Raw genomic sequence first — 57671 nt, forward strand, 5'->3', positions numbered from 1 at the left:
CGTTCCGTCTTGATCACACCCGGGCAGATGGCGTTGACGACGATTTCGGGGGCGAGTTCCTTGGCGAGCGCCCGGGTCATGCCGAGAATACCGGCCTTGGCCGACGTATACGCAAACTTGCTGACAGCGCTGGTCACGCCACCGGTGTGGGCGTTCATCGACGACATATTGATGATCCGGCCGCCGCCGTTGCGGCGCATAAGGGGTACGGTCGGCTGGATATAATTGAAGGCACCCTTGAGATTGATATCGATCGTCGTGTCGAACTCGTCCTCGGTGATCTCCTCGATGCCCTTTGGCATCGGCTTTCCGGCATTGTTGAACAGCACGTCGATACGGCCCCAGTGCGCATCGACTTCGGCGACGATCTCAGCGGCGCGTCGGTAGTCGCGCACGTCGGCGACGAAGGTCAGTGCCTGGCGGCCGAGTTCGGCAATTTCGCCGGCGGTTCGAGCCAGATCGTCCTCGATCAGATCGACCAGAACGATATCGAAACCGTGTTTTGCCAGATCCAGCGCGCAGGCGCGACCGATGCCGCGGCCGCCGCCGGTGACGAGAGCCACTTTGGGTGTCGTGTCAGTCGTTTCAGCCATCGGCATTCTCCTTGGCAAAGCGGGCAATGTCGGCATGGGTGCCGAACCATACGTCGTCGTGCTGCTTGATGTGCTGGATCAACTCTTCGAGGATGAAGATGCGCGAGCGGTAACCGGAGACATGCGGATGCATGGTGAGCAGAAACAGGCCGCCTTCCTGGTAGGCGAGGTCGAACTCGCGCTTGAAGATGTCGAGCACGGCCGGCGGCGGCGTGTAGGGGCGGTGGGCGGTAAACCGGTTCATGTTGAAGTAGACGGCATCGTCGCGGATCCATTCGACGGGCAGTTCTACCATTCCCGTCGGTTCGCCGTTCTCGACCAGCTCGTAGGGATCGTCGTCGGCCATCAAGGATGAATCGTAGATCAGGCCCAGTTCGCGTTCGATCTCCAGCGTTACGTCAGAGAAATCCCAGGACGGGGTGCGCATGCCGACGGCCCGTACGCCGGTGATCTTTTCCAGCGTGTCGGCGGCGCGCAAATGCAGTTCGCGTTCCTTCTCCGGCGGGACCTTGGTGTTCACCTCGTGGATCCAGCCATGCAGGCCGATCTCGTGGCCCTCGGCGATGACTCGTTTCTGCTCGTCCGGATGAAGGAGGGCTGCAACGGCCGGCACGAAGAATGTGGCGGGCACGTCGGCAGCCTTCAGCGTTTCCAAAATGCGCGGTACACCGCGGCGATTGCCATATTGGCCCCATGACAGGCGACCGATGGATTCGCCGCCGTCGCGCAACTCGTTGGTCTCATGGTCGCTGTCGAAAGAGAGTGCGACGGCGCAGCGGGCGCCATTCTTCCAGGTCTTCGGCTTCAGCGAACGGCCGGCCCGCACCTTGTCGACCTTGCCGCGCCAGGTCGCTTCGTCCCATTCCCAGGGTTCCATATCCCGTCCTCCGTTTAAGTCATTCGGCTGCCTGCGGCAGCACCGGTACGGCCGCCAGCAGTCGTTGCGTGTAGGCATGCTGCGGATCGGCATAGATGGCGGCGGCTTCGCCCTCCTCGACGATCCGGCCCTGGTACATGATGGCGACGCGGTCGCAGAGGTGGCGCACCACCGACAGGTCGTGGCTGATGAAGACCAGCGATAGGTCGAGTTCGGCGCGAAGGCGGATCAGAAGGTTGATGATCTGCGCCTGGATCGACACGTCGAGCGAGGCGACCGGCTCGTCGCAGACGATCACGTCCGGCTGCATGGCGAGCGCTCGGGCAATGGCGATGCGTTGTCGCTGGCCGCCAGAAAACTGGTGCGGAAAGCGGTTGGAAAAGCTCGGATCGAGACCGACGGCCGCCAGCCATTGTCCGACATAAACCGCCGCCTCGGCACGGCTCACCAGACGGTGTGCGAGCGGCCCCTCGGCGATGATGTCGCCGATGCGCATGCGGCCGTTGAGCGAGGCAAACGGATCCTGGAAGATCGTCTGGATGCGGGTCGTGATCTTTTTTGGCGCGCGGCCGATGCTCATGACGGGCTGGCCGTTCAAGCGGATCGTGCCCGATGTCGGCACGGTGATGCCGGCTGCCATACGACCGAGCGTCGATTTACCGGATCCGGATTCGCCGACGAGGCCCAGAACTTCGCCACGCTTGACCGTCAGCGAGACACCGGCGACGGCGTGGACGACATTGAGCGGCTGTGACAGACCGGACTTGATCGCGAGGTTCCTGAACAACCCGGCCGGCTTTTCGAAGCGTTTCACGACATCCTCGATGACCAGATAGGGACTTCCGAGGAGCGGCAGGTTGGCGGTTGCCGATTTGCGCGGCGGTGGTGCCGCGTCTGCGATACCGCTGCCGCGCAGCAGAAGTTCGCCGGGTTTGGCGCGCGAGGGCAGGGCGTCGAGCAGCGCGCGCGTATAGTCGTGCTGCGGTTTCGTGAGCACACCGAGCGCCGGACCGATCTCGACGATGTTGCCGGACTTCATGACCGCAACCCGGTCGGCGATCGAGGAAACGATGGCCAGGTCGTGGCTGATCCAGATCAGCGCCGTGCCGAGTTCGGAGACCAGTTCCTTCATCTCGGCGAGGATTTCAGCCTGGATCGACACGTCGAGTGCCGTCGTCGGTTCATCGCAGATGATCAGTTTCGGTCGGTGCAGAAGCGCTATCGCAATCGCCACGCGCTGGCGCATGCCGCCGGAAAACTGGTGCGGAAAGAAATCCACCTTGCGTTCCGGGTCGCTGATGCGAACCTGGGCCAGCGCCTTGATCGCCCGCTCATGGGCCTCGGCACTGCCGATATTTTCGTGAGCTTCCAGCGCGAGCTTGATCTGCATGCCGATGCTCAGGACCGGGTTGAGTGTCATCATCGGGTCCTGGAAGACCATCGAAATGGTCTTGCCGCGAATGGCACGAAGCTCGTGGGCGGGCAAGCCGACCAGTTCGCGACCTTCGAGCTTGATCGATCCCTCGACAATGCGGCCGGGTTCGTCGATCAGGCCGATGATGGAGAAGCCGGTGATCGATTTGCCGGAACCGGACTCGCCGACGAGGCCCAGCACCTCTCCCGGCGCGATCGAGAAGGAGACGCCGTCGACGGCTTTGACTTCGCTGCGCCCGCTTGGGAACCAGGTCTTGAGATTGGTGACTTCGAGAAGCGGTATCGCCGGTGTTGTCACGGTATCGGTCATCGGCGGAGCCTCGGGTTGAGCTGGTCGCGGATCTGGTCGCCGACGAGATTGAGTGAGACGATGAAGATGATCAGCGCCAGGCCGGGATAGATCGAGATCCAGTAACGACCAGAGAGCAGATACTGGAAACCGTTGGCAATCAGCATGCCGAGCGACGGCTCGGTCGGCGGAAGGCCTACGCCGAGGAAGGACAGCGTTGCTTCAAGCGAAATCGCGCTGGCGATCTGCACGGTGGCGACCACGATCAGTGGTGGCAGCGAGTTGGGCAGGATATGCCGCAGCACCACACGCCAGGGTGACAGCGGGATGGACAGCGCCGCCTCGACATAATCCTTCTGCCGTTCGGCCGCCGCCGCACCATGGGCGGTCCGGGCAAAATAGGCGTATTGGGCAAAGATCAGCGCGAGGATCAGCTGGTAGCGACCCTGGCCGAGAATGGCGGCGATGACGAAGGCGAGCAGAATGGCCGGGAAGGACAGCTGCAGGTCGACGATGCGCATGACAAGGCTTTCGAAGCGACCGCCGATATAAGCGGCGGCACAGCCGACCACGGCGCCGATGACGAAAGCGGTGCCGCTGGCGATGATGCCCATCTGCAGCGAGATCCGCAGGCCGTAGATGATGGCGGACAGAAGGTCGCGGCCTTGCGAGTCGGTCCCGAGCCAATGGGTGTAGCCGCCGGTCCCGACGTAACCGGGCGGACGCCGCGCGTCGTGCAGCACCAGATGCGCGAGGTCGTAAGGGTCTTGCGGCGTCACCAGCGGCGCGATCAGGGCGATGAACACGATGACGAACACGAACACGGCAGCGCCGGTGGCAACCTTGTTGCGGCGGAATTCATTGAGAAAACGGGAGAGTGGAGTGTCGCGCATCAGGCACGCCCCTTTCTCAGACGCGGATCGAGCAGCGCATAGGTGAGGTCGACCACGAAATTGATGACGATGAACAGGAGGGCGACGAACATCAGGTAGGCAACCATGACCGGACGGTCGAGCGAGGTAATGCTGTCGATGATCAGCTTGCCGAGGCCGGGCCAAGAAAAGATCGTTTCGGTGACGACGGCAAAGGCGAGCGTCGAGCCGAGTTCGAGGCCAAACACGGTGACCAGCGGAATGGAAATCAGCCGCAGCACATGCCGGCTCAGCACCGTGAATTCCGAAAGGCCGGCGGCGCGAGCAAATTTCACCGTGTCGCTGAGCATCAGCTCGCGAGTGCCGGCACGGGCAAGACGGATCATCAGCGAGAACTTGAACAGTGAGAGGTTCAGCGCCGGCAGGATCATGTGGGAAAGGCCATCACCGGTGAGGAAGCTGAAGTCGACGCCGAACAGGCTGGCGGTCTCGCCGCGTCCGCCGGCCGGCATGCAGCCGCATTGCACGGCAAACACCATGATCAGCATCAGGCCGAACCAGAAGGTCGGGACAGAAAAGCCGAGGATGGAAAGCGCCATGATGGCACGCGAGATGGGGCTGTGCGGCTTATAGCCGGCATACATGCCAATCGGGATGCCGACGAGGCTGGCAAACAGCACGGCCGCCAGTGTCAGTTCGAGCGTTGCCGGGAGACGGGTCAGGATCAGTTCGCTGACCGGCATGTTGTAGACGAATGAGCGGCCGAAATCACCGTGCAGGATACGCCCTACAAAGGTAAAATACTGCTGCCACAGCGGCTGGTCGAGACCGTATTGCGCAATGACGGCGGCGCGGATGTCTTGCGTTGCGTCCGGTGAGATCAGCACGTCGATCGGGTTGCCCACGGCATAGACGCCGCAGAATACCAGTGCCGACATGGCAAGGACCACGATCAGCGCCTGCCACAGCCTTTGCAGGATGAATCCAAACATTCGTTCCCTGTTCTCCCGTCTCGTGCGGGGTTCGAAAATGCGTCGTGTGTCAGGCGGTGGTCAGTGCCAGTCGCCTTCCAGCAGCGCGCGGGTTTCGGAAACGGCGACCTCCCAAATCGCAGCCATGTCTTCATCGGGGCGTTGGTAGAGACCGTGATAATTGCCGTCGCCGAGCAGTTCACGCTTCTGCGCAGCGCCGACGCGGGCAAGCGCCGCGTAGTCGATCTGTGGCTTGGCAGTCGTCGGCTGACGCGCGTCGGTGGTGCGTGTCCAGGGGAAGTTCTCCATCCAAGACGCGTGCGATGCGGCGGGATCGGTCTGCTGCACCTTGGCCAGCGTCTGCGGCGCCCGCCACCAGTCGTGGAATTTGACCGATGCGTCGGGGTGGGCATTCAGCCATTCGGAAATCACCACCGTTGCCGGCGAGTTGCCGCCATGTCCGTTGACGATCAGGATACGCCTGAAACCGGAGCGGTAGATGCTGTCGAGCAGATCCTCGATGACGCCGATATAGGTGGCGAGCGATAGCGTCAGCGTTCCCGGAAACGTTGCGAACGAGGAGGCAAGGCCATAAGGCACGACCGGAAAGACTGGAATGCCGAGCGGCTCGGCAGCATCGACCGAGACCTTTTCAGCCAGGATCATATCGGTCGCGAGACTGAGATAGGCGTGCTGCTCGACGCTGCCGATCGGTAAAATACAGCGATCATCTTTTGCGACGCGCTCTTCGACTAGCATCCAGTTCATGTCGGCAATCTTCAATTCGCTACCCTCGTTCTCAAACTTCGCGCAACTGCGCAAAGAACGTTCTGTTTTCCGCATGGCCGCACAATATTTGTGCTTTCCGATGCTTTGTGTCGCATGAAGCAAAGTTCCATACGGGACTAAAAAAAGAAATTGACAGCCATTTAAACGATCGTCAAGTTCCATACGGGACTAAACCTCACGAAGCTCGAAAGCGACCGAAGAGTGCGACAGACGCGTGGACCGACACTGGAGACCCTGCTGCGGGAGGGCGGAAAAGCCGCCGCCGGCACGCATGGCGTCGAGGACCTGGTATCCGTGAAACTGTGGAAGAACCCCTGCTGGTTGTCGTTCCGGTTCAACTTTCTGGCGCTGCAGTTCAACGAGCCGATCTACCGACTGATCGAAAAGGAACACGGCCTGGCGCGGCCGGAATTCGTCGTCATCTATTCGCTCGGCCTGTCCGACGGACTGACGGCCAGTGCCATCTGCAATTCCTCGGGCTTTCCGAAGAACACGATCAGCCGGGCGATCCAGAAGCTGATCGACAAGAACATCGTCCGTCGCGAAATCGACCAGGCGGACCTCAGAAGTTTTGTCCTCTACATCACCGAGGAGGGCAGACGCATCGTCGATCAGGCCATGCAGCCGATGGTGGAGCGCGAGAGAGCCATGATCTCGTCGCTGACGCCTGCCGAACAGCTGATGTTGTCGGAACTGCTCGCCAAGGTCGTCGTCGATTCACCCAACTGGCCACCAATGACAACAATAGAGGAGAACGAAGAATGACGGCTTCCAGGACATTCCGCACCATCGTGCTCGCCGCAGCATTGCTCGGCGGCGTTTCGAGCGCAGCACTTGCCGCCGACCTCACCATCGGCGTGCGCGCCGGTCCGCTGTCGATCGATCCCGATTTCACCGCCGCCGGCACTCACGCCGAGGCGATGAAGCACATCTACGACTCGCTGATCAAGTCGGGCAACAATCTCGAACTCGAGCCGGGCCTTGCCACCAGCTGGACCGCGATCGACGACACGACCTGGGAATTCAAGCTGCGCCCGAACGTCAAATTCCATGACGGTTCGGACTTCACCGCCGAGGACGTCAAATTCTCGATCGAGCGTATTCCGAAAGTCGCTGGCCCGAACCCGACAACCATCTACGTCCGCCGCGTCAAGGGCGTAGAAATCGTCGATCCGCTGACGATCCGCGTCAAGACGGACGGACCGGCGCCAACCCTGCCCAACGATTTCATCCGTCTGTTCGTGGTGTCGCATATCGCTGCCAAGGATTATTCCGACAGCGCCGAAAAGGCGTCGGAAGGTTTCAATTCCGGCAAGGCCGCGATCGGGACCGGTCCTTACAAGTTCGTATCCTGGACGCCGAAGGAGCAGCTGGTTCTTCAGAGCTTCGATGGTTACTGGGGCGGCAAAGAGCCGTGGGACAAGGTCATCCGTAAGGAGCTTCCCAACGACGCCGCCCGCGTTGCACAGCTGAAGGCCGGCCAGGTCGATCTGATCGCCCGTATTCCGGCATCCGACGTGCCGACGCTGGAAAGGGATTCAAAGCTGACGATCGTTCGCCAGGACAGCGTCTACCTGTTCAACATGGCTTTCGACTTCCGCGAAAAGTCGCCGCAGGTGACCGCCAAGAACGGTTCGCCGCTTCCGAAAAACCCCTTCATCGATCCGCGTGTTCGTGAGGCCTTCGATCTTGCAATCGATCGCGAAACCATCACCGAGATCGCCATGGAAGGCATGGGCACCGTCCAGTCGCAGCTCGTGACACCGAACATCTTCGGCTACAATCCGGATGTGAAGCCCGCACCTTCCGATGTCGAGAAGGCAAAGCAGCTGCTTGCCGACGCCGGTTATCCCGATGGTTTCAAGGTGACGTTCTCCTTCACCAACGACCGCCTGCCGGGAGACAAGGACACCGGCACGACAATCGCCCAGATGCTGACCGCGATCGGCATCCAGGTGGAAGCCAACGCACAGCCCGGCGCCGTCTATTTCCCGGCCAACACGCGCGGCGATTATTCGCTGACCATGTCCGGCTGGGGCACGCTGACGGGTGAGGCGAACTACACGCTGTCGTCGCTGGTCCATACCAACGATCCGACCAAGAAGCTCGGCGCCTTCAACATCCGCGGTTACTCCAACCCCGAGATGGACAAGCTGATCGAGGCGGCCGGTGTCGAGATGGATGCGGGCAAGCGCGAACAGTACCTGAAGGACGCCAACGCGCTGGTTGCTTCCGATCGCCCCAATCTTTCGATCGCCTCGATCGTATCCGCCTGGGGCATGAAAAAGACCATCACCATCGTGCCGCGTTCGGACGAAGACACACTGGCCATGAACATCAGGCCTGCGAAATAGCCTCCACGCCAACCGGAGGTAAACTTGGCCGGGCAGTTCTGCTGCCCGGCTTTTTTATTCATGGGAAGGAGAAGATCATGGGCAAGATTGCACTGGCAATCCATGGCGGCTGCGGCGTGATGGCAAAGCTCGGCCTCAGCGAAGCGGAATGGGAAGCGGCACGCGTCGATCTCGGTCATGCGTTGAAAGCCGGATGGGCGGTGCTGAGCACCGGCGGCTCGGCGCTTGACGCCGTACAGGCGTCGGTCGTGGTGCTGGAAGACAGCCCGCATTTCAATGCCGGCTATGGCGCAGCCCTCAATGCCGCCGGCGAGCACGAACTCGATGCCTCGATCATGGATGGCGCGACGCTCGAAGCAGGCGCCGTGACGCTGGTGCGGCGCATCCGCAATCCCGTCAAGGCGGCGCGGCGGGTGATGGAAAAGGGCGAAGCCGTGCTGATGGGCGGCCACGCGGCCGACGAGTTCGCGAAGGTCGAGGGGCTGGACGTCGTTGAACCCAATTATTTCACCACCGAGAAACGCGTGAAAGCGCTGGCTGCGATGAAGGCGCATGCGGCGGCTGGCACGGCTGCATCGGCGAGCGAATCCGAAAAGCACGGCACGGTGGGGGCCGTCGCGCTCGACAGTGCCGGACATCTGGCGGCCGCAACCTCGACCGGTGGCTACAACAACAAACCGGTCGGTCGTATCGGCGATACCCCGATCGTCGGCGCCGGCACCTATGCCCGCGACGGTCTCTGCGCTGTGTCGGGCACCGGCAAGGGCGAGTTCTTCATCCGCTATGCTGTCGGCCATGAGGTCGCAAGCCGCATCGGCTATCTCGGCGAAACCGTGGAGCAGGCGGCGTCGAAGGTGATCATGGAAGACTTGAAGCCGCACGCTATCGGTGCCGGACTTGTGGCCGTCGGAGCCGACGGAACGATCGCCACACCTTACAACACCGACGGCATGTTTCGCGGCTGGGTCACACCTGACGGCGAATTCTTCCTTGCTACCCACGACGTGGTGTTCAGGATCGAGTAAGGCGACCCGGAGATTGCGGAGGCCGCTGTTACGGCGGCCTCGCGGCGCTTAGATTGCGCTGGCGATCTTGTCGGCGATGTAGAGTTCGCGCAGTTTGAGCGTCAGAGTCCCCGGCTTGCCGTCGCCGACGGGTTGACCGTCGATGCGGGTGACCGGCATGACGAAGTTGGTGGCGGATGTGATGAAGGCCTCCGAGGCATTCATCGCTTCATCGGGTGTGAAGGCGCGCTCGTCATAGGGAATGCCGGCTTTTTCGGCGAGATCAAGCACGCTTGCGCGCGTGATGCCGTGCAGAATTGCATTCGACAGCGGGCGGGTGATCAGCCTGCCAGTCTTGTCGATGATATGGGCGGTTGCCGAGCTTGCCTCCGTGACGAAGCCGTCCTCCACCAGCCAGGCGTCATCAGCGCCTTTCTCCATCGCCTGCATCTTGGCCATCGAGGGATAAAGCAGTTGCACGGTCTTGATGTCGCGGCGCTCCCAGCGCCAGTCGGGCAGCAGAGCGACGGACAGGCCGGTTGCGAGCTTGGGGTTCTCGATCACCGACTTTGCCTGGGTAAAGAGAACCAGCGTCGGTGTCGGATCCTTCGGAAAGGCGAAGTCGCGATCGGCGGGGCCGCGCGACAGCTGGAGGTAGATCAGGCCTTCCTTGAGTGCATTGCGGCGGATGATCTCGCGATGAACCTCCAGAAGTTCGCTGGCCGAAATCGGCAGGTCCAGACCCAGTTCCCCGATCGAGCGCTTCAGGCGGGAGGCATGGCCCTCGTATTCGAGAAGCTTGCCGTCAATGACGCCGGTCACTTCGTAGATGGCGTCTGCGAATAGAAAGCCGCGGTCAAAGACGGAGACCTTTGCATCGGCTTCGGGCAGCCATTCGCCATTCAAATAAACGATACGGGACAAGACAATCTCCTTCAGTATGTCGGGAATTCAAAACACATCGCCGGCGGCTCGCTTGAGTTCGGCGATGAAACCGTGCAGCAGGCGCGAGCGCGGTATGCCCTTGCGGGTAATCAGGACGGCCGCGACTTCGCGGGGTGGCTGGAAGGGCAGTTGCACCAACCCCTGCAATGACTGGTGGGCTGCACTATAGGGATCGACAACCGCTGCCCCGACGCCAGCTCCGGCCAGAACCGCAGCCGTTGCGCAATAGCGCACCTCGACCCGCGGCTCGTAATCGATGCCCTCGCGATCGAAGGCATCGCGCAGCATCTGGCCCATGCGCGATTCCGCTTCGAGGCCGATAAAACCGTGTTCGGACAAATCACTGACCGTCACCTCCTGCCGACTAGCGACCGGGTGGTCCTTCGGCACGAGCGCGACCATATGGGTGCGCGACAGGATCTCTACGTTCACAGACGAATGCCGTTCCAGCGCGATCGCAAGACCGACGTCGGCGGCCCCGCTCTGCACAGCTTCGATGACGTGTTCGAGCCGGCGGACATCGTAAGCGACGGACACATCCGGACGATCTTTCAGGAACCGTGCGAGCGCCACCGGTGCGACCGTATTACCAAGCGGCGGCGTCGACATGACACGCAGCCGTCCCGATGTGCCATGCCGGATCGAGCGGGCGCGGGCGGAAAAGCTGCGCAGCATGCTGAAGACAGGCCGCACCTCTTCAAACAGAAGCGTGGCTTCTTCGGTTGGCTCAAGCCGCCGGTGCAGGCGCTCAAACAGCGTTATACCGAGCTGGTTTTCCAGCTGGCGGATGCCGTTCGAAACGGCGGGCTGCGAGATGCCCAGCTGCTCGGCTGCCTCCACGGTCGTTTCGCAACGCATCATGGCCCCGAAGATTTCGAGGAGGCGCAGCGAGATATCCGGCTTCTGCTCGGTTTCGGTCATGGCGTTCAGGTGAGAACTGCGCCAAGCGCCATCGCGACGGCGGCCTGGGTCGGATCGATCACGCGGATGCCGAGCTCATCTTCGAGTCTGCGGCGGTGGCCGGACATGCCGGCACAGCCAAGCACGATCGCGCCGGCGCCCATGTGCCGCAGTTTCAGCCCGGCTTTCACGAGAGCCGCATAGCTTTCCTCTCCATGGCCGCTGTCGGCGACGCTGATTGCGCCTTCAAGCGCGACCTCGCCGGCAAGCCTGCCATCGACGCCGAGGCGGCGAAGGTTGCGCATGTGACGGGGGATTGAACCTTCGGCGACTGCGATGACGCCGAAGAGATCTGCAAGCGCCAGGGCGCTCAGTACGCCGGCATCCTGGATGCCGTAGACCGGCTTGGTGGTGATCGACCGTGCAAGGTCCAGCCCGGGCTGCGAATAGCAGGCGAGCACATAGGCTGATGCATCCGGCCGGGTTTCGATCAGGTCGGCAGTGCGCAACGCGGCTTCATCCACATGGCGCTGGCTGACGACGCCGGGCGGACCCTCATCGATCGTGACGCATTCGATGACGGGACCACCCGGAAACTGCATCGGGGAGAGCGCCACGCGCAGGCCTTCGGTGACGCTTTCCGAACTGTTCGGGTTGATGACGAGGATCGGGCCGACTTTTCTCATGGGGCGATCTCCACGCCGAAGTTCTGCGCCGGATCGAATTCCTTGGCGCGGTAGCCGGGCTTGCCCGTCAGGTCGACAGGGCTGCGGGCAATGAAACGGCCACGACCACGGTCCGCCTTCAACTCGCCGTTCTCGACGATGACATCACCGCGGTTCATGGTGAGGACTGGCCAGCCTTCGATCTCCATGCCCTCAAACGGTGTGTAGTCCATATTGTCGTGCTGATCGGCAAGCGTTGCCTTGCGGCGGGCTTCCGGGTCCCAGATGCAGATATCGGCTTCGTAGCCGGGTGCGATCGATCCCTTTTTAGCCATACCGAATGTCTTGGCCGCATTGGTGCTTGAGAGTGCAACGAACTGCTGCAGCGTGATGCGGCCTTTAGCGACGCCCTCCGAAAACAGATAGGGCAGGCGCATGGCGATGCCGGGCATGCCGTTGGAGATCTTCGGGTAGTGCGCATCGGCACCATTGGCAAATTTTCCGCTGGCATCGAAACGGTAGGGCGCGTGGTCGGAGGAGACGCTTTCGAACGTGCCTGACTGCACATGTCGCCAGAGCGCTTCCTGCGTTGCCGCGTCGCGGAGCGGTGGAGAGCAGATGAATTTCGCCCCTTCCATGCCGGGCCGATCGAGATCATCACGGGTCAGCGCCAGATATTGCGGGCATGTTTCGGCAAACAGTTTCGTGCCGGCGAGCTTTTCGCGCTGGACGATGGCAGCGCCGCCAGCCGTTGAGACGTGGACGATGAAGAGGGCTGCATCGACGAGTTTTGCCAGCGAGACGGCCCGGTTGATCGCTTCTTCCTCGGCAAGCTCCGGCCGGCTGATCGCGTGATATTTTGGCGCGGTGAGGCCGGCAGCGGCCAGCCGCTTGTTCATCCACTTCACCATGTCGTTGTTTTCGGCATGGACCATGGTGAGCGCGCCATGGGTTTTGGCAATCGTCAGGATATCGAGCATGCCGCCGTCGCCGATATTCATCAGGTCGTAGGTCATGAATACCTTGAACGACGTGATGCCTCGCGCAAACACGCCCGGCAGTTCTGCAAGGACATCAGCCGAAGGGTCGGAAATGATCAGATGATAGGAATAGTCGAGCACCGAGTGCGGCGCGGCGCGGCCGTCATAGGTGGCGATGACTTCGGCAATCGACTGGCCGCGATGCTGAGCCGCGAACGGGATGAATGAGGAATTGCCACCGAAGGCGGCGGAGACCGAGCCCGAATAGTAGTCGTCGGCGGTCATCACGCCCGCGGAGCTTTCCTGGGCGATATGGGCATGCGCCTCGATGCCGCCGGGAACGACCAGCTTGCCGCCGGCATCGATCCGGCGGCTTCCTCCAGCGATCTTCTCGCCGATCGCCGCAATTCGACCGTCGGTAATGCCGATATCGCCATCGAATATGTCGGATGCGGTGACGATGCGACCGCCATGGATGACCGTATCAAACGCTGTCATGTCGGTCTTTCCTTACACTTCGATGATCACGCCGGTCTGGCTCGTCAGGCGACCGTAATGCTCGATACGACGATGGCGCTCGAAATCAAAGATCGTCTTCTTGCCGAAGTCGCATTTGGAGAAATCGCATTCGGCGATGATGAGCTCGTCTTCCTCGGTCACGGCGCGGGCGAGAACGAACCCGTCCGGATCGACGATAATCGAGCCGCCTATCAGCGGGTGGCCGTCCTCATTGCCGGCCTTGGCGACGCCGACGACATAGGTCGAGTTCTGGTAGGCGCCGGACTGCATGGAGAGGTCGGAATGGAAAAGCCGCTTCTCCAAACCTTCGGCGCTCATCTGGCTGTTCACCGACGGCGTGTTGTAGCCGATCGTGACCAGCTCGACGCCCTGCAGGCCCAGGCAACGGAAGGTTTCCGGCCAGCGGCGGTCGTTGCAGATCGCCATGCCCATGATGACGCCTTCGTTACGCCAGACGTTGAAGCCGAGATCACCGGGTTCGAAGTAGCGCTTCTCGAGATGCTGGAAGGCGCGCTCGGTATCGTATTCGGAATGACCGGGAAGATGCACCTTGCGATACTTGCCGACGATATTGGCTTGCCGGTCGGTAACGATCGAGGTGTTGTAATAGTGTCCGTCCGGCGTCTTCTCGCCGTAGCCGAAGGTGATGGCGATGTTGAGCTCGCGGGCGCGATCGAACAGCGGCTGCGTGGCGGCGTTCGGCATTTCCGTCTCGAACCAGAAATCGATTTCGGCCTGTTCTTCCATGTACCAGCGGGGAAAGAAGGTCGTGAGCGCCAGCTCCGGGTAGACGACCATGTCTGCGCCCTTGGATGCGGCTTCATCGAGAAGCGCAATCATGCGGATGACGACGCTTTCGCGGCTGTCGTCTTTCTGGATGGCGCCGAGCTGGGCACCTGCGATCTTCATGATGGTCATCGGAGTTTCCTTTCGAAAGCGATCAGGCGGCCAGGCGCCGCTGGAAATGACTGACGAGGCGTACCAGCGGCCACAGCAGCACGAGGTAGATGAGAGCTGCCAGCACCAGCGGCGAGGCATTGTAGGTGACCGACCGCGCCATGCCGGCATTGTAGAGAAGCTCGGACAGCGAGATGACGGAGGCAAGCGAGGTGAGCTTGACGACTTCCACAGTGTTGGACAGCAGGTCCGGCAGCACGTTGCGGATGGCCTGCGGCAGGACGACATGAGCAAGCGTCTGTACCGGGCTGAGGCCAGTCGACTGGGCAGCTTCCCACTGTCCCTTGGCGACCGAGATCAGACCGGCGCGATAGACCTCGGCGTAATAGGAGGAGTTGTTGAGCAGGAAGGCGATGACGACGGCGTAAAACGGCGAGATGTTGACCCCCGCAAAGGGCAGGCCGGCATAGATGAAGATGAGCAGCACCAGCGGCGGCAGGGCGCGGAAGAGATCGGTATAGGTGATCGAGATCCAGCGTAGCCATCGGCGCTCGCTCATATTGCCGAGCGCGACAAACAGGCCGCCGATCAGGCCGAGCAGAATGACGGCGCTGCACAGCTTGAGCGTCATCCAGAGGCCGGACATCATCAGCGGCAACGACTGGCGCATGATGCCGATATTGAAGAACTGGTCGATGAAAATATCCATGGCAGCCTCCTATCGCTTCTTCCAGGCGGTCCGGCTTTCCAGCCAGCGGGCGAAGACCACCATCGGCAGGAAAATCACCAGATAGGCGACGACCGACATGGTGAGCGGCGTGGCGCTGCCGGAAAAGCTCTGCGCCGTCGTGGCGCTCGACAGGATTTCCGAAACGCCGATGGCAGAGCCGAGCGCGGTCATTTTGGTGATGGCGAGCACGCGGTTGACGAGCGGCGGTATGGCAAGGCGGACGGCCTGGGGCAGCGCGACATAGGCAAGCGTGCGGGTAAAGCCGAGCCCGGTTGCAATGCCCGCCTCCCATTGACCCTTCTCGACGGACGAGAACCCGGCCCAGAATATCTCTTCGGCAAACGCTGCAAGGGTTGCCGCCAGAACGAGAAACAGAACCATCGGGCCGGACAACTGGATGCCGATCGAGGGAAAGCCGAAATAGAGGATCAGGATGACGACCAGAGGGGGCAGGGCGCGAAAGATGTCGGCGTAGCAGATGATGAAGAAATTGAGCGTCTTGACGCCATAGCTGCGCAGGCAGGCGAGCGCGAGGCCCGCCAGGATGCCAGCCACGATCACCGCCGCGGCAATCTGCAGGGTGACCCAGATTCCGGCAATGATGTCAGGCGTATATTTCGCCATCACCACCGGGTTGAAGAAGGTCTCAAGGAACCGGTCCATCGCCGTTACCCGGAAACGCGCGAAAGGAATGCGCGGGTGCGATCGGCCTTCGGGTTGCCGAAAAGCTCGTCCGGCGTGCCCTCTTCGACGACGACACCGCCATCCATGAAGATGACCCGGTCCGCGGTCTCGCGGGCAAAGCCCATCTCGTGGCTGACGACGACCATCGTCATGCCCTTGGATTTGAGGTCTTTCATCACCTTGAGGACGGAGCCAACCAGTTCCGGATCAAGCGCCGAGGTTGGTTCGTCGAACAGCATGACCTTCGGGTCGAGCGCCAGCGAGCGGGCGATCGCCACGCGCTGCTGCTGGCCGCCCGACAATTCACCGGGATAGGCATCCGCCTTGTGCGCCAGGCCAACCTGTTCGAGCATATCCATCGCCCGCGCATCGGCTTCGGCCTTCGAGCGCTTCAGCGCCTTCCGCTGGGCAAGCGTAACGTTCTTGAGGACACTCATATGCGGGTAGAGGTGGAAGCCCTGGAACACCATGCCGATCTGCAGCCGCATACGGTCGAGATCGCGGCGGGTACCGGCCATGATGTTGCGGCCGTTGACGATGATATCGCCCGATGTTGGCTCCTCGAGCCGGTTGCAACAGCGCAGCATCGTGCTCTTGCCGGAACCGGATGGCCCGATGACGAACACGAGTTCGCCTTGGCTGACCTTAAGGTCGATCTTCTTGAGGACGGTGGTGGTCCCGAAGCGCTTTTCCAGCGCGACGACTTCGAGCATTGGGCGATTGGCCATGTTGGCACCTCCGGCAGGCACGATGCGGACATATCTGCCGGCTGGATTCCAACCGCGATCTCATATGGGAGAGACGATTGGCGGCCGGCTGCCGCATCCTGTCTGATCAAGGGGGAGGGCAGGCGACTGAAGCGCCTGCCCGTGCTGCAGAGCGTTACTTCAGGTTATCGCAGGAGGCCTTGTGGTCATCGTCCTTGTAACCGTCGAAGCCGGGCGTCCCGAAACCCTTGGTCGGGGTGACGATCGTCGTGCCTGCTTCCGGCGTGACGCCGAACCACTTGACCGAAAGCTTCGCCATCGAGCCGTCGAGCTTCAGGCATTCCATCGCACGATCGACGAGATCGCGGTTCTGCTCGTCTCCCTTGCGGAAGGAAAGGGCCCAGACGAGGCCGGTTTCGTATTCGAAGGAGAGTTTCAGGCGCGGGTTCTTCTTGACCGCCCACGCAGCGGCAGTGTTGCCGGCAAGGTTGGCATCGGCGCGTCCAGCAATGACGGCTGCCACGGCGTCGGTATTGGTACCGTAGCTTTCGACCTTCCAGCCGAATTCCTTTTCCTTCTCCCGCAGGAAGCTGTCATAGGCAGAGCCCTTGTTGACGGCGATCGTCTTGCCCTTGAAGTCTTCCAGCGTCTTGTATTCAGGCGCATTGGCCGGCACGACGAAGCCAAAATTGGTGTCCATGAAGCCTTCGGTGAAGAGAAGGTTCGCGGCGCGCTCCTTGTTCACGGTGACGGGTGCGACAAGGAAGTCATAGGTGCCGGCCTGCAGCGCCGGGATAAGACCCGAGAACTGCGCTCCGGTCAGATCGACTTTCTTGCCGAGACGTTCGCCGATCAGGTTCGCCATATCGACGTTGAAACCCTCGATCTTGCCGTCGAGGGTTGGCATGGCGTGCGGCGCGAAGGTCGCGTCGATCGCGGTCTTGATCGTGTCTCCGAGGGAGTAGGCTGGCGTGCAGGCAAGCAGAGTAGCTAAGCCGACAAAGCCGGCCCTGATAGATGGTTTCATCGATGTTCTCCTACTGGCGGCTCCAGGCCTTTGCGGCCCTTGTTGACGCCAGTGTTCCACCGAACCTGCTGCGCTGCAATATAATTGATTATTATAATCGAACTAGAATTATATGATTGTCGAATAGTGATTGGGTCGATCGTCGTCGTTGTCGCAACCGGCCAATGGCGCATATTGCGTCAGCTCTGAAGAGGCTGAGGCTCTTTCGGAAGAAGTTCGCCTTCGATGCGGTAGTGCAAACCATCCGTGCGGTAGTCCACGTTGGCGACGCCGTTGAAATAGGTCGGCACAACGCGCTCCATCAGGCGGGAGCCAAAGCCGCGCCGCGTCGGTTCGCTCACGGCCGGCCCCTTGCTTTCGATCCATGTGAAGGCAAAGCCGTTTTCGCCGGGCGCCGTCCAGCGGATCTCGACCTTGCCGTCGGCCGTACTGAGCGCGCCATATTTGGTGGCATTTGTCGCAAGTTCATGGATTGCCAGTGCCAAACCCATGGAAGGTTGTGCTTCGAGCACCATCGGAGGCCCGAAGATATCGAAGCGGTCGGCGCTGTCCTGGTGCGGTTCGACGGATGTCCGTACAATCGTCTCGACATCTGCTGCGGACCAGTTCGTTGCCGTCAGCGTATCCTGTGCCCGGGCAAGTGCGTCGATGCGGGCCGACGCCATTTCACCGGCAAGCTTCACGTCTGTCGCATTGCGCAGGCTCTGGGATACGACGGCTTGAACCATCGCCAGCGTGTTCTTCATTCGGTGGGACAATTCGCGCTGCAACACACGCTGTTGGCGCTCCCGTTCCTTTTGCTCGGCAAGAAGGCGCTGCTGTTCGCGCACCAGGTCTTCGCTGCGCAGGCGTTCTTCCTGAAGATCGTCGACCGCCTTGTGCATGACCTGGATCAGCAGAATGTCCACGATGACCACGCACGCGTAGAAGGTCAGAGCAACGAGGACCGACCCGTTGATCTCGAACATCGCAAACGGCGGTATAAACCAGTACCAGGCAGCCACGCCACAGGCCACGGCGCAAACGGCCCCGGGCCAGACGCCCGCCAGAAACGTCGTCAGGATTACCGCGGGGAAGAAGGTCAGATACGGGAAGCCCGGCGGCAGGAGATGGTCGCATAGAAACCGCGCGTAGAGCGCAAGCCCGAACGCTGCAACCGCCACTCCCCAGCGCTTTCCCGGGGAAGCGCGGACGTGGTCGCTCATCTCGAACAATTGCATACGTAAGGGCTTCATTCCAAGTGGGTTCCCGCGGCGTTGCTTGTTCTTGGCTTGTTCGGGGTGTTCCGTCAATCAGCAACTAGAAAGGTACGTAATGTCCGACGGGATAAGGGACAAGTTTGGCAACACCGGTGAAAGCACGGCGTATGCGGACAACAAACGCGACGAGCACGTTGAGGCATCAGAGGCGCGATATGCGGGGACAGGAGGCGCTCCGCGAGACTGACAGATCGTCAGCCTCCGACGCGGGGTTCTGACAAAAATTCGCGGGCCCACAGTACGGGCCCGCGCTATCGTCGATCAAGTCAAACCGTAAAGCCTCAAGGCCTTCGCGCCGCCAGAATGAGTCGCTCGAAGAACTTCAGCTGCTCGTCGCAGGTCTGGGCGACCGTCTCAAATATCAGCCGGTCTTCCCGCCGGATTGCCGCAATCTTCTTCGTCAGGGCCGAAATCACCCTTGCCGGCATCTTGGCAATGGTCATCGCAATCGCCTTCGGTCCGGCTTCGAGTTTGGCGATACCGAGATGGCCTGCTGCAAGCTGCAGCCTGGTTGTGCGCAACAACAGCAGCGTCTCCTGCGGCAATTCGCCGAAGCGATCCTCGAACTCTTCTTCCAGATCATTCACGTCGCGCTGTGAGGATGCCCGCAGAAGTCTGGCATAGAGATTGAGCCTGACAGCCGGATCCGGCACGTAATCCGCCGGTATCGTGCCCGCGACGTCGAGATGCAGGATTGCGCGCTTTCTGGTGGCCGAAAGTCGTTTTCCCAGTTTCGCGACTGCACGCGCGAGGAGCTTCTGGTAAAGGCCAATACCGATGACCTTCATATGCCCAGCCTGATCCTCGCCGGCGATGTCGCCCCCGCCGCGCAAATCGAGATCGCGCAGACTGATCGCAAGCCCGGCGCCCAGGCGGTCGTTCTCTACGAGTGTCAAAAGCCGCAAGCGCGTTTCCTCGGGCAGTTCTGCACCTTCTTCCGTCAGAAGCGTGGTCATGCCCTGCGCGCCTCCACGGCCGACCCGTCCACGCAACTGGTGCAGCTGGGCCAAACCGAACCGCTCCGCATTCCAGATGAACATCGTATTGGCGCGCGGCACATCGAGGCCGTTTTCAATAATGTTGGTGGCGAGAAGGACATCGCCATCGCCGTCCGCGAAACCGACGATCGCTTCGTCGATCGTCGCCGCCGGCATCTTGCCGTGCGCGACCTTAACCGCGAGCTCGGGAACAATTTTGCGCAGGATCGCCTCGACGGCTTCGATATCCTCGATGCGCGGCACCACGACGAAGCTTTGTCCGCCCCGGCGGTATTCTCGCATCAATCCGGTGCGCATCGATGCGTTGTCGAATGCTGCAAGCGATGTGCGAACGGGTCGGCGCCGGGCGGGCGGAGTCGTCAGGAGGCTGACCTCCTGAACTCCGACCATTGCCGACTGCAAGGTCCGTGGGATAGGTGTTGCCGACATGGCGAGCGTGTGGAGGGTCGGCGCGAGCGCGCTCATGGCCCGTTTATCCTTGAGCCCGAACCGATGTTCCTCATCCACGATCAAAAGCCCGAGATGCGCAAAGCGCACGTCTTTTGCAAGGATCGCATGGGTCGCGACGATAACGTCGATTTCACCCTCGGCCAACGCCGCCTTGACCTGCTTCGCCTCGCTTGGCTTGACGAGCCGTGACAACATTCCGACAGAGATGCCTGTTCCTTCGAAGCGTCGCTTGAAGGTGGCGAAATGCTGACGTGTGAGAACAGTCGTTGGGGCGATGACGACCACCTGACCGCCCGCAAGTGCTACCGCTGCTGCGGCCCGCAGTGCGATCTCCGTCTTGCCGAAGCCGACATCGCCGCAGACAAGGCGGTTCATCGCATGCCCGGACGCGAGATCGGAAAGCGTGGCCTTGATGGCTTCGGCCTGATCTGGTGTCTCGGCGAAAGGGAACCGTCGGATGAAGGCTGAAAATTCGGCGCGGGGGGGAATGAACGTCTCGGCCGGCGAGGCCTGCCTGTGCTTTGCGATGGTCGAAAAATGACGCGCCGTCGATTTGATGTCCGCGACGATCTTCTCGTGCTTCTTTTGCCAGGCGTCGGTGTGAAGACGATCGAGCGAGACCGCCTCGGGTTCGGAACCGTAGCGCCACAGCTTTCCGAATTCTTCCATCGGAACAAGCACGGAAGCACCTTCGCGATATTCCAGACGGGCAGCGTCACGCGCGACACCTGCAACGGCGATGCTCTCCAGATCTTTTAAAATGCCAATGCCGTGATCTTCGTGGACGACGACGTCGCCGATCCGAAGATCTGGTTCGGCAAGAAAGGAATTGGCACTGGAAACATGTCGGTGTTCGTCGCCCGCGGCGATCACAGCAACATTTTGCGCGACGTCGAGGAACCCGTGATCGAGGGCGCAGGCGAGCTTCAAAAGCGCGCCGGATTTGGCGTCCATCACCTGCGTCCAGCTGTCGACGGACCGAGGCGATACGCCAGTTGCTTTCGCGACACGGCGGCAAAGCGCCTCTGATGCCTTGCCATGCCCGGAAATTACAACCTTCATTCCATCGCCCAGGCGTTCCTGTGCAAACTTGACCAGTGCCTTGCGCGGGTCCGCATCCGACGCCCCGGAAGGCAGGTCACCCCCTTGTTCGAGATCCAGTGCGCTGGTCTGCACGCCGGTAAAGCGCTGTTCCCACTCCTCGCTGTCAAGATAGAACGAGCAAGGAGAGGATGTTCCGGTCTTACCGAAATCCGTGCGGGACTGGCGGGCGTCGTCGATGATTTCCAGATTCCGTGCGACCCGGTCTGCTGCGCCCGGAGCCGCAGTCAGAGCGGCATTGCCGAGGATATCGAAAACCGTCACCATGTCCGGGTAAAGGCGGGAAAGCTGGCGCTCCATCGTCTCAGATTTTGAAGCAGGGGCTTCCGGAATGAGGTCTGCGAGTATGGCTTCGGATGCCGGACCGAAGCTCAACCGTTCAAGGTAGCTCTCGGTTCGCTGCGAGACGCGGTCAAACCCACGCAATTCGGTCACGTGATCGTCTTCCGACAGGACGATGCGCATTGGGCCCGGGGCGCCGGCGGGATAGATGTCGATCATCCCGTCGCGCACCGCCAGTTCGCCGGGATCGTCGGCAACGCCCTCTTCCACATAGCCTGATCGTCTGACGAAATTCAGGAATGCCTCGCGATCGAATGGCTCGCCGACCACCAGTTCGATCTGGCCATCGGCGATGACCCCCGCCGGCGGAATGCGCTGCAGCGTCGCGTCGATCGATGTCAGCAGCAGTCGCGGCGTGTCACTGGGCCTGGCCCATATCCGCAATGCGTCCATGCGTCGACCCATGCAGTGCCGCGAGGGCGGAACCCGATCATAGGGAAGGCAGTCCCAAGGCGGCAGAACAATGAATTGGACCGAGGGAAAGAGCGCTGCCATGGCATCCGCTGTTTTTTGCGCAGCATTTTCGCTCAATGCCACATAGCAGAGCGAACGACCGGAGCTCCGGAGCGATGCCTCAAGCCGGGTTGCCACCAAACCCGGCGGTAGTTTCAGATGCGGGGTCTGTTCCGATGCGGGGAGGGGAGAGGGGGCGTTTTCATTTCGGGACTCAACGATACTCACATGAACCTGCCATTCTCGCGTCAGCAATTTTATCAGGCTGCAAGAACTTAGTTTGTCGCGCCCTGTTCCCTTCGAACTTTGCGTTTTCTCTTCACGCGGTCAGGCCGCTATGGCGGTGAGACATCAGCGACCGGATGCCGCGTTGCCGTGCACGGAACAGGTCGATGATGAGCGGGTTATTCGACCTCACGGATAGGAGAACCATGTGAAAGTGTTCATTTACGGCACCCTGAAAAGAGGCTTTGCGCTTCATGATAAGGGGCTTGGGAATTCGGAATATATCGGGGATGTAGTGACGGTCGAGCCCTACCCCCTGTTGATAGCAGCACCATTCTACGGGCCGATGATGCTCGAACAACCGGGAATCGGTTTGCAGGTGACAGGGGAGTTGTTTGAAGTCCCTGAAGACGATCTGCCGGTTCTGGATAAGCTGGAAGACGTTGGTGAAGAGGGAAGTTTCCGGGCAATGCTCAAGGTTCAGGCATCGGGCGGCGGTCTCGTTCATGATGCCCTTGTCTTTCTGAAAGACGAGAACTGGCTCGACCCCATCCATTCCGGTTTCCTGTCCGCCTATAACGACCGCAGATTTATCCCGCCATGGGACCGGTAACGACAAGACAAGAGGGACGTCACGATGCGCTACGAGGCAAAGCCCGGCGATGTCAGCCTATTCGAAAATGAAAAAGCCGGCCACGAGCGCGCACCGGACCACCGCGGCTATTTCATCGCTCACAGAGATATCAAGGCCGGAGAAAAGATCGAAATGGTGCTGTGGGCCGGAAGGCCGAACAGTTCACGCTCATTTGGTGGCAGACTATCCGACGACCAGAAGGCGATCGCGTCGGCGGTTCCCGATCCGGTGGATCTGTTTGGCAACCCTTTGCCAAAGCCACCGAAAGCGTGACGCTACGTTCTCGTTCGATTTGACGTCTCAAACCACGGCTGCGCTCTCGCTCCGCGTCTCGGTGGAGGAACTATGGCTCCGGTTGCTGGTTACGGGGCGAGTCAACGAGAGAGATACAGTGATGAAATTTGGACTTCTTGGCGTCGCGTCGGTCGCGACCGCGGTATTCTTGAGCAGCGCAGCCTATGCACAGCAGGGCGATGGAACCGAAGTCCAGATCACGACCAACGTGTTCAAGCCGAACAAGATTCCGGCAACCGCGGAGCGGATCGCCACCTTGAAGGCGCCGGAAGGTTTCACCGTTGAGCCTTTCGCCCAGGGTCTCGGAAACAGCCGCATCATCGCCGTGTCCGATAAAGGCTATATCTATGTCAGCCGCCGCGAGGAAGGCGACGTGCTGCTGCTGAAGGACGAGAACGGCGACGGCAAGGCCGACGGCGCACCGGTGAAAGTGGCAGCGCGTGCGCAGGCCCACGGTCTGGCAATCAAGGATAACAGGCTGTATCTCGTCACGGTCAAAGAGGTGTTCGTCGCGGACATCAAGGACGACGGCACGCTCGGGCCACTCGAAATGATCATTGGCGATCTGCCGGATTCCGGACAGCATCCCAACCGCGTCATGGAGTTCGGTCCTGATGGCATGCTCTACATCAGCGTCGGCTCCACCTGCAACGCCTGCAACGAAAGCAATGCCGAAAACGCAACGGTGCTCCGGGCGACCCCTGATGGCAAGAGCCGCACCATCTTCGCGTCCGGCCTTCGCAACACGATCGGCTACGACTGGAACCGCGAGACCGGTGAACTTTGGGGGCTCGACCATGGCATCGATCTCCTCGGTGATGAGGTGCAGGCAGAAGAGCTCAACCTCATCGAACAGGGAAAGCAATATGGCTGGCCGCATGTTTACGGAGCAGGCGACATCTATCCGCAGTCGACACCGGTCGGCGGCGTGACCAAGGAGGAGTGGAAGGCGCAGAGCGATCCGATGAAACTCGGCTACACGGCACACGCAGCCCCCATGCAGATGAAATTCTACAGCGGAACGTCGTTTCCGGCCGAGTTCTCGGGCGATGCGTTTGCAACCATGCGCGGATCCTGGAATCGTAACCCGGCATCCGGATACGAGATTGTTCGCATTCACTTCGAAAACGGCAAGCCGAAATCCTTCGAACCTTTCGTCACCGGCTTCCTAAGCGATGGTGGCAAGACGCATTTCGCACGACCGGTCGGACTGGCCGTCGCCAAGGATGGCGCCTTGCTGATGGCCGACGATGCAAACGGTGTCATCTACAGGGTGGCTTACACCGACGACGCGCAAAAGGCACAAGCGCAGCCCGCTGCGCCCGTTGAACCTATGAAGGCGCAGGCCGCCAAAGGTATCGATGTGCCACTTGCCATGGATCGCCCGGAGACCAAGACGGAAGGCAGCGTATCCGTCTCGTCCTCGTCTTTCGACAACGACGAACTCATGCCGCAGCGTCATAGCGAATATGCCGAGAGTGTCTCACCGGCGATCAGCTGGAAGGCCGTCCCGAAGGCCGCGTCCTACGCGATCATCGTAGAGGATCCAGGCTCCTCACCAACCAAGCCGTTTGTTCACTGGCTGGCGTGGAATATCCCGGCAACGGTGACGTCCCTGCCGGAAGGGTTGCAGGAACAGCTCCGCCTCGTCGAACCGGAAGGCGTCCTTCAAGGCCGCAACACATCCGGCAGTCACGGCTATTTCGGACCAAAGCCGCCGGCCGGCGACCCGGCGCATCACTATCACTTCCAGGTTCTTGCGCTTGACGAGATGCTGGCTCTTCCCCCGACATCCGACCGGGATGCTCTTCTCGCCGCAGTGGCCGGTCATGTGATCGGCAAGGGTGAGATCGTGGGTCGCTACCAGCAGAAGGTCGATCCTGCGAAGAAGTAAGGCTTCGTCCGATCACGCCCCGATACAACGCTCAGCAGTAGACGATGTTTTTATAGGAGGAGGCCGTACTGGAATCAGGCGGCCTCTTCTTCGATTGCGAGGTCTCGCAACAGGGTATGGATCTGCTCGCCGCTCAGCCGGGACGGATCGAAACCGCTTGACGAGCCGACGTCAGCGAAGCGCTTTGCGTGGGCTTCGGATGTCCCGATAAAACCCATTGCCCAGTTCGGGAAATACCGATGGCTGATCGGGTCCACGGCCAGCAGCGAAACTTCGCCATGGCGTTCGTCCTGCTGGATGCGCTCGAATGCGGCTTCCACCCGCTCGAGCGGACCTTCCAGAACCTGGGCGAAGCAGCCCGCGTTGAACAGAAGCGCCCCGGTGATCTCGTCACGGAGATTGTTCACCCGACTTTTCGCCAGGATCTCGTCGACGTTTGAGCTAAACGCCGCACCATCGTCGCCGATCTGGTTGCGGCTGTAGTAGACCAGGCGATACAAGCTGTTATCCATTATCAGTTCCCCTCTATAAAATGTGTTGTGCCAGGAACGCCGGAATCTGATCCGTGCCCATGGGCCGTCCCGTCAGATAGCCCTGCACATGGGTGCAGCGTTCGCCACGAATGCGCGCCAACTGTTCCGCCGTCTCAACGCCTTCAGCCGTGATCGACATCCCGAGGCTCGTCCCGAGACTTGCGATTGATCGCAGGATCGCCTCGCTGTCTGCGTCTTCACAGGCGACAAACGAGCGATCGATCTTCAGTTTGTTGAATGGAAACTTCTGCAGGTAGCTCAAGGACGAATAGCCAGTGCCGAAATCGTCCATGGAGATTCTGACGCCAAGCGCGCGCATGGCATTCAGCGTCTGGATGACGTTATCCGTGTCATCGAGCAGGGCGCCCTCGGTAATTTCGATTTCCAAACGATGGGCTGGCAATCCCGAGTGCCTTAGCGCCGATGCGACCGTTTCCAGCAGTGTGTCCGCCTTGAACTGAAGCGGCGAGACGTTGACGGCGACAATCATATCATTCGGCCAGGACATGGCCTCCAGGCAGGCTGTACGCAAAACCCATTCGCCGATCTTGACGATCAGGCCGTTTTCCTCCGCAAGCGAGATAAAGGAAAGAGGCGGGATGTTGCCTTTGACGGGATGTTCCCAGCGGAGCAGGGCCTCGAAGCCATCCACCCGTTTGGTCGAGACATCGAGGAACGGCTGATAGTTCAGCTTGAACTGCTTCAGGGCCAGCGCGCGGCGGAGATCGATCTCCATTTCCCGACGTCCGAGGAGTAGAGCGTCCATCCCGCTTTCGAACATGCGGTAACGTCCGCGCCCGGCCTTCTTTGCCTCGTAGAGAGCAAGATCACTGTTGCGGAGCAGGTCGTCTGGCTGGAGCGCATCAGCGCCAAAGGCGACGCCGACGCTTGCGCCGATATTGATTGTATGACCGTTGAGAACATAGGTGCGGCCGACAAGGTTCACGATCCGCGAAGCGAGTTTCTCGGCCGCTGCAAGATCGTCGACATCATGCTGGAGGATCACGAACTCGTCCCCGCCAAGACGCGCAACGACATCGCTTTTGCGGCACGCGGCCTTGAGGCGGTCGGCCACCTTTTTCAAAAGAAGGTCGCCTGTTGCATGTCCCAGCGTGTCGTTGACCATCTTGAAGCGGTCAAGATCGAGGCAGTGGACGGCGATCGATGAAGATTTAGAACCGTTGCTCAAAGCGGACGACAGGTGCGACAGCAAGGCGTTCCGCTTGGCAAGGCCCGTCAGTTCGTCGACATCGGTCTTGATGGCGATGCCCTGGTTCTGCGATGCAGGTCGCAGGTCAACGAGATACTGCCCATCGTCGAAAGAGACGAACGCGGCATCGAAGCTCTCACCGCTATGGATGGACGTGACTGAAACCGGGGCGCAGCTGGTGTCGGGCAGGTCTGTGCCCAGGCCCGTAAAAAGCGCGTGGACGGTGCCCCCGGGAAATGCGCCGAATGAGACTTCGCTCGCCTTGTTGGCGTAGACGACGAGACCATCGGATCCGACAACCAAGACCGGGCGCGGCAACATCTCTAGTATTTTCTCGGTATTGAGAAGCTGAAACGGATGAGGTTCCAATGTGTGGAGGATAGACGTCACAGCGTTCATGGTCGGTTACCGTTCGGAGTTGACCGAGAGGTAAACCGCAAACGTTTCCAGGCAATGGATGCCGAGCCCCGGAACGTGACTGTTTGTCGAGAGAGGGTTATCGATTGCTAAAGATGGACTGATGGCGGCAGGAAGGGCACGCCGCGCAGGATGCTCGCCTCTACTTCCGGCAACCTGAACGTGAGGCTACCCAATCTAAATTAGATAATAGGAATATATTATTGATCAACGCTTAAATGTATTTTTACAAGGGCTTATTCTTGTTTTTTGCCAAGTCTTAATTACTAATTTAACAATTGTTTGCGATGAAGGTTGACCAATCACCTGTATTGCAAGGCTTCGTAATGTTCGATTTTTTCGGCGCAAACTCTAATCAAATTCTTTCGGCCTTAGACCTGTCCTTCGCGATCATCGAGTTCGATACCGAAGGACGCATATTGCGAGCCAATACAAACTTCTGCGATCTGATGGGATATAGCGAGCAGGAGATTATCGGTCAGCATCACCGGATTTTTGTCGACGGAGATTACGCTGCAACGCCTGAATACAAAGCCTTCTGGAGCAAGCTTAAGGGCGGCACGTTCGAGTGCAGCGAATTCAAGCGCATTGCGAAAAACGGCCAGGAAATCTGGATCCGCGGCAATTACAATCCGGTAAAGAATGCCGGCGGCAAGGTCTTGAAGATCATCAAGTTTGCCAACGACATCAGCGAAACAAAGATGAATGGGCTCGACAGCGCAGCCAAACTTTCAGCTGTTTCCCGCGCGCAGGCAACCATCGAATTCACGCCCCAGGGTGAAATCCTTACCGCCAACGACAACTTCCTGTCGGCGCTCGGATATTCCTTGAACGAGATCGTGGGTAAGCATCACCGGATCTTTATGGACCCGACCGAAGCGGCATCCCCGCAATACACGCAGTTGTGGGAGCGCCTTCGCGGCGGCGAATATGTTGCCGACGAGTTCCGCCGCATCAGCAAGGACGGCCGTAGCGTTTACATCCAGGCTTCCTACAACCCCGTTTTCGATCCCAGTGGCAAGGTCATCAAGGTCGCCAAGTTTGCCACCGATGTTACCGGCCGGGTCGAGAACGTCGAGCGCCTCGCGGAAGGCCTGACGCGTTTCGCCGATGGTGACCTTTCGCAGCAAATTGCAAAGCCGTTTATTCCATCACTGGAGCGCCTGCGGACCGACTTCAATGCCGCGTCGCAGAAGCTGAAGCAGGCCATGGTGATGGTTGCCGAAAACGCGAAGGCTATTTCGGCCGGTTCCAATGAGGTTCGCACATCGGCGGACGATCTCGCGAAGCGGACCGAACAGCAAGCCGCATCTGTCGAGCAGACCGCAGCAGCTCTGGAAGAGATCACCACGACCGTGAAGGATTCCAGCCGACGCGCCGAGGAAGCCGGCCAACTGGTTGCCCGCACGAAGGAACATGCCAACCATTCCGGTGACGTGGTGCGTGAAGCGATTGGTGCCATGGACCAGATCGAAGCGTCGTCGAAGGCAATCTCGAACATCATCGGCGTGATCGATGAAATCGCCTTCCAGACAAACCTGTTGGCGCTGAACGCCGGTGTTGAAGCGGCGCGCGCAGGCGAGGCCGGTAAAGGCTTTGCCGTCGTTGCGCAGGAAGTGCGTGAACTCGCGCAGCGCTCTGCAACAGCGGCCAAGGAAATCAAGACACTCATCACGGCCTCCAGCACGCATGTCGGAAACGGCGTCTCGCTGGTCACGAAGGCAGGCGCCGCCCTGCGCGAGATCGCGACCCATGTCGAAGGTATCAACGGCGACATCACCGCGATCGTCGAAACCTCACGCGAACAGTCCACCGCGCTGACCGAAATCAACCGTGCGATCAACACGGTCGATCAGGGCACACAGCAAAACGCCGCGATGGTCGAGCAGCAGACAGCTGCGAGCCATGAAATGGCAAGGGAAGCGGCCGCGCTGTTCCAGTTGCTCGAACAGTTCAATTTCGACAACGATCGGGCCCCGGCCCAGACATTGCAGAAGCGCAATCCGATCGCCCATCGCCCCGTCGCTTCAAGACCGGTCGCACAGCCCATTTCCGATCGCCCTGCAGCCGTCGCAATGCCGCGCAAGATTGCTAACGCCTCGTCTTCCGCTGCCCTGGCGGTTGCGGACTGGGAAGAATTCTGAGTTAACAATAGGCTCCAAGCCGTTGAAAATAAGCTGTTACCGCCGCGAGCCCGGATCACGCTCGCGGCGGTTTCGCCATCTCGTTTTGGTTTTCTAGACGTTGCGCTAATGTAGCAAAGCTCATCGCGTCAGGTGCTTCAGTGTTGAAGCTTGATCGCGCGCTTACTGTATCTCGTTGACGTAGCGGTGGTCCGCAGTCGTCGCCCGGTGCGCAGAGATGAGCACTGGCACGGCCATCTGGTCGTAGGCCACTTCGTCGATCGTCATGACTGCGGCTGGAAGCGTCAGGTTCAGCCAGCGTGCATCATCCTCCGATGCCAGGTCCGCGCCGATCTGTTCACGGATCGCCGAAATCCGGATCCCGTAGTTTTCGAGGAGATGCAGATAAAAGAGCGGCGGGATGTCCTCCTGCTTCTGCGGAAAGCCGGGGACGCGCTCGCGCGGCAGCGTCAATGTTTCGTGCATGATTGGCCGGTCGTCGATATAGCGGACGCGGTGGAAATGCACGATCGGCCGGCCCGTTTCAATCTGCAGCTTCGCCGCTGTTTCGTCCGAAGCCTCGCCGAATTCCAGCGACGTGACCTTGGTAACGGATTTGCTCAGCGAGCCGTCCAGCCCGTGAAGACGAAAATACTGGAAGAACAGGCGTAATCCGTGCTGCGGCTTGCGTCCGGTCACGACGGTCCCGGTCTTGCGGCGTCGGCTCAAAAGTCCGTCGTTGGTGAGATCCATCAGGGCGCGTCGAATCGTTCCGACAGCAACGCCATAGGTTTGCGCCAGGGCAATCTCGCTCGGCAGCACGGAGCCGGGTTCCAGGGCGCCGATCATGATCGCCTCGGTGATCTGTCGTTTCACGACCTCATAGAGAGGCAAGGACAGATCGCTCAGTCGGGCGGCATTTGCTGAATTATCAGGCAATGAATTGCCTCTTCTTTGGAGTTGACACGTGATGCCGATCTACGCTGTATTACTATATAGTTTATATTAATGAGCCGAGTTGTGAAGGCTGCCGGAATGCGGAGGACGACCGAGATGAGCCTACAGCAACCAGGCACCACTTCTGAGCCCCTGACGTCTGCCATGGCAGCGATTGACCGCGATGTCGAGATGGCCGTGCAGGATCTTGCACGGATGGTTGCGGTCGACACCACCTTTCCGCCGGGCGAAGGCTATGGCGCGTTTGCCGATCTGATGACCGAGTTGCTGATGCCGCTTGGCTTCGAATTCGAGCGCGTGACGGTGCCTCACGACCTCTGGCATGTCGAGGGCGGACCGGCTTCCGGCGAACGCATCAATCTCGTTGCAAGGCGCGAAACGGACAGGCCTGTCTGCGGTCTCTACTATCATGTCGATACGGTTCCGGTGGCTCCGGGCTGGAGCCGCGATCCGCTGAAGCTGACGGTCGAAGGCAATGACCTTTTCGGGCTTGGTGCTGCCGACATGAAGGGCACAATCGCTGCGACGCTTCTGGCGCTTCGGGCGGCACGCGAATGCGGCGTTTCTCTCGCTTACGATCCGATGCTGCTCCTGTGCACGGATGAAGAAGGCGGTCTCTATCCCGGCATCCGCTATCTCGCAGAGCAGGGCATGCTCAAGGGCCATATCCTCAATTTCAACGGAACGGCCGCACCACGCGTCTGGGCCGGCTGCTTCGGCATCTTCAACCTGCAGGTCACGATTACCGGCCATGCGGTCCATGCCGGCGAGGGCAATCGCACCGGCGCGGGTGTGAATGCCATCGAGGGCGCCTTGCCGGTTCTGAATGCGCTCGCAGCGCTGAAGCCTGACGTGGCCAAACGCGCATCCAAGCTCGCGCCGCCGCCGCATGCAACCGGGCCGCTGCGGCCACAGCTGACCATATCCGCGGTCAACGGCGGCACGGCGGGCGGGCAGGTTCCGGCGGAGGTGAAGATCCTCGTCAGCCGTCGATATGCCCCGGAAGAAAGCTATGAGGACGCACGCGCCGAGATCGAAGCGACGATCCGAAATTGCATCGAAGGCACAGAGCTCGGGCTCAAAGTCGATCTTGTCGGTCATCTGATCCCGACCGACGATCCCGATGGCCCGCACTGGCCGCGCTGGCAACAGGCGCTTTCGCTCGGCTTCGGATACGAGCCGAACGATTTTCAGAAATGGGGCGCCGCCAGCTGTTCGGACTTCGGCTATGTCCAGAAGGCCGGCTTTGGCCCTGAAGTATTGCTCGGTGGCCTCGGCCGCCCGGAAAGCTGCATCCACAGCCCGGAAGAGCACACGACCCGACAGGACATCATCGCACTCGCAAAAAGCATTCTCGCCTATCTCGCGGCGGATTTCGCTGCAGAGGCCATCCCCGAACATCGCAGTTAATTCCACCAAGCAGCACCGAATCATAAAGGGAACAAAAACATGCTGGAAATGAAACGCCGCTTCTTCCTGGCCGGCACCGCCGCCATTCTCGCAACGCCGTCGATGGGCTTTGCCCAGGCCGCAGCACCTGCCAAGGGCGGTACGCTGAAGATTTCCGTCGACCAGGCCGTCAGCGTCATTCACCCGCTTCTGACCCGCGTCAACCCGGAATACCTGGTGACCGAGCTGCTCTACAGCAACCTCACCCGTCTCAAGGTCGACATGTCGGTCGAGCCGGATCTGGCCGAAAGCTGGACACCGAACGAGGCGCTGACCGAATGGACGTTCGAGCTGCGCACCGGCGTTACCTTCCATGATGGCTCGCCGTTCACGGCCAAGGACGTCGTCGCAACCTTCAAGGCAATCCTTGATCCAGCGACAGCATCCCCCGGCCGCAACAATGTTGGCCCGATCGCCGATATCGTCGCCGTCGACGACGCAACCGTCATGTTCAAGCTGACCGGCGCCTATGCCGACCTTCCCGTCTCCATGGCCTATACAAGCGCCCGCATCATTCCGGCATCGATCGCCACCGGCGACCTCAAGAGTCTGTCGACCAAGGCCGTCGGTACGGGTCCGTTCAAGCTGGTCTCCTATGAGCCCGATCGCCTGATCGTCGTCGAGCGCAACGAGAAATATTACGACCCGGCTCGTCCCTATCTCGACCGCGTCGAAGTGCAGGTCTTCCCGGACATTTCCGCTGAAGGTTCCGCGATGATGTCTGGCGATGTCGACATCGTCTCCACCATCCAGCCGACCGAATATCTGCGCCTCGACGGCAGCGATGGCGTCGATGTGCTGCGCACGCCGTCCGGCCAGTTCTGCAACATCAATTTCGGTTGCGATACGGCGCCGTTCAATGATCCTCGCGTTCGCCGCGCCATCGCACTGACTGTCGACCGGGAAGCAATGGTCGGTTTCGTCACCGAAGGTTTCGGAACGCAGGGTAACGACACGCCGCTCAACGGCTCCTACCAGTTTTTCAAGGGCGTGAAGCAGCGCGAGCAGAACATCGAGGAAGCCAAGAAGCTGCTTGCCGAGGCCGGGTTCCCGAACGGTTTCGAAGCCACCCTTGTCGCCTCCGACCGCCCCGCGGTCCGCACGCAGCTTGCCGTTGCACTGAAGGAAATGGCCAAGGAAGTCGGCATCACCATCAACGTGCAGACGATGCCGCATGCGACCTACCTCGAGCAGGTCTGGAAAAAGGGTTCGTTCTACGTCGGCTTCTACAACATGCAGCCCACCCCTGACGGCATCTTCAAGCTGCTCTACACGTCGGATGCCTCCTGGAACGAGACGCGCTGGAACAACAAGGCCTTCGATGCCCTAGTCAACGAAGCGCGCGGAACGATCGACACCGACAAGCGGACCGAGCTCTACACAAAGGCACAGGAGATCATGAACGAGGAAGTTCCCTCGATCATCCCGTCCTTCTTCGACGTCCTCTCGGCCAAGCGCAGCTGGGTTTCCGGTTACGAGGCGCATCCGCGCGCATCCGTGTTCCGTCTCGACTATGTCTCGCTGACATCTGACGCACCGAAGCGCGGCTGATCTCGAAACCTGCCGGACGCCGCCGGGCGTCCGGCTCTCTTGTCAGAGGAACACGACCCTGTCCCCGAATTACATAGCCAAGCGGCTGGTGATGATCGTCTACACGCTGTTCGTCGTGTCGCTGATCGTCTTTGCCATAACCCAGGTCCTGCCGGCCGATGCGGCCGTCATGATGTTGGGCGAAAACGCGACCCAGGAAGCTCTTGATGCGCTGCGCGCAACCATGGGCCTGAATGCGCCGATCTGGCAGCAGTATCTAACCTGGCTGTGGCACGTGGTTCAGGGTGATCTCGGAACCTCGCTACGCACCGGCCAGCCGGTCGGCCCGGTCATGTTCGAAGCGCTCGGTCGCTCGCTGCTTCTGGCCTTCCTGTCGATCGGCCTGATGCTGGTTCTCGCAATCCCGCTCGGCATTATCGCCGCCATCCGCCGCGGCAAGGTCGCCGACATGGTGGTGAGCCTGATCTCCTATGCGGGCGTCGCACTTCCGGAATTCGTGACGGCAACTGTCGCCGTGCTGCTCTTCGCGGACTGGCTGAAGTGGCTGCCGCCGACCGGTTACGTGCCGCTGACCGAGGACTTTTCCCGCGGGATCGTCCATCTCGTCCTGCCCGTCTGCGTCATCTCGATCATCCTAATTGCCCATGTTTCGCGCATGGTTCGGTCCGAACTGGTGGACGTGCTGCATACCGACTATATCCGCGCCGCCCGGCTGAAGGGCATTTCCCGTGGACAGGTTCTGCGCCGCCATGCGCTGCGCAACGCGCTTCTTCCCACCATCACCATTGTCGCGCTCGATGTCGGTTATCTTCTGGGCGGCGTCATCGTCGTGGAAGAGATCTTTGCCATTCCGGGCATCGGACGCCAGCTGATCGTCGCCATCCAGGCCCGCGACTTGCCGGCGATCCAGGCCGGCGTACTGATCATGGCTGCCACCTATTCGATCGTCAATTTCATCGCCGACATCCTCTATGCCTGGCTCGACAAGAGGATCCAGTATGATTGATTTCACGAAACGTCTGTTGAAGACGCCGCAGGGCGCGATCGGAATTTTCCTCGTCGTGTTCGTGCTGCTAGTCGTCGTCTTCGGTCCTCTGGTCGCGCCGCACGATCCGGAAAAGCTGTCGCCTCTTGCCCGCTATAAAGGTCCGAGCCTCACCTATTGGCTCGGCACCGATCAGTATGGTCGCGACATTTTCAGCAGGCTTCTGATCGGAGCGCGGGCAACCGTCGTCATGGCCGTTCTTGCCACCATCGTCGGTACCCTGATCGGGGCGCTGATCGGAACCGCATCCGCCTTCCTCGGCGGTCGTGCGGACGAGTTGATCATGCGCACCATCGATGCGGTCATGTCGATACCGAGCCTGCTGTTTGCCCTTCTGGTGGTCAACCTTCTCGGCTCCAGCACCGTCAATGCGCTGGTCGCCGTCGCCATCGCTTTTGCGCCGGGCATGGCCCGCATCACCCGCAGCGTTGCGCTGTCGGTGCGAAAGCAGGACTACGTCAACGCGGCCGTCGCACGGGGCGAAAGTGCCGGCTACATCATCCGCCGCGAAATGCTGCCGAACGTGATTGCACCGATCATCGTCGAGATGACCATTCGCGTGTCCTTCGCGGTAATGCTGTTTGCGACCTTGAGCTTCCTCGGTCTCGGCGCCCAGCCGCCGGCTGCCGAATGGGGCCTGATGGTATCGGAAGCGCGGCGTTACATGCATCTTTCGGCCGGCATCCTGATCTGGCCGAGCGTGGCGATTGCCATCGTCGCCGTCGGTTTCAACCTCCTGGGCGACGGTCTCCGCGATGCCCTCAATCCGCGGGCCTGAGGTGAAAATCATGACCAATACCGAACACACTTCGGCCGCTACCTCAGTTCTCACAATCGAGAACTATTCGCTCGATTACGAAACCGCCAACGGCCCGTTTCACGCGCTGAAGAATATCGATCTTGCTATCCACCGCGGCGAGATCCTTGGCCTGGTCGGAGAGTCCGGATCCGGCAAGACCTCGCTCGCATGGTCGATCATGCGCTACCTGCCCAAGAACGCCCGCGAGCCCGGCGGACGCATCTTGCTCGGCTCCGACAATCTGCTGGAGAAGGCGGAGCGCGAAATGGAAACGTTTCGCGGACGCCGTATCAGCATGGTGTTCCAGGATCCGAGCACATCGCTCAATCCGACCCTCTCGCTCGGCAAACAGCTGGCCGAAGTCCTCGTTCGCCACCGCGGCCTGTCCTGGCAGCAGGCGTGGACGGAAGGAGAGGCGCGGCTTGCGCATGTCGGCCTGAAGACGCCGGCACAGATGATGCATCGCATGCCACATGAGGCATCGGGCGGCGAAAAGCAGCGTGTCGTCATCGCCTCGGCGTTTGCCTGCAATCCCGAATGCATCATCTTCGACGAGCCCACCACGGCACTCGACGTGATCACCTCGCGCCAGATCCTCGATCTCTTCGTCGAACTGCAGGCCGAAACAGGCGTCGCCTCGCTTTACATCTCCCACGACCTTGCGCTGGTCGCCCGCACCGCTGGCCGCGTCGCCGTCATCAAGCGCGGCGAGATCGTCGAGCAGGGCACCACCCGCGAGATCTTCACCAATCCGCAACAGGACTATACCCGCGAGCTGATCAACGCGGTGCCCGATCCTTCCCGCCGGCTGATGAACGATGATGTAGCTCCGACGGACAAGCCGCTCGTTGAGGTCGAGAATGTCAGCGTCCATTTCGGTCGCAAGCCGTTTCTTTCGGCCCTGACCGGCCGGAAGACCGAGCGCGTGACCGGCAACAATGCGATCAGCCTCAGCATCAGTCCTGGAGAAATCCTCGGCATTGTCGGTGAATCAGGCTCGGGCAAATCGACGCTCGCCAAGGCGATGACCGGTCTCAACCGGTTTGAGGGCAAGATCCGGTTCGAAGGACGCGAGATCCGCAAGCTCGGCGATATGGACAATGCCTATCGCAAGGACGTGCAGATCATCTTCCAGCACCCGGATGCCTCGCTCAATCCGCGTCAGAAGATTTTCGAGATCCTCTCTCGTCCGCTAAAACTGTTCGGCGATGCCAGCGACCTTGAGCGACAGGTCGGCGACATGCTGGAGCAGGTGCGCCTGCCGCGCACCCACGCAAACCGATATCCGCATCAGCTCTCGGGCGGTGAGAAACAGCGCGTGGCGATTGCCCGTGCCTTTGCCTCCAAACCGAAGCTGGTCATCTGCGACGAGATCACGTCTGCGCTCGACGTTTCGGTGCAGGCTTCGGTCGTCGAGCTTCTGCTGGAACTGCAGAAGGCCAGCGGTACCGCATATCTGTTCATCACCCACGATCTCAACCTGATCCGCCAGATCGCTCACCGGATCGCCGTCATGTATCGCGGCGACCTGATCGAGGTGGTGAAGGCGTCCGAGATCGATAGTCCCGACCGGGCGGAATACACCCGCCGCCTGATCGAGGCGGTGCCGCGCGCCGCCGCTCAGTACCAGTAATACCGCATCAAGGAGCATGACAATGGACCCGAAGTCCCTCGTGGATCGGATCGACGAAAAGGCCTGCCTCGATTTTCTGTCGAAGATGGTCCAGCACAAGAGCCATTCGGAAACCGAGGGCGAGAAGGTTCTGGCGCGCTGGATGGCGGCTGAGCTTGCAAAGATCGGCGTCGAAGCCGAGCTGCAGCCCTTCGACGATGGCCGGCGGTTCAACACGATCGGTCGTCTGAAAGGCCAAGGCGGCGGCAAGAGCCTGCTGTTCAACGGCCATCTCGATACCAACCCAGTCACCGAAGGCTGGACCGTCGACCCCTATGCGGGTCTTGTCGACGACAAGTTCATCTACGGTATCGGCGTTTCCAACATGAAGGCCGGCGATGCCGCCTATTTCTGCGCGGTAAAGACGCTGCTCGAGGCCGGCGTCAAGCTCAAGGGCGACGTGATCCTGACCTTCGTCGTCGGCGAATTGCAGGGCGGCGTAGGGACACTTGCGGCGATCAAAAGCGGCGTGAAGGCCGACTATTTCATCAACAGCGAACCGAGCGACCTGGTTGCCGTCACCATGCATGCGGCAGCGCTGAGCTATGTCATCGAACTGACCGGCGACACACGGCACCTGTCGAAGCGCGAGGAATCCGTCGATGCGATCGCGGCCGCCTGCGATATCATCCCGCGCATCAACGCGATGACCTTCAGCGGTGCCAGAAGCGATGTGCACCGCTCGATCAACCGCGGCCATGTCGGTGTCGTCCATGGCGCGCTCGGCCGCGACCTCGAGGAATGGCGTCCGCCGCAGGTGGCCGACTTCGTTCGCCTCAAAGGATCGTGCCGTTATGCGCCGGGCCAGACGCAGGAAGGTGTTCTCGCCGATCTGGCCAATGAGTTGCGGGCGCTCGAAGGCCGGTTCCCGGGCCTGAAGGCGAAGCTCGTTCCAGAAATGATCGAGGGCCGTCCACTAATGCCGCCCTTCGAGGTTTCGCCGGATAGCCGCATCGTGACCTCGATCAATGCGGCCTATGAGGCCGTGCGCGGTGAGAAGCAGCCGACCGGCGCGATCACGCCGACTCGTTTTTATGGCACCGATGCCGGCCATCTCTATCATGAGCTTGGCATGGAGGGCATCGTCTGCGGCCCGGGTGGTCGCTACAACACCATGCCGGACGAGCGCGTCGACATCGTCGATTTCCTCGACATGATCCGCGTCTACATGCTGACCATCCTCGATATCTGCGAAGTGGCCTGAAACCTGGTCTCCCGGGTGAAACGATCGCAATATCGCCTTCTCCCGGGAGGCCATCTTCCCATCTGATACGGACTTTCGATGCATGGCTTCATCGCGCACGGGGCAGCAACGATTTTGCCGGCAATCGACCCCGAGCGACGCAGGGGCCGGGCGAGCCCGTCGAGACTTACTTCAGCTCAACGACGCCGTCAGCAATGTCGGGCACTGCCGGAATGATTCCGCTTTTGGCGTACCACTCAGCGACGGCGTTGATCTGCTTTACGGCCGATTGCGAAACGGCTGTCGTCGGCACCGCATTGTTTTCGCCGATCTTCGCCCCGAGTTCTGCCGGTACAATCATTTCCTTCGCCCAGATCGCCCCGGCCTCCGGCTTGTTGGCAACTGCCCAGGCGTTTTCCGCTTTGATGACATCGAAGACGAGCTGCAGCTGATCGGCCTTGTCCTTGGCGAATTCGCGGCTCGCGACAAGAACGACAGCGTTGTCGGACCTGATGGCGGCGCCATCGGCGATGACCGTGCCGTCATAGGCCTTTTCCGCGATGGTCAGGAACGGATCCCAGGTCGCCCAGGCGTCGACATGGCCCTGGCTGAAGCTTGGGCCACTGTCGCTGGGGCTGAGATAGACGCGTTCCACGCTTGCAGGATCGATGCCGTTCGTCTCCAGTCCGCGCATCAGCAGATATTCCCCTGTGCCCCCGCGGTTGACCGCCACCTTCTTGCCCGCGAGGTCCCTGATGGTGGCGATGCCGGAACCCTTCGTCGCCACGATGCCCTCAGAGCCTGGCGCCATCTTCTGATAGGCAAAGATTACCAGCGGGATTTTTGCGGAAAGGGCTGCAATCGCCGATGTCGAGCTGCCGGCCGTGATATCGATGCTGCCGGCGTTGAGCGCTTCGAAAGCGGGTGCCGCCGCCGGGAAGGGGCCGGCCCACTCGACCTTGATGCCCTTTTCGGACAGCGCCTTTTCCAGCGTGCCCCGCGACTTGGCGAGCGTGATGTCGTTGGGTCCCCGCAACCAGCCGATCCGCACCACCGGATCGGCTGCCTGCACAGAGGGGGCGAACACGGCTGCGGCAGCGACGAGGGTGACAGCGGCAAGGAGAATACGCTTGGTGATCATGGCTTAGTCCGATCTGCTATTTGGGTACGGAAGTCAGTCTTGCGTGGGAAGGACGCCGAGCTCCTCCAGAAGCGCCGCTTCGATACGGCCTGTTCTGGGGTCGTCGCGGCGGCGGGGGCGGTCGATATCGACCTTGATTTCGAGCACGAAACGTCCCTGGTCGAGCACCAGGATACGGTCGGCAAGGGCGACGGCTTCCCAGACATCATGGGTGACGAGCAGCACGGCCGGGAAATGCTTGCGCCACAACGCGAGGACGAGCTCATGCATTCGCAACCGGGTCAGCGCGTCGAGGGAGGCAAACGGTTCGTCCAGCAGCAGCAGTTGAGGTTCGCGGACCAGCGCCCGCGCAAGCGCCGATCGCTGCGCCTCGCCGCCCGAGAGCGTCAGCGGCCAGGCATCGAGCCGGTGCGACAGGCCGACTTCCTCCAGTGCCTGGGTCGCCAGCGCTCGCGCATCCGGGTGGAGCAGACCGAGCGCGACGTTGTCGATGACGCTTTTCCACGGCAGCAGGCGCGGTTCCTGGAAAACCACTGAACGGCGGGTGGTCAGCTGAAGCTTTTCGGCTGGAGAGGTATCGAGCCCTGCCAGAATGCGCAGCAGCGTGGTTTTTCCGGAACCACTGCGGCCGAGCAGGGCGACGAATTCGCCGGGCGCGATGGCGAGGTCGATGCCGTCGAGAACGGCCGCGCCGCCAAACGAGCGGGTGAGTTGCCTGATGTCGACGAGGGGGATCAACCGAACACCACCGGACGCCAGCGCAGCGCATAAGCCTCGATCATGCGTACGAGACCATCGGTCAGCAGGCCTAAGATGGCGTAGACTAGAAGGCAGACGACGATGACATCTGTCTGCATAAAGTCGCGGGCATAGGAAATCGTGTATCCGATACCACTGGAGGCATTGATCTGTTCGCCGACGACGAGGCTGAGCCAGGCGACGCTGAGGCCGTATCGGACGCCCACGAGCAGCGAGGGCAGGGCGCCAGGAATGACGATATGGCGAATGATGCTTGTCGTGCCGAGGTCCATCATCTGCCCCGCCTCGATCAGCTTCCTGTCAATGCCGCGAATGCCGCCATAAAGGGTGAGATAGATCGGAAAGATGGCGCCGAAGGCGACGAGCCCGATCTTCGGCATCTCGCCGATCCCGAACCAGAGAATGAATAGTGGCAGAAGACCCAGGAACGGCATGGCCTTCAGCATCTGGATCGGCGGGTCTATCACCGCTTCTCCGAACCGAGACAGGCCGGAGATCAGAGCCAGAACAATCCCGGCGACGAGCGCGATCGAAAAGCCTGCAAGCACCCGCAGGAACGATACGATCAGCCCGTTGATCAGTTCACCGGACGCGATGAGGCGGCTGGCTGTCGCGACGATGTCGCCCGGTCCGGCCAGAATGCGCGGCGACAGCAGTCCCGTCATGCTGGCGATCTGCCAAATGACAAGGAGGGCAACCGGCGAGGCAAGCCGCGACGCGAACTGCGCCAGGCGTCCGGCCCTTGCAGGACCCTCGATAGCTCGGCTCATGCTGGCCACCATTTGTGGAAGTGGTGGACCGGGCCATGCCCGCCGCCGATCGAGAGGTTTCTTCCGGCAATGAGAGCGTCCTGAAGATAGGTCTTCGCAGCTCCAACGGACTCGTGCAGCGACAGGCCGCGGGCGAGGCCGGCGGTGATCGCCGCCGCAAGCGTGCAGCCTGTGCCATGGTCGTTTTTCGTATCGACACGGGGAGAAGAAAACTCCGTCACGCCCGACTGATCGAACAGGAGATCGATGCTGTCGCGGCCGCACCCGTGACCGCCCTTCATCAGCACGGCACGGGCTCCGGCGTTGAGGATGATCTCCGCCTGACGGGTCATGTCGGACCGGGTTTCGGCGACCGGCATGCCGGTCAGCAGTGCAGCTTCCGGCAGGTTCGGCGTCACGATCGTCGCTTTCGGCACGAGGCTGGCGATGAGGGCGGAGATCGCATCTTCGCGCAGCAGCCGATCGCCCGAGGTCGCGACCATGACGGGATCGAGGACGACGGGACCGCTAAAGTGTGTCAGCCCCCCGGCAACCGCGTGGATTGTTTCGCAGCGGGACACCATGCCGATCTTGATCGCATGGACCTCAATATCGGCGAGCACGGCGCGCATCTGCTCTCGGATCATCGTCGCCGAGATGTCTTCGACGGCGCTCACGCCCCGCGTGTTCTGGGCGGTCACGGCGGTGATGACGCTGGTCGCGAACACACCGTGTGCGGAAAATGTCTTGATATCGGCCTGAATGCCGGCACCTCCGCCACTGTCGGAGCCGGCGATTGTCATGGCAACGGATGTCATCGCTTCACCTCGCTCAGGGCATCATCGACCCTGCCCCGAAAACTGCGGCAGGCGTCTGCAGGATCCGGTGCGCGAAAAATCGCCGAGATAACCGCGACACCGTCGGCACCCGCTCCGATCACGCTTTGCACTTGTTCGAGCCCGATGCCCGCGATCGCGCCGACGGGGAGGGCCGGATCAAGTTGTCGCAACCGTTCGCGCAGATCCCGCAAGCCTTCGAGGCCAACCGGTGGATCGGGGTTCTGTTTCGACAGGGTCTCGAACACCCCGCCGATACAGGCATAGCTGGCCTGAGCTCGTCCGGCGCGTTCCGCATCTGCACGTGTTTTGACGGTGAGGCCGATGATGGCGTCGGGGCCAAGCAGTTGGCGTGCGATCGCGGCATCCATGTCATCAGCGCCCAGATGCACGCCGTCGGCGCCTGAAGCGAGCGCCACATCGACACGATCGTTGATCACAAGCGGCACGCCGGTGCCATCAAGGGCCGCCTTGATGCTTTTGGCCATGGCGATCATCTGCCGGGTGGAGCCGTTCTTGTCGCGGTACTGGATCAGCGTCGCGCCATTTCGGGCGGCGATCGCGGCGAGGTCCACGAGATCGCCGATATCGGAAAGACCCGCATCGACGATCGGGTTCAGTCGGAAATCAAATCTCATGGTCGATCCTTCCGTGCAGACTGAGCTCTTCGGCCGTGAGCGATGACAGCGCATCCAGGAAGGCAACGGCGAAACTACCGGGGCCGCGCGCGTGCCCGGCGGCCTGTTCGGCGGCGACGCCGGTCGTCGCTAGTGCCGCAGCCGCCGCAGCCATGGCTTCCGGTTCGACGGCCAGATACGCTGCGATGATGCCACCTGACAGGCAACCGGTCCCGGTAACATCCGCCATCCATCGGTGGCCGTTACGAACAGTGCCGGTTCGCGCGCCATCCGTCAGGCGATCGTGAGCGCCGGTCTCGATTTTCAGTGTTTCGCCAATGTCTCCGAACAGCGCCATCTCCGCGCTGTTGCCACGCAGTACTGTTGGGCGGCGGGCGATCAATGTCTTTGCAAACTCCAGCCGCACGGGGGAATAGTCGCTATGAACGGGATCGAGGACCCAGGGTTTTCCATGATCGTTTGCAACCTCGACAGCCAGTTCGATCACCTTGCGACGGTCAGCATCCAGCGTGCCGAGATTGACGACGAGGACATCAGCCTTGGAGACGAAACCGACGATTTCGTCCGGGGAGGAGGTCATCGAGGGGATGGCGCCGATTGCAGTGATGCCGTCAGCAACGAATTTCTGCACCACGGTGTTCATCAGGCAATGGACGCGCGGGCGCCGGGCCCTCACACGTGCCAGGAGATCGCCGGCCTGTTGCGGCGTCGGGGAATTGTTCATTGTCATCACCGGATTTCGATCGCCACGTCATCGACCGGCGGGGCCTGCGGAATAAGGCCGCTCGCGGCCATGAACTCACCGAAGCGCTGGTAGCGACCCCGATCCAGCGCTGCAGGCCGTTTGGCGAAACGCGGCAGCGTGTCGGTGAACGCCTGACGATTGAGCGGGTCGTCGAGGTTGGGATAGGCCTTGATGAACAGTTTCCAGGCATCATCGGGGTGATTGGTCAGGAAAATTGCAGCCTTCTCGACGGCTTCGAGAAAGCGGGGCAGGCGAGGATCTGTCGCCAGCCCGTCGCGTGTGACGATGATCAGCTCGTCGTAAACGGGGACGCCGTGTTCTTCCGGAAAGAATGAACGGCCCTCGTGCCCTTCGATCCGCATCTGCGTCAGTTCGAAGTTTCTGAAGCCGCCAAGCGTGGCATCGACCTTGCCGCCGATCAGCGACGGCGAGAGGGCGAAATTGACGTTGATCAGTTCGACCTCGGTAAGCCCAATGCCTTCGCCCTCGAGCATGCGCTTCAGCATCGCGTCTTCGAAACCCGTGACGGAAAAGCCGACCTTCTTGCCGCGCAGGTCCTTGAGGCTCTTGATCGGGCCATCGGCGAGAACCGTCACCGTATTCAAGGGCGTTTCGACGAGGGTACCGATTCGCTTGAGCGGCAGGCCGGCTGCACGATCGAGATACAGGTTCGGTTGGTAGTGGATGCCGATATCGGCCTGGCCGGCGGCAACGAGGCGAGGCACCGTCGACGGGTCGGCGGGAGGCACCAGCTCGACATCGAGGCCGGCGGCTTTGAAATAGCCGTTTTCGGCGGCAATCACGAGCGGCGCATGGTCCGGGTTCACAAACCATTCAAGCATGACGGTGAGCTTTTCTGCGGCATGCGTTGCGGATGCATTCATGCTGGCGGATATGGCAATGGCAAAGGCCAGAAGCATGCGTTTCATGGGTGGTCGTCTCTCCTCACGATGATAACTGTGTCTGTTGTTCGGTCTCGGTCGCCCAATGGGGGCGTCCCTTTACGAGACGGTCGAAACCGAGGCGCAGCGCGACGCTGGTCAGGGCCAGGATGGTCATGGCTGCGAAAACGGTGTCGGTCTGCATGCGGGCGTTCGCCTGAACCATGACGAAGCCGAGCCCGGCTGAAGCCCCGACCCATTCGCCGATCACGGCACCCAGCGGCGCGAGCGGCACGGCGACGCGCAGACCGGACACGAGCGCCGGCAGCGCAAGCGGTGTTCTGAGCCTCACAAGGATCTGCCAGGGCGTCGCGCTTGTCAGCGCGGCGGCTTCCAGGATCGCTGGTTCCGTCCGCCTCAGGCCATCTGCGAAGGCGGAGGCGACCGGGAAGAAGATGACGAGCGTCGTCATCATCACTTTCGACGCCATGCCGAAACCGAGCCAGAGCACCAGGATGGGTGCCAGCACGAAGACCGGAAAGGTCTGCAGGATAAGGATGATCGGCCAGGCAAGCCTGCCGGCCCGCGGGAATGCCACGACGAGAAACGCGACCGCCGCACCGAAGATGCTGCCGGCGACGAGACCTGCAAAAATCTCGGTGATGGTGACAGCGGTATGATGAGCGAGGAAGCTGCTCTGACGCACCAATGCCTGCACCACCGCGAGCGGTGGCGGCAAAAGATAGCGTGGCGGCGAAAAGACCTGAACGGCTATCTGCCAGCCTACCAGCAGCAGAAAAAGCCCGAGGGCTGCAAACCGGGACTGCATGTCAGCGACGCGGGTTGAAACCGTCGAACCGCATTCGTCCTATTCGGGTATTTCTCGAGAGCGTAAGCATGGCTGATCTCCTGACCTTGACATCATGGAGATCCAGGCGAGCGGAGAATAAGAAAGAGGTGCGGTATTGCGCCGTTTCCGTTCCTACGCCGGTATGACCCGGATCAGGTTCAAGGGTCCGGCTCACCGCCATCTCAGCACCGTTCGATGCTCCCCTCGGAATGACGCCAAGGTTGGACAAAGAAACGGGCTTTGTCAATCGCTTGCGATCGCTGTCCGGCAGAGCCTGCGCGGCGAGCTGACAAAAATTTTATTCTATGTCATCCGCCTCCCGGAAACCCGGGGCCCGTCCGCTGGTTATGTCTTCGCAACTTAGGAGGAGCAACCATGACCGATAGAGAACAGGAACAGCGCGAACGGGCCTACAGACTGTGGGAGGAAGAAGGCCGTCCTGAAGGGTCCCATGACGATCACTGGAAGCGTTCCGAGCATCCAGCCGACATGTCGGATCAGGAAAGCGACGATGTGACCAAGGTCAACCAGCAGGCTGATGCGGCGTTTGGTGGAGAGAACGATGCAGCGGCCGACGATGCCGCCACAATCCGGCCTCCGTCGTCAGTCGCGCCGGACTGACGACGACCGCGGCAGTCTGGATAGGTATCCAGACCTGCCCTGCATGAAAGGGGTTGGCACAACACCTCGCAATATCGGCTGCCGATAGTTCGGCCGTCGACACACTTCAGCCGTCGCGAACACCGTTCGTCCGGTCCACTTTATGCGTCGTCGGGGGATCGAGAACCTGACCGAAACACACGACGGCCACCCGTTTTCCGGTGGCTTTCGCCAGATACATATAGTCGTCAGCGCGTTTGACATAAGTTTGCGGCGTGTCTTCGGCCTTTAGGAACGTAACGCCGACCGCGGCACCCGTGAATGTCACCTGGCCATCGATGGGGATCGGCTTGAACACCCTTTCCATCGTTTCCTGAATATGGGTCTGCATATCGCCCGCAAACTTGCGATCCATGTCGAGAAGAATAGCAAACTCGTCTCCTCCGACCCTGGCGATGAAATCCGTCGCTCGGAAACTTTCGCGAAGTCTCGCCGAGATCGTTCGCAGGACTTCGTCGCCTGCGGAATGCCCCAGACTGTCGTTGACGATCTTGAAGCCGTTGAGATCGATGTAGGCGATGGCGAGCTTTCTGTCATTGAGCAGGTTGCGGGCAACCTCTCCGGCAACAACCTCATCAAAACAGGCTCGGTTTGGGAGTCCTGACAGGGCATCGGTCTGCGCGGAGGTTTTCAGAGCGCTTTCGATAGCGCGCTGCTGCCTGACGCGGGCAGACACATCGACAATGACCTCCACATCGAATGAAACGCCATCGACGATCGTGCGTTGCGCAGAAATCAGGGTTGGGATGATCGTACCATCCGAATGAGCAATCTCAACATCTTCGAGCTCGTAGGCGCCGTCCTCGCGCAACAGCCGGTGCCGTCTGTCGCGGGCGGGATTGTCGATCGCGGCACCCTCGGAAATCAGCTTCTTTCCGTTGATCTCGTCCCATTTCAGGCCGGTGAGCTTCAGATAGGCATCGTTGACTTTGACGTAGCTCGAGGTTTTCGTGTCGCTCGTCGTGATGGCCATGGCAATGGGCGCGGACTCAAACATCCTCATCAGCATCGAGATCAAGTGTTGCGTCGGCAGGACATCAGCCTGGTCCGGATCATGCCAGACATGAGGAGCCTTCACGGATACTTTCCCGTCCAGCGGGACCTCCGTGGGCACGATCTCGGTGATGGTGCCGTACCATTTCACGATCTTGCCGGTCGCATCGCGATGAGGCTTTGCTCGACTGACCATCCATCGCCAGCTGTCGTCGTGCAGACGCATGCGAAACCTGGTTTCAAAGGGGTCGCCGGATGGCAGCCATCCAAGCCATTCCCGTCGAACCCGCAAACTGTCGTCCGGATGCATCCGACCGTACCAGTCCGCGATCCGGTCACGCATCCTGGACATCGTCGGGTCTGGCGTTGGCCCCATGAAATTGACAATGCCTTCGGCATCGCTCGACCAGGGAATGTTGGGGCTGAGTTCGATCGACCATCGTGCGTGGTCTTCCGTCTCGGTCAGCGCCTTTTCCATCGACTTGTGACCGGTAACATCGATCGCCGTGACCGAAATGCCGATCGGCTCGCCGGCGTCGTCATCGACCCGCTGGTTCACCACGAGGAGAATGTTCTCACTTCCGGGCGGACGATATTCGTCCACAATCAAAGGCTCGCCCGCAAGGACTCGCTGAAGATCTTTGGTGACCCGGCGCGCCTCTCGTGCCGGCATGAAACTGTGAACGGTGAGCCCGATCATCTGCTCGGGCGTTAATCCCAGCATTGCAGCGAACCGATTGTTTACACTGACATGGCGCAAGTCTGAATCGAGAAAGCAGAGACCGACCGGTGCCGCCTCATAGAGCGTTTCCAGTTGATGGACCCGCTGGAACAGCGAGCTGGTTCCGCGGCGTTCCGTGAGTGGCTTCTGCTTGCTGACAGCGAGAAGCCGTTCTGTCGCATCACCGTCGACAGGTCTGCCAAACAGCCACCCCTGTCCAACGTCGCAACCAAGGCGCTTCAGCATTTCTGCCTGTTCTTCGGTTTCAACGCCCTCGGCAACAACCGTCATGCCAAGGCTTTGCCCCAGCCCAATGACCGAGGCGACGATTTTCCGGCTGCCGCTGTCATGCTGCATGGAGCGCACGAAGCTTGTGTCGATCTTCAGTTTGTCGAAGGGGAACGCGTGAAGCCGCGTCAGGCTGGCAAAGCCGGTCCCGAAGTCGTCGAGGGAGATGCCCATGCCGGCAGACTTGAGCGATGCTATGTTTTCCCTGACGACTGTATCGTCATCGAGCAGTGCGCTTTCCGTCATTTCGATATGGATCCGGTTCATCGGAAACCCGGTGTCCGAGATTATCGAAGCCAGAAAGTGGAAGAGGTCTGGGTCCTGAAACTGCGTCGGCGACAGGTTGATCGCGAGGACAAAGTCTCCCCTCCAGCTTGCAGCTTTGCGACAGGCATCCTGGACGATCTTTTGCGTCAAAGCCCCGATCAGATTGCTGGTTTCGGCGAACGGAATGAAATCTGAAGGTGCGATGGCACCTGCTTCAGAATCGGTCCAACGCGCAAGAACCTCAAAGCCGATGATCGCACCGCTCTGCAGATCGACAAGCGGCTGAAATGCCGGCCAGATCGCATCGGTTGAGAGGGCTTCGGAAAGTCGTCGCTTCGACAAGATGCCGTCCTTGGCGAACGCGGGTCTTTTTGTCGAAACCTGCGGTGCAGATTTCCGATTTGCCGGACCGATATGTCGACCAGAGATCATGGCACTTTCCACACTTGCGGAAAAGCAATGTCAGAGACCGCTTAAGAATAGATTAGCATGGCTTAATTTAAGAAACGATGCGTATCTGTCGGCATCTACGTTCGTTCGATGGCCGCCATGAGCTATGGCCCCGCTCGTGAGACTACAGGAGCGCGCTGCGGATCTTGCTGATGGCGACGTCGGGATCCGAGCCATAGGGAATGAGCCCCTTCAACCGGCCATCCGCACCGATCAGGAACAGATCCATCGTGTGGCTCATGGAATAGCCGCCACTCTTGTTCGGCTTCTTTTCCGCGAATGCGCGCCATCCGGCGACCACCCGCCGGATCTCTTCAGGCGTTCCGGTCACCCCCGTGATCCGGTCCGAAAAGGCGGTGACATAGCCGTTCATGATGTCAGGGGTGTCCCGTTCCGGATCGACCGTGACCAGGTAGCTTTTGATCGGCAGGCCATCTTCACCCAGTTCCTTGAGGTATCCAGCAACTTCATAAAGCGTCGTCGGGCAGGCTTCCGGGCAATGCGTGTAGCCGAAATAGACCAGTGACGGGTTGCCCTTGAAGATCGACTGATCGACCGCTTCTCCCCGATCGTTGATCAGAGAAAACGCGGTATTGAATGTGGTATTTCTTGGCTCATCCTTGAACGTGAAGAAGAGGACTCCGACGAGGACAGTGATGAAGATTGCCGAGATCGTTGTGGCAACCAGCATGAACGGGTTCTTCGTCATCAGTCGTGACCTTCGTGAGCGGCGTGAGCCCTTTGCGCACCGGCAAACGGTCCGACGGCAAACTCGACCTCGATCGGCCCGGCCTTTTCAAAGATGAGCGTGACCGCCAGCGTCTCGCCCTCCTTGAAAGGTCTAGAGACATTCGTGAACATGAGATGATAGCCACCGGGTTCCAGCTTGACGGTAGACTTGGCCGGCACGGGGATACCGTTGTCCAATTCCCGCATTTCCATCACGGCGCCGGTCATCTTCATCTCGTGGATCTGGACTTCTTCGGCACGATCAGACTTCGCACCGACAAGCCGATCGGCCGCGCCGGCGTTGTTGATCGTCAGGTAACCCCCTCCGACCTTTGCCACCGGCAGCATGGCGCGGGAAAAGGCGGATTCGATCGTGATATTACCGGTCCCGTGTGCATGCATGTGCTGGGAAGATGCGGTGCCAGGCAGCATTAATGCCACGGCCGCTACAAGAAATTTCGCTCGGATTGTCGACATGGGTATTCGCCTTCGATGTAGCAGAATCGGTTTTGCTTATTCCGTCAGCTACGAAGAGGGGGCCCTCTGGCCGAGGTGCCGGTCAGCAGGACGAACCGAGAAAGGCTTTCGTTGGATTGCCAATGCGCGTGCACGATCTCGCGCAGGATCGGCGCACCCAACGTATCTGTCGGCAGTGGCAGTATTGATGCCGTCACATGCCGGCAGGCGTCGCAGGAGATCTTGCTTTCACCTTTATCGTGATGCGTTTTCCCGGCTTCCGAGGGAAGGCAAAGATCAGGCAGACTTCCGTCCGGGAGGATGTAGGACGCAATCGCGATGGTCTCGATCGAGCGCGCATTGGCGGTCGGATGGGAATTGGCAAATCCGAGCAACAGAAACGCAAGGCTGCAGAGAATGCGCAACCCTACCTGTCTAATCTGCCCAAAACGCCGGATCATCTCGCCTATCAGCTTATCATGCAGCCCAAGGTCATAATGAGTTACGGAAACCCATGCAATGAGTTGCAACCACGAGGACATTGTGACGCAGATGAGCCGCGCGGGCAGACGACCCGCCCGATCGCGTGCAGCGCTGAATTGGCGTCAGAGGCTCACGCCGCTTTCCCGGTCGAAGACGTAGACAAGGTTTTTGTCGATGCCGGCGCGAAACTGCGTTCCGTGTCGCACGGGATGGTCTCCATCGACGATGGCGGTCATCTGCTGGCCGGCAAATTCAAACAGCACATGCGTCTGCGCGCCCGTCGGTTCGACAAGCAGCGTTTCGCCGCCAATGTTGTCGCCGCCGGCCGTCAGGTGTTCGGGGCGGAGCCCGAGCTTGACGCTCTGGCCGCGACGGACCTTGCGTAGCGGTGAAATGTCGATTGCGGATCCTTCCGCCAGACGAACGACCGGTCTGTCGTTTTCGCCGTCGATCGTGCCGTCGAGCAGGTTCATCGCGGGAGAGCCGATGAAGCCTGCGACGAAGAGGTTGGCAGGTGTCCGGTAGAGCTCCATCGGCGTGCCGACCTGCTCGATGCGGCCGGCATTGAGAACGACGATCCGGTCGGCAAGGGTCATCGCTTCGATCTGGTCATGCGTCACATAGATGGACGTCGTCCCGACCTTCTGGTGCAGCGCCTTGATCTCGGTGCGCATCTGCACGCGCAGTTTGGCGTCGAGATTGGACAAGGGTTCGTCGAACAGAAAGACTGCCGGATCGCGCACAATTGCCCGTCCCATCGCGACGCGCTGCCGTTGCCCGCCGGAAAGCTGGCTGGGCTTGCGGTCCAGAAGATCTTCGAGCGCCAGCATGCGGGCTGCTTCTCCGACGCGGGTGGCGATGTCAGGCTTGGTGACACCGGCAAGCTTGAGGTTGAAGCCCATGTTCTCGCCGACCGTCATGTGCGGGTAGAGCGCGTAGGACTGGAAGACCATGGCGATGTTGCGTTCCCGGGGCGTCATGGCGTTGACCACCGTACCGCCGATCGTGACTTCGCCGTCGCTGATGTCTTCAAGCCCCGCGATCATGCGCAGCAGCGTCGACTTTCCGCAGCCCGACGGCCCAACCAGGGCGATGAACTCGCCGTCATCGACCGACAGCGAGATATCGTGAACCACCTGGAGCGCGCCGTAGCTCTTGCGAACGTTTGTAAGGCCAACCGATGCCATGATGCTAATCCTTCAATTCAAGACTTTACGGCGCCGGCGGTAAGGCCTGCGATGATATGTTTCTGGGCCAGGAAGAAGACGATGATCGTCGGCAGGATGGTGAGCGTGATAAAGGCAAGCACCAGCTGCCAATCGGTGCCGAACTCACCGCGATAGACCATGATGCCGAGAGGCCACGGATATTTGCTCTCGGTGTTCAGCATGATCAGCGGCAGGATGTAGCTGTTCCAGCTGCTGACGAAGGTGACGATGCCCACGGTTGCCACGATCGGCCGCGATAGCGGCAACGATATGTACCAGAAGAAGCGGATATAGCCGCAGCCATCGACAAACGCCGCCTGAAACAGCTCTTCCGGCAGATTGCGGAAATAGTTGCGGAACAGAAGGATGCTCATGCCGAGCCCGAATGCGACCTGCGGCAGGATCACGCCCCAATAGGAGTCGAGCAGGCCAAGATCGCGAATGCGGATGAACAACGGGAGAATTGCCGTTGCTGCCGGAAACATCAGCCCGATCAGAAAGTAGTTCAGCAGCTGGTTTGAGCCGAAGAAACGGATATGCGCAAAACAGAAAGCCGCCATCGACGAGACGACGAGTGTCAGGAACACGGTAACGCAGGCGATGATCAGCGAGTTCATCATCTGGCGCCAGTAGCGCTCTCCAAACAGGATATCGACATAGTTGGACCAGACCCATTCGCTGGGCAGTCCGAACGGATTGAGCCGGAGGTCGCCGAGCGTCTTGAAGCCGCCTAATGCCGTGGTCACAAGCGGGACGAGCACGATGGCAGCGACCAGCGACAGCGAAACATAGACATAGAGGCGCGTTGCTGTGGACACGCGGACTGTGGACGATGTGTCAGTCATTTCGCATGAATATCCTTTTGTAACCGAAGGCGATCGTTACACAAATGACGAACAGGACGACGCCGACGGCGCTTCCCAATCCGACCTGCATGCGCGTGACGCCGTAGGTGTAGAGAAAGGTGACCATGGTCTGCGTCGAGTTCGACGGACCGCCGCCGGTCAGCGGCATGATCAGGTCGAACAGTTGCAGCGATCCGATGATGGCAAAGAAGACGGACAGGCGCACGGTCGATCCGAGCAGTGGCAAGGTGACGTAGCGGAATTTCTGCCAGCCGGTCGCACCGTCGATCTCGGCCGCTTCCATGACGCTCTTGTCGATCGACTGGAGGCCGGCGATGAACAGCATCATGTGAAAGCCGAAATATTTCCAGATGACGACGGCCAGCACCGCGTAGATCGCAAGATCCCTGTCAGCTAGAACATACGGTGTCGCTACGCCGAGAAAGCCGGCGATTGCGGCGAACAATCCATAGTCACCGTCATAGACGAAGCGCCAGATGAGACCGGCGGCCACGTCGGCCAGAACATAAGGTAGAAAGAAGATCAGCCGGAATGCGACGACGCCTCTGATCTTCTTGCCGAGCATCACCGCCAGCCAGATTGCCAGCGGCACCTGCAGCAGCAGGGACACGACGATGATCAGGCCATTGTTGATCAAAGCGGTCGAAAAGGCGGCGTTGTTGAACAGCACCTCGAAATTGCGAACGCCCACAAATTCGGTCGGCGTGCCGTAGCCGTTCCAGCGATAGAAACTGTACCACGCGGCTTCGCCCATGGGCAGGATCACAAAGAGCGTGAACAGAAGCAGGGCGGGCGGCAGGAAGATGATCAGCGCCGGCAATCGGCCACGCGCGGTCGGGCTTTTGTAGCGCACCTTTTCCGGCACACCCATGACGGAGGCGCCGCTGATCTTCGCGGTCATGTTGTTCATCCGGTCTATCCTTGTCGCACCAATTCAGAAGTGCCGTTGCCGGTGACGGCGCTGCCGCCACCGGCTTGTCGGCTTACTCCAGTTCGGTCGCGTCCTGGATTGCCTGCGCTCCCTCTTCGGCGGTCATCTGCCCGGCGAGAATTTCGACCGAGACATCATTGACGACGCGGCCAACCGATGGACCGAGATCCTGGTCGAAGAAGTTCTGGTGCCAGGTGGATGCGGCGAGCTGGTCGGCAGATTCCCGCATCAGCGGGTTTTTCAAGCCTTCCTCGGCATCGACAGCCGCAGGAATGATCATCCCTTCGGAGGCCATCTGCCGCTCCATCTCCTGACTGGTCAGGAAGCGGAGGAAATCGACAGCCGCCGGCGAAGCGTTCTTGCTGACGCCCCAGCCGTTCAGCCCGCCCAGCGTATCGGTGGCTTTGCCGGCGCCGCCTTCGACAATCGGGAACCCGAAGCGGCCGATGTTGTCGGCAGCAAGCCCCTTGCCGTCGCCGGCATTCTTGCGCTGGTTTGGCTCGGTATTTTCAAAGCCGAGAAGCATTGCAGCCCGTCCATCGCCGAACGCACCGAGCGTCTGCGGCCAGTTGGCGCCGAGATAGCCATTCTGGAAAGGCTGAAGCTTCCCGAGCTCTGCCAGTTGCTCGCCGGCCTTGATCACCGCAGGGTGCATGAAGCCTTCGCCTTCCTTATTCTTGGCGGCTTCGAACACCGCTTCGCCGCCATTGCGCATGACGAGGAAGCTCCAGTAGAAATGCAGCGGCCACTTATCGCCACCGCCACCTGCGATCGGTGCAATGCCGGCACCTTTCAACGTCTTGACCGCTCCCAGGAAATCGTCCCAGGTCTTGATGTCTTCGGCCTTGACGCCTGCCTTGGCGAACAACTCCTTGTTGTAGAAGAAGCTGACGGTCCCCATGCGGTAAGGGACGGCATAGATCTTGTCATCGAATGTCAGGCCGGCGACGGCGGCTGGCTTGTAGGTCTTGGCCCATTCGCCGCCGTTTGCGTTCATGGCCTCTGTCAGGTTCATCAGGGCGCCCGTCTGGGACTGCTGACGAAGAACGCCGCCACCCCAGCTGTAGAAGAAGTCAGGCGCCGCGTCGGACTGCAGAAGCGTCGGCAACTTGGCCTTGAACGCTTCGTTTTCGAGAAACTGCAGCTGGATATCGACATCCGGATGCTGCGTTTCATATTTCTTGGCGATGTCTTCCCACGTCTTGATATAGGCGGGTACGGTTTCGACGTGCATCCACTTGACGACCGTTTGTGCAGCAGTTGCCGTATGGGTCCCGAAAAGCGTCGAAAGTGCAGTGGCTGCGGCGAGCGCAGTGATCCGAACGCCCGTATAGGACGTTGCGTTGTGGTGATAGGTCATTCTTCCTCCTCCAAAGGGAAACAACCATCCTCAATTTTTCCCTTATGCGGATTAATTCAAACGACATTTACATCATTGTCAACCGCACCCGCTGAAGTTTTGCTCACATTGGCTTGACAAGAGGCAGTTCGTCGACGCTATTTAATTCGCGATCCGACATAAATATCGGAATCAAACGTCATAGCGATACGGGCATCCGGCTTTCCATGAAGACTGCAGATCCAGAATTGATGCGGGCGATCAATCGTTTCACGGTGCTGGACAAGATCCGCAGGCGCGGCCCGATTTCCCGGGTCGAGATCAGCGAACGTTCGCAGCTGTCGACCACGACCGTCTCGGCTATCACCGCATCGCTGCTCGACGACGGGCTGATCCTGACCAGGCATGAGGGCGACATCAGAAATACGGCGGCCCGCGGCAGGCCGCGCGTGATGCTGGAGCTCAACCCGGATGCGGCACGCGTCGTCGGCGCAAAGATCGCCAATAACCGCCTCGTTTTCGCGCTGACGAATTTCTGCGGCGAGGTTCTGTCGCAGCTCACCATCCCTGTCCGCGTCGACAGGCTGCCGATCGGCGTGATCAGCGATCTCGTCGAAGACGGCGTGCGGCGGTGCATCGTCGATGCCGGTCTTTCGTTGAGCGACATCGACACAGTCTGCTTAGGCCTGCCGGGGGTTGTCGAACATCGCACCGGAAAGGTGCGCTCCAGCCCTATCTTTCGCGAGACGGATATCAATTTCGCCGAGGAAATGACGAGCCGGCTCGGCCTTCCGACCATCGTCGAAAGCGATGCGCACGCGATCGCTTTGTCGCATCACTGGTTCGGTCAAGCCCGGGACCTCGACGATTTCGTCATCGTCTCGCTTGAGCAGACGTTGGGGCTCGCCCTTCTTCACAACGGGCAGGTGTTCCGTGGAGCTGGCGGTCTCAGTCATAATCTCGGCGACCTGGTGCTCGGCGCGACATCCGAGGAGACGCTCAGGCTTTCGGCGGTTGCCGGCGAGACAGCCATTTTCGGCGAGCAGCAGCTGGTGGGGCATTTCGCCGAAGCCGTGCGGCTCGGGCGCGGTATGGCGCATGCGCAGGCGCTGATCGCCTCCGAGAACAATCCCTTGTCGGGCGCCGCTATTAGGGCCGGCGAAGCTGTCGGGCTGGCGATTGCCAACATCGTCACGCTGTTCGGTCCGCCCCGCGTCATCATCGTCGGCTCGACGCTGGGGCTCGGCGCGGTGTTTACCGACAGCCTGCAGCAATCCTATTCCCGCGCGATCCCGAGCTCGATCAGCGAAGTCGCCGAACTGGTTTTCGACCAGTCGACCGATGAAGCCTGGGCGCAGGGAGCGGCGGTCGTCGCTCTGCGGGAGCTTTACGAGTCGCCCTGGGGAACGACAGGTCCCGCTTCGAGCCTCTAGCGCAGGCGAACCACATATTTGCAACTTTGGGAGGAGACTATGCAAAAACTCGGCATCGGCATCATCGGATGCGGCAACATATCGTCAGCCTATCTGAAAGCGATGGCATCTTTCCCGGTGCTCGACATCCGCGGCATCGCGGATCTCAATCACGGTCTGGCGGAGCAGCGCGCGGGCGAGTTCAACCTTTCGGCCCGCAGCATCGATGAGTTGCTCGGCGATCCGGAGATCCAGCTGATCGTCAACCTCACCGTGCCCAAGGCGCATGTGGAGGTCGGTCTTCGCGCCCTTGCGCATGGCAAGCATACCTACTCCGAAAAGCCTCTCGGCATTACCTTTGCAGAAGGCAAGAAGCTCGCGGAGACCGCGAAGTCGACTGGTCTCCGGATCGGCGCAGCGCCGGATACCTTTCTTGGCGGTTCGCACCAGACGGCCCGCTCGATCATCGATACGGGCGTGCTGGGAACGCCGGTCGGCGGAACCGCCACCTTCATGTGCCCCGGCCACGAACGTTGGCATCCCAATCCGGACTTCTACTATGAAGCCGGCGGCGGGCCGATGCTCGATATGGGACCTTACTACATCACCGACCTCGTCAATCTTCTGGGGCCGGTCGCCAAAGTTGCAGGCTTTGCGGTCACTCCGCGCAATGAGCGCACCATCACCAGCGAACCGCGCAACGGGCAGAAGATCCCCGTGCATATTCCGACGCATGTTTCGAGCGTCATGGCCTTCGAAAACGGCGCCGTGGTGCAGATCAGCATGAGCTTCGATGTCGCGGGCCACAAGCATGTGCCGCTCGAAGTCTACGGTACCGAGGGAACGCTGATCGTCCCCGATCCGAACCATTTTGGCGGCGACATTCAGCTGCTGAAGAAAGGCGCCAGCTTCGAGCTGCAGCCGACGACGGAACCCTATGCGGATGGCAATTACCGGTCGCTCGGCGTTGCCGACATGGCGCATGCCATCCTGTCCGACCGCCCTCATCGGGCAAGCGGCGACCTGGCTCTGCATGTCCTTGAGGTCATGGAAGCCTTCGGCACCGCGGCGGACAAGGGGCAGACCGTTGACATCACCACCAAGCCCGAGCGGCCGGCGCCGCTTTCGCAATCCTTGATAGACGGGCAGATCGCCCGCTGACACCACACTGGAGGAGACTGATATGCGCGAAGCTTTGATCGTATGGGGTGGCTGGAGCGGGCATGAACCGCAGGAATGCGCTCATGTCATAAGGGACATTCTTCAGGAGGATGGTTTCAAGGTCTATCTCGAAAACACGACGGAAGCGTTTGCAGATCCTTCCATTCACGACCTGTCCCTGATCGTCCCGATCATGACCATGTCGAAGATCGAGAAGGAGGAGGCAAAGAACCTCGCGTCCGCCGTGGAAAACGGTGTCGGCATCGCCGGCTACCATGGCGGCGCCGGTGACGCGTTTCGCGAATGCGTGGAATACCAGTTCATCATCGGCGGCCAGTGGGTGGCCCATCCCGGCAACATCATCGACTACACCGTCAATGTGACCCGCCCGGACGACGAGTTGATGCAGGGCATCAGTGATTTCCCATACACGTCCGAGCAATATTACATGCACGTGGATCCCTCGAACGAGGTTCTGGCAACGACCACGTTCAATGGCGATCACGCCTACTGGATCGACGGCGTTGTCATGCCTGTCGTCTGGAAGCGCAAATACGGCAAAGGGCGCGTCTTCTATTCGTCGCTTGGCCATGTGGCGAAGGAATTCGACGTGCCGCAGATGAAGACGATCTTCAGACGTGGTGCAAACTGGGCGGCGCGCTGATGGTTGCCTGACGCTCAGTCCACCCGATCTCCGACAAGCATGGCTCGGCTCTCATGAAAATCTCGGCGATAAAGCCCTATGTCACCAAACTCGGTGTTCGCAACCAACTGCTTCTCAAGGTGGAAACGGAGGAGGGGATTTATGGTTGGGGCGAGTCGGGCCTGTCATATCGAGAGAAGGCGGTTCTCGGGGCGATCGATCACTACAGCCGGTTTCTGATGGGTCGCGATCCGATGCATTGCGGCGCGCTGTGGCAGGAGATGTATCGAAGCCAGTATTTTGAGGGCGGCCGGGTGTTGACGGCGGCGATCTCTGCCCTCGACATCGCCTTTCACGATATCAAGGGCAAGGCTCTCGGAGTGCCCGTCTACCAGTTGCTCGGAGGCCGGCAGCGCGACCGGGTGCCGGCCTTCGCGACAACCTCTGCCGAACCGGGACCAGAGATGGTGGAGCAGGCGCTGCTTTTGAAAGACCAGGGATGGCGGTGCATCCGGATGATCGCCACCGGCCAGGAAAATAGCGATCGTTTCGAACCGCGCGAGTCGATCGCGACGACGGCCGAGTGGGTCACGCGGGTGCGCGAGGCCGTGGGTCATGAGATAACGCTTGGCGTCGAGT

The 57671-nt window shown here is 60.5% G+C and carries 54 protein-coding genes and 1 riboswitch (2 of these 55 running past the window's edge); of the genes, 18 read left to right on the forward strand and 36 right to left on the reverse strand.

Translation table 11 applies throughout. The annotated features are described in order from the left end of the window. The 6 genes in view from IFT59_RS14270 to IFT59_RS14295 are tightly spaced (at most 60 nt apart) and all read right to left on the reverse strand, a layout consistent with a single transcriptional unit that may run on beyond the window. Positions 1-593, reverse strand: the 5' portion of a protein-coding gene (locus IFT59_RS14270) for an SDR family NAD(P)-dependent oxidoreductase (protein WP_192087293.1). 172 nt of this gene lie to the left of the window's left edge; only the first 593 of its 765 coding nucleotides appear in the window; the start codon lies at positions 591-593; its stop codon lies beyond the left edge, outside the window. After that, positions 586-1470: a polysaccharide deacetylase family protein gene (locus IFT59_RS14275; RefSeq protein WP_092663164.1), complete on the reverse strand. Its 885-nt coding sequence runs from the start codon at positions 1468-1470 to the stop codon at positions 586-588. Before IFT59_RS14275 ends, IFT59_RS14270 begins: the two co-directional genes overlap by 8 nt. Positions 1471-1489: 19 nt before the next feature. After that, positions 1490-3214, reverse strand: coding sequence for a dipeptide ABC transporter ATP-binding protein (locus tag IFT59_RS14280; protein WP_192087294.1), 1725 nt, complete (start codon positions 3212-3214; stop codon positions 1490-1492). After that, positions 3211-4086 (reverse strand): ABC transporter permease, encoded by an 876-nt coding sequence (locus IFT59_RS14285; protein WP_192087295.1) that lies wholly within the window; start codon positions 4084-4086, stop codon positions 3211-3213. Before IFT59_RS14285 ends, IFT59_RS14280 begins: the two co-directional genes overlap by 4 nt. Beyond that, complete coding sequence (locus tag IFT59_RS14290; protein ID WP_062459224.1) at positions 4086-5057, reverse strand: ABC transporter permease; 972 nt, start codon at positions 5055-5057, stop codon at positions 4086-4088. The genes IFT59_RS14285 and IFT59_RS14290 overlap by 1 nt, the downstream gene beginning before the upstream one ends. A gap of 60 nt (positions 5058-5117) precedes the next feature. Continuing rightward, positions 5118-5804 (reverse strand): creatininase family protein, encoded by a 687-nt coding sequence (locus IFT59_RS14295; protein ID WP_342366105.1) that lies wholly within the window; start codon positions 5802-5804, stop codon positions 5118-5120. A gap of 222 nt (positions 5805-6026) precedes the next feature. Here IFT59_RS14295 and IFT59_RS14300 point away from each other — a divergent pair, with 222 nt between their 5' ends. The 3 genes from IFT59_RS14300 to IFT59_RS14310 all read left to right on the forward strand — a co-directional run bounded on the left by IFT59_RS14300 (position 6027) and on the right by IFT59_RS14310 (position 9204). Further along, a complete protein-coding gene (locus IFT59_RS14300; RefSeq protein ID WP_082476359.1) occupies positions 6027-6590 on the forward strand; it encodes a MarR family winged helix-turn-helix transcriptional regulator in 564 nt (187 codons plus the stop codon). Beyond that, positions 6587-8179, forward strand: a complete 1593-nt coding sequence (locus tag IFT59_RS14305; RefSeq protein ID WP_113166079.1) for an ABC transporter substrate-binding protein — start codon at positions 6587-6589, stop codon at positions 8177-8179. Before IFT59_RS14300 ends, IFT59_RS14305 begins: the two co-directional genes overlap by 4 nt. Positions 8180-8256: 77 nt before the next feature. Then, positions 8257-9204 (forward strand): isoaspartyl peptidase/L-asparaginase family protein, encoded by a 948-nt coding sequence (locus IFT59_RS14310; RefSeq protein ID WP_192087297.1) that lies wholly within the window; start codon positions 8257-8259, stop codon positions 9202-9204. Positions 9205-9252: 48 nt separating this feature from the next. Here the strand turns inward: IFT59_RS14310 and IFT59_RS14315 are convergent, their stop codons facing one another. The 11 genes from IFT59_RS14315 to IFT59_RS14365 all read right to left on the reverse strand — a co-directional run bounded on the left by IFT59_RS14315 (position 9253) and on the right by IFT59_RS14365 (position 21780). Further along, a complete protein-coding gene (locus IFT59_RS14315; RefSeq protein WP_192087298.1) occupies positions 9253-10107 on the reverse strand; it encodes a D-amino-acid transaminase in 855 nt (284 codons plus the stop codon). A 27-nt stretch (positions 10108-10134) separates the two neighbouring features. After that, a complete protein-coding gene (locus tag IFT59_RS14320; RefSeq protein WP_192087299.1) occupies positions 10135-11049 on the reverse strand; it encodes a LysR family transcriptional regulator in 915 nt (304 codons plus the stop codon). A 5-nt stretch (positions 11050-11054) separates the two neighbouring features. Next, complete coding sequence (locus tag IFT59_RS14325) at positions 11055-11714, reverse strand: aspartate/glutamate racemase family protein (RefSeq protein ID WP_184655425.1); 660 nt, start codon at positions 11712-11714, stop codon at positions 11055-11057. Further along, positions 11711-13171 (reverse strand): dihydropyrimidinase, encoded by a 1461-nt coding sequence (hydA, locus tag IFT59_RS14330; protein WP_192087300.1) that lies wholly within the window; start codon positions 13169-13171, stop codon positions 11711-11713. Before hydA ends, IFT59_RS14325 begins: the two co-directional genes overlap by 4 nt. 12 nt (positions 13172-13183) lie before the next feature. Next, the gene (locus tag IFT59_RS14335; protein ID WP_192087301.1) at positions 13184-14110 is read right to left on the reverse strand and encodes an N-carbamoyl-D-amino-acid hydrolase; all 927 of its coding nucleotides are present in this window, start codon (positions 14108-14110) and stop codon (positions 13184-13186) included. Positions 14111-14132: 22 nt separating this feature from the next. Continuing rightward, complete coding sequence (locus IFT59_RS14340) at positions 14133-14798, reverse strand: amino acid ABC transporter permease (RefSeq protein WP_192087302.1); 666 nt, start codon at positions 14796-14798, stop codon at positions 14133-14135. Between the two features lie 9 nt (positions 14799-14807). Next, entirely contained in the window at positions 14808-15482 is a 675-nt protein-coding gene (locus tag IFT59_RS14345) for an amino acid ABC transporter permease (protein WP_192087303.1), read from the reverse strand. A 5-nt stretch (positions 15483-15487) separates the two neighbouring features. Beyond that, complete coding sequence (locus tag IFT59_RS14350) at positions 15488-16231, reverse strand: amino acid ABC transporter ATP-binding protein (protein WP_342366106.1); 744 nt, start codon at positions 16229-16231, stop codon at positions 15488-15490. A gap of 154 nt (positions 16232-16385) precedes the next feature. Beyond that, entirely contained in the window at positions 16386-17237 is an 852-nt protein-coding gene (locus tag IFT59_RS14355) for a transporter substrate-binding domain-containing protein (protein ID WP_062459536.1), read from the reverse strand. 179 nt (positions 17238-17416) lie between these two features. Further along, positions 17417-18472 (reverse strand): sensor histidine kinase, encoded by a 1056-nt coding sequence (locus IFT59_RS14360; RefSeq protein WP_113166070.1) that lies wholly within the window; start codon positions 18470-18472, stop codon positions 17417-17419. Positions 18473-18777: 305 nt separating this feature from the next. Next, positions 18778-21780, reverse strand: a complete 3003-nt coding sequence (locus IFT59_RS14365; protein WP_249407597.1) for a DEAD/DEAH box helicase — start codon at positions 21778-21780, stop codon at positions 18778-18780. 493 nt (positions 21781-22273) lie between these two features. Between IFT59_RS14365 and IFT59_RS14370 the strand changes: the two genes are divergently transcribed. The 3 genes from IFT59_RS14370 to IFT59_RS14380 all read left to right on the forward strand — a co-directional run bounded on the left by IFT59_RS14370 (position 22274) and on the right by IFT59_RS14380 (position 24887). Beyond that, positions 22274-22678: a gamma-glutamylcyclotransferase gene (locus IFT59_RS14370; RefSeq protein ID WP_174197663.1), complete on the forward strand. Its 405-nt coding sequence runs from the start codon at positions 22274-22276 to the stop codon at positions 22676-22678. 24 nt (positions 22679-22702) lie between these two features. Continuing rightward, positions 22703-22972, forward strand: a complete 270-nt coding sequence (locus IFT59_RS14375) for a hypothetical protein (RefSeq protein ID WP_062578086.1) — start codon at positions 22703-22705, stop codon at positions 22970-22972. A 121-nt stretch (positions 22973-23093) separates the two neighbouring features. Further along, on the forward strand, positions 23094-24887 hold the full coding sequence (locus tag IFT59_RS14380) for a YbhB/YbcL family Raf kinase inhibitor-like protein (protein ID WP_192087304.1): 1794 nt from the start codon (positions 23094-23096) through the stop codon (positions 24885-24887). 74 nt (positions 24888-24961) lie between these two features. Here IFT59_RS14380 and IFT59_RS14385 read toward each other — a convergent pair whose 3' ends face one another. Together IFT59_RS14385 and IFT59_RS14390 are read right to left on the reverse strand one after the other, a co-directional pair. After that, positions 24962-25399 (reverse strand): BLUF domain-containing protein, encoded by a 438-nt coding sequence (locus IFT59_RS14385; RefSeq protein WP_062459555.1) that lies wholly within the window; start codon positions 25397-25399, stop codon positions 24962-24964. 13 nt (positions 25400-25412) lie between these two features. Next, positions 25413-27029, reverse strand: a complete 1617-nt coding sequence (locus IFT59_RS14390) for a putative bifunctional diguanylate cyclase/phosphodiesterase (RefSeq protein WP_192087305.1) — start codon at positions 27027-27029, stop codon at positions 25413-25415. Between the two features lie 344 nt (positions 27030-27373). Between IFT59_RS14390 and IFT59_RS14395 the strand changes: the two genes are divergently transcribed. After that, positions 27374-29191: a methyl-accepting chemotaxis protein gene (locus IFT59_RS14395; protein ID WP_192087306.1), complete on the forward strand. Its 1818-nt coding sequence runs from the start codon at positions 27374-27376 to the stop codon at positions 29189-29191. 162 nt (positions 29192-29353) lie between these two features. Here IFT59_RS14395 and IFT59_RS14400 read toward each other — a convergent pair whose 3' ends face one another. Then, positions 29354-30109, reverse strand: a complete 756-nt coding sequence (locus tag IFT59_RS14400) for a GntR family transcriptional regulator (protein WP_062459564.1) — start codon at positions 30107-30109, stop codon at positions 29354-29356. Between the two features lie 162 nt (positions 30110-30271). Between IFT59_RS14400 and IFT59_RS14405 the strand changes: the two genes are divergently transcribed. Genes IFT59_RS14405 through IFT59_RS14430 form a run of 6 tightly spaced genes read left to right on the forward strand, consistent with a single transcriptional unit; the run spans position 30272 to position 37847 of the window. Further along, positions 30272-31537 (forward strand): M20 family metallopeptidase, encoded by a 1266-nt coding sequence (locus IFT59_RS14405; protein WP_249407598.1) that lies wholly within the window; start codon positions 30272-30274, stop codon positions 31535-31537. A 39-nt stretch (positions 31538-31576) separates the two neighbouring features. Further along, complete coding sequence (locus tag IFT59_RS14410; protein WP_192087308.1) at positions 31577-33127, forward strand: ABC transporter substrate-binding protein; 1551 nt, start codon at positions 31577-31579, stop codon at positions 33125-33127. Between the two features lie 58 nt (positions 33128-33185). After that, positions 33186-34133: an ABC transporter permease gene (locus IFT59_RS14415; RefSeq protein ID WP_192087507.1), complete on the forward strand. Its 948-nt coding sequence runs from the start codon at positions 33186-33188 to the stop codon at positions 34131-34133. Continuing rightward, positions 34126-34950, forward strand: coding sequence for an ABC transporter permease (locus IFT59_RS14420; protein WP_062459577.1), 825 nt, complete (start codon positions 34126-34128; stop codon positions 34948-34950). Before IFT59_RS14415 ends, IFT59_RS14420 begins: the two co-directional genes overlap by 8 nt. A gap of 10 nt (positions 34951-34960) precedes the next feature. Then, positions 34961-36604: a nickel ABC transporter ATP-binding protein NikE gene (gene nikE, locus IFT59_RS14425; RefSeq protein WP_192087309.1), complete on the forward strand. Its 1644-nt coding sequence runs from the start codon at positions 34961-34963 to the stop codon at positions 36602-36604. A 22-nt stretch (positions 36605-36626) separates the two neighbouring features. Beyond that, a complete protein-coding gene (locus tag IFT59_RS14430) occupies positions 36627-37847 on the forward strand; it encodes a M20 family metallopeptidase (protein ID WP_192087310.1) in 1221 nt (406 codons plus the stop codon). 166 nt (positions 37848-38013) lie between these two features. On the opposite strand, the gene IFT59_RS14435 is transcribed toward IFT59_RS14430, so the two are convergent. The 8 genes from IFT59_RS14435 to IFT59_RS14470 are packed head-to-tail and all read right to left on the reverse strand — an operon-like array spanning position 38014 to position 44404. Continuing rightward, positions 38014-38967 (reverse strand): aliphatic sulfonate ABC transporter substrate-binding protein, encoded by a 954-nt coding sequence (locus IFT59_RS14435; RefSeq protein ID WP_192087311.1) that lies wholly within the window; start codon positions 38965-38967, stop codon positions 38014-38016. 33 nt (positions 38968-39000) lie between these two features. Continuing rightward, positions 39001-39705: an ABC transporter ATP-binding protein gene (locus tag IFT59_RS14440; RefSeq protein WP_192087312.1), complete on the reverse strand. Its 705-nt coding sequence runs from the start codon at positions 39703-39705 to the stop codon at positions 39001-39003. Further along, entirely contained in the window at positions 39702-40496 is a 795-nt protein-coding gene (locus IFT59_RS14445) for an ABC transporter permease subunit (protein ID WP_249407599.1), read from the reverse strand. The genes IFT59_RS14440 and IFT59_RS14445 overlap by 4 nt, the downstream gene beginning before the upstream one ends. Then, positions 40493-41293 carry a bifunctional hydroxymethylpyrimidine kinase/phosphomethylpyrimidine kinase gene (gene thiD, locus IFT59_RS14450; protein ID WP_192087314.1) on the reverse strand — a complete coding sequence of 267 codons (801 nt, stop codon included), beginning with the start codon at positions 41291-41293 and terminating at the stop codon, positions 40493-40495. The genes IFT59_RS14445 and thiD overlap by 4 nt, the downstream gene beginning before the upstream one ends. Beyond that, on the reverse strand, positions 41290-41949 hold the full coding sequence (gene thiE / locus IFT59_RS14455; RefSeq protein WP_192087315.1) for a thiamine phosphate synthase: 660 nt from the start codon (positions 41947-41949) through the stop codon (positions 41290-41292). The genes thiD and thiE overlap by 4 nt, the downstream gene beginning before the upstream one ends. Next, complete coding sequence (locus IFT59_RS14460; protein ID WP_192087316.1) at positions 41939-42679, reverse strand: hydroxyethylthiazole kinase; 741 nt, start codon at positions 42677-42679, stop codon at positions 41939-41941. Before IFT59_RS14460 ends, thiE begins: the two co-directional genes overlap by 11 nt. Next, entirely contained in the window at positions 42679-43623 is a 945-nt protein-coding gene (locus IFT59_RS14465; RefSeq protein WP_192087317.1) for an ABC transporter substrate-binding protein, read from the reverse strand. Before IFT59_RS14465 ends, IFT59_RS14460 begins: the two co-directional genes overlap by 1 nt. A 16-nt stretch (positions 43624-43639) precedes the next feature. Continuing rightward, positions 43640-44404, reverse strand: a complete 765-nt coding sequence (locus tag IFT59_RS14470; protein ID WP_192087318.1) for an ABC transporter permease — start codon at positions 44402-44404, stop codon at positions 43640-43642. Positions 44405-44537: 133 nt separating this feature from the next. After that, positions 44538-44640: riboswitch (TPP riboswitch) on the reverse strand. Between the two features lie 160 nt (positions 44641-44800). Here IFT59_RS14470 and IFT59_RS14475 point away from each other — a divergent pair. Further along, positions 44801-45046, forward strand: coding sequence for a DUF2934 domain-containing protein (locus IFT59_RS14475; protein ID WP_062459613.1), 246 nt, complete (start codon positions 44801-44803; stop codon positions 45044-45046). A 106-nt stretch (positions 45047-45152) separates the two neighbouring features. On the opposite strand, the gene IFT59_RS14480 is transcribed toward IFT59_RS14475, so the two are convergent. The 8 genes from IFT59_RS14480 to IFT59_RS14515 all read right to left on the reverse strand — a co-directional run bounded on the left by IFT59_RS14480 (position 45153) and on the right by IFT59_RS14515 (position 53837). Next, positions 45153-47696: an EAL domain-containing protein gene (locus IFT59_RS14480; RefSeq protein WP_192087319.1), complete on the reverse strand. Its 2544-nt coding sequence runs from the start codon at positions 47694-47696 to the stop codon at positions 45153-45155. Between the two features lie 232 nt (positions 47697-47928). Beyond that, on the reverse strand, positions 47929-48513 hold the full coding sequence (locus IFT59_RS14485) for an SCO family protein (RefSeq protein WP_245341422.1): 585 nt from the start codon (positions 48511-48513) through the stop codon (positions 47929-47931). Continuing rightward, positions 48513-49010 carry a copper chaperone PCu(A)C gene (locus IFT59_RS14490; RefSeq protein ID WP_192087320.1) on the reverse strand — a complete coding sequence of 166 codons (498 nt, stop codon included), beginning with the start codon at positions 49008-49010 and terminating at the stop codon, positions 48513-48515. The genes IFT59_RS14485 and IFT59_RS14490 overlap by 1 nt, the downstream gene beginning before the upstream one ends. A 44-nt stretch (positions 49011-49054) precedes the next feature. Continuing rightward, positions 49055-49519, reverse strand: coding sequence for a hypothetical protein (locus tag IFT59_RS14495; RefSeq protein WP_192087321.1), 465 nt, complete (start codon positions 49517-49519; stop codon positions 49055-49057). A gap of 75 nt (positions 49520-49594) precedes the next feature. Beyond that, positions 49595-50659 carry an ABC transporter ATP-binding protein gene (locus IFT59_RS14500; RefSeq protein WP_062459626.1) on the reverse strand — a complete coding sequence of 355 codons (1065 nt, stop codon included), beginning with the start codon at positions 50657-50659 and terminating at the stop codon, positions 49595-49597. A 17-nt stretch (positions 50660-50676) separates the two neighbouring features. Further along, a complete protein-coding gene (locus tag IFT59_RS14505; RefSeq protein ID WP_062459629.1) occupies positions 50677-51525 on the reverse strand; it encodes a carbohydrate ABC transporter permease in 849 nt (282 codons plus the stop codon). Then, positions 51518-52417, reverse strand: coding sequence for a carbohydrate ABC transporter permease (locus IFT59_RS14510; RefSeq protein WP_092663466.1), 900 nt, complete (start codon positions 52415-52417; stop codon positions 51518-51520). Before IFT59_RS14510 ends, IFT59_RS14505 begins: the two co-directional genes overlap by 8 nt. A 112-nt stretch (positions 52418-52529) precedes the next feature. Next, positions 52530-53837, reverse strand: coding sequence for an ABC transporter substrate-binding protein (locus tag IFT59_RS14515; protein WP_062578044.1), 1308 nt, complete (start codon positions 53835-53837; stop codon positions 52530-52532). A gap of 206 nt (positions 53838-54043) precedes the next feature. On the opposite strand from IFT59_RS14515, the gene IFT59_RS14520 reads away from it, so the two are divergent. The 4 genes in view from IFT59_RS14520 to IFT59_RS14535 are tightly spaced (at most 53 nt apart) and all read left to right on the forward strand, a layout consistent with a single transcriptional unit that may run on beyond the window. Then, entirely contained in the window at positions 54044-55249 is a 1206-nt protein-coding gene (locus tag IFT59_RS14520; protein ID WP_062459637.1) for an ROK family transcriptional regulator, read from the forward strand. Positions 55250-55288: 39 nt separating this feature from the next. Then, a complete protein-coding gene (locus IFT59_RS14525) occupies positions 55289-56389 on the forward strand; it encodes a Gfo/Idh/MocA family protein (protein ID WP_192087322.1) in 1101 nt (366 codons plus the stop codon). Between the two features lie 22 nt (positions 56390-56411). Continuing rightward, on the forward strand, positions 56412-57053 hold the full coding sequence (locus IFT59_RS14530; protein WP_062459644.1) for a ThuA domain-containing protein: 642 nt from the start codon (positions 56412-56414) through the stop codon (positions 57051-57053). Positions 57054-57106: 53 nt separating this feature from the next. Further along, positions 57107-57671, forward strand: partial view of a mandelate racemase/muconate lactonizing enzyme family protein gene (locus IFT59_RS14535; protein ID WP_192087323.1) — the 5' portion only. The gene runs 587 nt beyond the window's last position; only the first 565 of its 1152 coding nucleotides appear in the window; its start codon is at positions 57107-57109; its stop codon lies off the right edge, out of view.

The sequence above is a fragment of the Rhizobium sp. CFBP 8752 genome, from assembly GCF_014842035.1.
In the GTDB taxonomy this organism is placed as follows: Bacteria; Pseudomonadota; Alphaproteobacteria; order Rhizobiales; family Rhizobiaceae; genus Neorhizobium; species Neorhizobium soli.

Coding starts and splice junctions, on each gene's coding strand:
- thiD (WP_192087314.1), bottom strand. CDS start 41,293: ATGACATCCGTTGCCATGACAATCGCCGGCTCCGACAGTGGCGGAGGT.
- IFT59_RS14285 (WP_192087295.1), bottom strand. CDS start 4,086: ATGCGCGACACTCCACTCTCCCGTTTTCTCAATGAATTCCGCCGCAAC.
- IFT59_RS14520 (WP_062459637.1), top strand. CDS start 54,044: ATGAAGACTGCAGATCCAGAATTGATGCGGGCGATCAATCGTTTCACG.
- IFT59_RS14475 (WP_062459613.1), top strand. CDS start 44,801: ATGACCGATAGAGAACAGGAACAGCGCGAACGGGCCTACAGACTGTGG.
- IFT59_RS14470 (WP_192087318.1), bottom strand. CDS start 44,404: ATGCAGTCCCGGTTTGCAGCCCTCGGGCTTTTTCTGCTGCTGGTAGGC.
- IFT59_RS14405 (WP_249407598.1), top strand. CDS start 30,272: ATGGCAGCGATTGACCGCGATGTCGAGATGGCCGTGCAGGATCTTGCA.
- IFT59_RS14380 (WP_192087304.1), top strand. CDS start 23,094: ATGAAATTTGGACTTCTTGGCGTCGCGTCGGTCGCGACCGCGGTATTC.
- IFT59_RS14500 (WP_062459626.1), bottom strand. CDS start 50,659: ATGGCATCGGTTGGCCTTACAAACGTTCGCAAGAGCTACGGCGCGCTC.
- IFT59_RS14465 (WP_192087317.1), bottom strand. CDS start 43,623: ATGAAACGCATGCTTCTGGCCTTTGCCATTGCCATATCCGCCAGCATG.
- IFT59_RS14505 (WP_062459629.1), bottom strand. CDS start 51,525: ATGACTGACACATCGTCCACAGTCCGCGTGTCCACAGCAACGCGCCTC.
- thiE (WP_192087315.1), bottom strand. CDS start 41,949: ATGAGATTTGATTTCCGACTGAACCCGATCGTCGATGCGGGTCTTTCC.
- IFT59_RS14445 (WP_249407599.1), bottom strand. CDS start 40,496: ATGAGCCGAGCTATCGAGGGTCCTGCAAGGGCCGGACGCCTGGCGCAG.
- IFT59_RS14420 (WP_062459577.1), top strand. CDS start 34,126: ATGATTGATTTCACGAAACGTCTGTTGAAGACGCCGCAGGGCGCGATC.
- IFT59_RS14390 (WP_192087305.1), bottom strand. CDS start 27,029: ATGAACGCTGTGACGTCTATCCTCCACACATTGGAACCTCATCCGTTT.
- IFT59_RS14275 (WP_092663164.1), bottom strand. CDS start 1,470: ATGGAACCCTGGGAATGGGACGAAGCGACCTGGCGCGGCAAGGTCGAC.
- IFT59_RS14515 (WP_062578044.1), bottom strand. CDS start 53,837: ATGACCTATCACCACAACGCAACGTCCTATACGGGCGTTCGGATCACT.
- IFT59_RS14435 (WP_192087311.1), bottom strand. CDS start 38,967: ATGATCACCAAGCGTATTCTCCTTGCCGCTGTCACCCTCGTCGCTGCC.
- IFT59_RS14310 (WP_192087297.1), top strand. CDS start 8,257: ATGGGCAAGATTGCACTGGCAATCCATGGCGGCTGCGGCGTGATGGCA.
- IFT59_RS14375 (WP_062578086.1), top strand. CDS start 22,703: ATGCGCTACGAGGCAAAGCCCGGCGATGTCAGCCTATTCGAAAATGAA.
- IFT59_RS14290 (WP_062459224.1), bottom strand. CDS start 5,057: ATGTTTGGATTCATCCTGCAAAGGCTGTGGCAGGCGCTGATCGTGGTC.
- IFT59_RS14460 (WP_192087316.1), bottom strand. CDS start 42,679: ATGACAATGAACAATTCCCCGACGCCGCAACAGGCCGGCGATCTCCTG.
- nikE (WP_192087309.1), top strand. CDS start 34,961: ATGACCAATACCGAACACACTTCGGCCGCTACCTCAGTTCTCACAATC.
- IFT59_RS14350 (WP_342366106.1), bottom strand. CDS start 16,231: ATGGCCAATCGCCCAATGCTCGAAGTCGTCGCGCTGGAAAAGCGCTTC.
- IFT59_RS14430 (WP_192087310.1), top strand. CDS start 36,627: ATGGACCCGAAGTCCCTCGTGGATCGGATCGACGAAAAGGCCTGCCTC.
- IFT59_RS14335 (WP_192087301.1), bottom strand. CDS start 14,110: ATGACCATCATGAAGATCGCAGGTGCCCAGCTCGGCGCCATCCAGAAA.
- IFT59_RS14385 (WP_062459555.1), bottom strand. CDS start 25,399: ATGGATAACAGCTTGTATCGCCTGGTCTACTACAGCCGCAACCAGATC.
- IFT59_RS14320 (WP_192087299.1), bottom strand. CDS start 11,049: ATGACCGAAACCGAGCAGAAGCCGGATATCTCGCTGCGCCTCCTCGAA.
- IFT59_RS14365 (WP_249407597.1), bottom strand. CDS start 21,780: ATGGACGCATTGCGGATATGGGCCAGGCCCAGTGACACGCCGCGACTG.
- IFT59_RS14325 (WP_184655425.1), bottom strand. CDS start 11,714: ATGAGAAAAGTCGGCCCGATCCTCGTCATCAACCCGAACAGTTCGGAA.
- IFT59_RS14410 (WP_192087308.1), top strand. CDS start 31,577: ATGCTGGAAATGAAACGCCGCTTCTTCCTGGCCGGCACCGCCGCCATT.
- IFT59_RS14295 (WP_342366105.1), bottom strand. CDS start 5,804: ATGAACTGGATGCTAGTCGAAGAGCGCGTCGCAAAAGATGATCGCTGT.
- IFT59_RS14340 (WP_192087302.1), bottom strand. CDS start 14,798: ATGGATATTTTCATCGACCAGTTCTTCAATATCGGCATCATGCGCCAG.
- IFT59_RS14360 (WP_113166070.1), bottom strand. CDS start 18,472: ATGAAGCCCTTACGTATGCAATTGTTCGAGATGAGCGACCACGTCCGC.
- IFT59_RS14485 (WP_245341422.1), bottom strand. CDS start 48,513: ATGACGAAGAACCCGTTCATGCTGGTTGCCACAACGATCTCGGCAATC.
- IFT59_RS14490 (WP_192087320.1), bottom strand. CDS start 49,010: ATGTCGACAATCCGAGCGAAATTTCTTGTAGCGGCCGTGGCATTAATG.
- IFT59_RS14305 (WP_113166079.1), top strand. CDS start 6,587: ATGACGGCTTCCAGGACATTCCGCACCATCGTGCTCGCCGCAGCATTG.
- IFT59_RS14530 (WP_062459644.1), top strand. CDS start 56,412: ATGCGCGAAGCTTTGATCGTATGGGGTGGCTGGAGCGGGCATGAACCG.
- IFT59_RS14280 (WP_192087294.1), bottom strand. CDS start 3,214: ATGACCGATACCGTGACAACACCGGCGATACCGCTTCTCGAAGTCACC.
- IFT59_RS14395 (WP_192087306.1), top strand. CDS start 27,374: ATGTTCGATTTTTTCGGCGCAAACTCTAATCAAATTCTTTCGGCCTTA.
- IFT59_RS14525 (WP_192087322.1), top strand. CDS start 55,289: ATGCAAAAACTCGGCATCGGCATCATCGGATGCGGCAACATATCGTCA.
- hydA (WP_192087300.1), bottom strand. CDS start 13,171: ATGACAGCGTTTGATACGGTCATCCATGGCGGTCGCATCGTCACCGCA.
- IFT59_RS14345 (WP_192087303.1), bottom strand. CDS start 15,482: ATGGACCGGTTCCTTGAGACCTTCTTCAACCCGGTGGTGATGGCGAAA.
- IFT59_RS14510 (WP_092663466.1), bottom strand. CDS start 52,417: ATGGGTGTGCCGGAAAAGGTGCGCTACAAAAGCCCGACCGCGCGTGGC.
- IFT59_RS14355 (WP_062459536.1), bottom strand. CDS start 17,237: ATGAAACCATCTATCAGGGCCGGCTTTGTCGGCTTAGCTACTCTGCTT.